We start from the raw sequence: 57,303 nt of genomic DNA on the forward strand, positions 1-57,303 counted from the left end.
TCTCAAACTTGCCTGCCTCCTCGATGTGCGTTACGCCGACCCCGAAGAGGGTGGACCTTCGCCGCGTCATCCGGTGCGCAAGTCCATGGCAGAATTTGCTCAGGAAATTTAAAGATTCTATAAATGAAAAGAACGGCTCGACTCCGAGCCGTTTCTTTATAGTCGCCAGTCCGGTCGCTTAATGCACGCCATTGCCGTCGGCTACGTCGCAGGTCACGGGCTTGCCGTTCACTTCAAGCGCGAGAGCGTCGCAGAACACCGCGCCGCCCTTCACGGAGAGCGCAATCTTCTCGAAGTCCTTCACCTTCAGTTCGCGCGGTTCGCTGGGTGCTACACCCTTGAACAGGGCGCGGTCACCTGGCTTGGCGTCTTCAGGTACGGAGACGAGCCTGCAGGTGTGGGCCTCGTTGTCGAGGTCGCCCGCAAAGAGCATTCCCTGGCTCATGATGCCGCGGAGAGCGCTGGGCTTGAGGTTTGCGAACAGGAGAATCTTCCTGTCCTTCAGTTCCTCGGCCTTGTAGCTGTTCTTGAGGCCGCTGCAGATGGTGCGGAGTTCGCCTTCGCCAGCGTCCACCTTGAGCACGTAGAGGCTCGTGGCATCCGGATGGTCGGCCACTTCCTTGATCTGGGCCACGCGCATGTCCATGGCGGCGGGCACGTCGGCTGCCATCAGGGGCTTGTTCTGCTTGGGCTTCTGCTGCGGTTCCTGCTTCTTGACTTCTTCTTCGATGCGCGGGAAGAGCGGCTTGCCTTCGCCGAACGTTTCGCCACCCTTGAGGATACCCCAAGCGAGGTCGTCGGCGCTCTGGAACTTGCAGCCGATCATGGCGAGGCCTTCTTCTGCCTTGGCGGGAATCACCGGCCACAGCAGGCAAAGCGAGAGGCGCACGGCTTCGGCAGACACGTAGAGCACGGTCGCGAGTTCGTCCTTCTTGGTTTCGTCCTTCGCGAGCTTCCACGGGGCCTTGACTTCCAGGTAGCGGTTGATGCTACGCACGAGCTGCATAATGGTTTCGATGGACTGCGAGAGGCGGGCCTGCGGCAGGCCTTCCTTGATTTCGGCAATTACCTTGTTCGCAAGGTCGATGACTTCCTTCTCGGCATCGCCGATGCTTGTCGCTGCGGGGAGCTTGCCTTCAAAGTTCGTGATAACCAGACGGTGCACGCGGTTCAGCACGTTACCCAGGTCGTTGGCGAGGTCGCTGTTGATGCGGCGCACGAAGGCGTCGTGGGTAAAGTTCGCATCCTGACCCACCACCATTTCGCGGGCGAGAAAATAGCGGAACGCGTCGATGCCGTACTTTTCCATGTAGTCCATGGGGTTCACCACGTTGCCTGCGGACTTGCTCATCTTTTCGCCGCCGTTCACGAGCCACCAGCCGTGGGCGAGGATGTGCTGCGGGAGCGGAATGTCGAGAGCCATGAGCATGGTCGGCCAGTACACGCTATGCGTGGTCAAGATGTCCTTACCGATGAGGTGGTAAGTGGCGGGCCAGATCGGCGTGCCGTCGGCATAAGTCTTGTGGAAGGCGGTGGAGGCGCTCACGTAGTTGAGGAGCGCGTCGAACCACACGTAGGTCACGTAGTCGGTGTCGAAGGGCAGCGGAATGCCCCAGCTGAGGCGGGCCTTCGGGCGGCTGATGCAGAGGTCATTCAGCGGCTGGCGCAGGAACCCGCGGATTTCGTTCCAGCGGTAGTCCGGCACAATCCAGTCTTTGTGGCTTTCGAGGAAGTCAATCAGCTTCTGCTGGTAGGAACCCATCTTGAAGAAGTAGTTCTTTTCCTTGAGCCATTCCACCGGGCGGTGGCTGATGGGGTCGCACTTGTTCTCGTCCAGTTCGTCTTCGCTAAAGAAGCGTTCTTCGCCGACGGAGTACCAGCCTTCGTATTCCTTCGAGTAGATTTCGCCCTTGTCCCAGAGCTTCTGCAGGCATTCCTGCACAAAGGCCTTGTGTTCGGGCATGGTGGTACGGATAAAGAAGTCGTTACCGATACCCATCTTCTTCCACAGGTCTTCGAAGCGGTGGTAGTATTCGTCTACGTGTTCCTGCGGGGTCACGCCGCGCTTGTCGGCAGCACGCTGCACCTTTTGGCCGTGTTCGTCGGTACCGGTCAAGAAGAACGTCTGGTAGCCGAGAATCTTGTGGAAGCGGGTGAGGATGTCCGCGAGGACGGTGGTGTAGGAGTGCCCAATATGCGGGGCGTCATTCACGTAATAAATCGGGGTAGTAACATAAAAATTTTTCATGACCACAAATTTAGCAATTTTTTGTTATATTTGCTATCGAATTCGCCTGGATAGGACTATTTAGAGACCACCCGAGACGCGTCTGGGTGGCTATTTTATTGGCTCAGACGTCGGTTCGATTCCGACACAAAATTCACGCTATCCCGACACAGCATCGCATCGGAAACTGACCTAAAGGAGGTCCCGATGAAAGATGAAACGAATAATCCACCGATTACGATAGCGGATTCCGATACAACGTCGTATTCCATCCGACAACTACACAAGTCTGTCGGAAATATGACTTGGTATGGCTGTATTTATGTTCCCGGCCAGAAGACAAAGCATATCTCGCTGGGGACGGATTCGAAGCTACTGGCAGAAAAGTGGCTTACCAAGATGAAATTCGCTGAAATGATGCCGCCATCGTGGCGAAGGGAGTATAACGATTATCCAATGGCTAAGGCGGCAGAAGAGTACCTTCAGTATGTTCAATCGCTACATCCGGGTACGACGTTCAAAACGTACAAGAGTCGAATACATCCGTGTGTGGAGTTCATGCAGTCTCAGGGTTGTGTTAATCTTCGACAAATCACCAAGGGTATGGTTCTTAAACTTGTTGCGTCGTTTCCGCAGCATCGGCGTATGACGTTGCACGAGCGATTCCGAAGTTTTCGTCTCTGGCTCCGGTGGTGCGCGAAACAGTATGAAATGGGTGAGTATAATCCTTGTGACGGCATTGTTATCCGTGTACCGTTTGATAAAGAGAACGAAGAGTCTTGGTCAGAAGAGGAAATACAGCGTATTATAGATGCCGCTCCTAGTACGCTGTATAGGCTATTTGTCGGCCTCATGGCCTATGCTGGACTCCGTCTTTCTGAGGCGCTTAACTTGCGTGTCGAGGACATCCACCGTGACACGAAGGAAATAGCCATTGTCGGCAAGGCAAACAAGTATGCTGTTGTTCCGATTAGCGATAAGCTATGGTCTCTCTATACAGCGGTAATGGATGAATTGCATCCAGAAGGGCGCCTATTCCCGCCGGATAAGTTCGAGCAGAATACGCCGGAACTAGTCGCAATTTTCAAATACGTGCTTGCACGCGCTGGTTTACCGATGCCGAAAAAGTCGCTACATCACCGTCTACGTCACAGTTATTGTACTAACCTTATCCGTGCTGGTGTTGACCTTAAGACTGTCACCCGATTGATGAGACATTCCGATGTCCGCATATCCCTGAATGTTTACACCCATATTTCCGATGAAGCGATGCGCGATGGCGTGAATCGGATATAGAAAGGAAAAATGGGGACATTGTGTGACGTCCCCAATTTTTATACAGCTTTCGTGTCAAGTTTGAAGTAGTCGATGACGTTTTCAGGTTGCATTGCCATTAATCGGACGCTTTCGGCTCCTACAACTGTGTCCGGTTTTATGCAAATGGCATAGAATGTATCCCAAAAGTAATTTATGTCTTCGAAGTCTTCGTTGTCGATATAACATTTATGAGTGACCTTGGTGCAAACTGAATGACCGAGTTGCTTGTCGGCCAATCCTAGTTGGTATTTACTAATTAGATTACATCCACTACGGCGTAGTCCGTTTGATGCGGTGTCGTTGCCATCAATGTTGAGAATCTTCTTCATGAAAGTCTTGTATATGGCAAGGTCCCTATGTTTATTGTAATCTTCGAAAATATAATCACCCGGAAGATTTCCAGTAGACCTTTTCTTTCTAACTCTATCAAGGAAAGTTTGCATGACTTTGGGGTACTGCGTTTTCCGATCTGAACCGCCTTTTGCGAACGGAACGTCCATATTGCCGTTTTCTGTGTGTAAGTCTCGCCATCGAAGATGAATGAACTCATTGTAACGGAGTCCACAAATCAGTGGAAGATAAAACATGGCTTTAATCCGGTCATTGGGGTATTCGTACCGAAGAATTGCTTGAATTTGGTTAGGTTTGAGGAAAATCTTCTCTCGCTTACGTCTGTAGCCGAATGTACTGGGCCATCCCTTAATTGAGTCGTTGAAATTGTTGCTGATAAAGATGTGGCCTTTACTGCGGTCGTACCACCGCAACATAGCCAATGTGCTGGCCATGATTGATCGGGCTGTGTCGCCGATGGGTTCGTCTACGATTAGTGTGTCGATGTAAGCGCCTATAATTTCACACCGATATAAATCCTTGATGTTTGTTATATGCCGTTTACGGCAGAATGGCAATAGATGATTGTTCAATCTTGATTTAACGGTGGATAAGGAATGTTCTTTAGACGTTGCTAACGATGTTTGGGCGTATTTGCCTTGACTGCAAGCTTTGACTTGCATCAATTTGTGATTTAAATACGAGTTTACGATTGCGGCTGGGGAGTCGTCGTCTACTTCTATGGCAAGGGAGTTGGCTACTTGCTGGGCGAGCTTTCTATTTCTTAGGCCCAAAGATAGTTCGCCGCATTTCTTGCGGTCGGTGCTGAATGCGCGAAGCCGATAAATTCCGTGGTCGGCGACGACATACAGTTTGGTGGCATTCTTTTGGCGCATCAGGTTCCACCAATCCTGAGCTTGGCTTGTTGAGGGGCACGCAATATGCATATAATAAGCTCCTTATTTTATTTGCTTATTAAACGCGTCATTGTGTGTCTCCTTGTAATTGAATTGTGGAAATTGTGTAAGCCTACATCATTGTAGTGCATCAGCTGTAATATAGCAAATACGGTGTTCCTTGGCAACATTTGGTGGATTTGGCAAAAAAGACTGCTATAAACTGCTTGTAGAATTTAAGGAACTATGATATGGATTTTCAAACCTTATTGAACGATAAGCTTGTCAAGACGACACAAATTTCAGCTGAGGACCGAGTCGCTGAGGTCCGCGCTCGCTCCGCTGGTGACGGAATCGCCCTACTAGATGGCATGGATGCCGCTTTGGTCGGCACATTTCGCACTCAGCAAGGCAAGGTTATCGCTGTCTACGAGGAAGGGCGACTACGTGATATCATCAAGTCTCGACTTCGGTCTGAGCATCCAGAAGCCTCTGAGGATGAGCTGACCGCCGATGCCGCTGACCTACTGAGCGACCTAGTGCGTTCGTTCCCATATATGGGTGCAGCTGGGGCGCCTCTTATCATAGAAGGTCTTGTCTGATACTGTAGTCTAATGCCACATGGTCGTTTTCTGGGTCACTATTTTCTTAAACAATAATTGAGAAACGAGCGAAGCGAGGGGGAATTTACTCTCCCAGAAAGTCTAGACCCAAAAATCAGGGATGAATAGACAATTCATAGGAACACTGGCAAGTCGTCTGCAAGGTCCCATGGGGTAGTCTCTATGTTGAACGGCAGCTCGAAGTCTTCGTCACTCTCGTTATCCTCTGTCGACTTCTTGGGTGGTGCGACGTAGTTCGGATCTTCCAAGCGTTCGAACCACTTCCACATGTGTTTTTGAGCTTCTTGAGCTACTTTAAGAATGTTCTTATACTCCTTCGGAGTACCAGAGTAAACGTCACGTAGACTGACGTATGCGATACCGTGATTCCAACAGAAACTCTTGACACCTTCGTTTCGAGTGCAATAGAAGAACTGGTTGCCGCAATTCTTGACCGCGTTCCATACATAGTCGTACTTGTGCGAGAACCGTCCGTCTTCCTCATAAATGACCTTAATACATAGCATTTTCATGTATCCCATAAACGTCTTATATGATGAGAGGTGTTGAGTCAGAATGTCTCTGAGGAATGAGCTACTTGGAAATGTTGCAGTGCCGTCGTCGGTAGACACCGATGCGTAATTATCCAGAATATGCATGGCCGTAGCCATACCGAAACCGCGTCGCTTGTATAGAGTGGTCGCATGGCTGGGCTTGTACTTGGCCTCGATATCGGTATACTTAAGACCTTCGTTGGAGTGCAGCTCCGATGTGAGACCAGATACCATCGACTTGCCAGTCTCATCCCACCAAGACTTGGCATCCACAAAGTTCCGCATACAGAGTGTCTTGAATGTAAATATGACATCACGTTCGGAGTAGCTTAACCCGAATGATTTACAGCGGTGATACTGGGGAACTATCCGCATGATAAATGCATGGGCAGCATCGTATCGTTTGCCTTTAGGAACGTACTTCTTAGCTGTTCGTGGCTCATAGCAGTCAAATCTTGTACCTTCCAGAAAGACTATGGGGCGAACGTAGGAACCGTCTTCGTACTTCTTTGCATATAGTTGCTTATCGTACAGCATGTTGGCTAGCATTGCCGTGGTGTACGGCATCAGCTTGGGCTTTTCCTTGACCTCGGTCTTGTCTCTCTTTTGTTTGGGCAGGTTGTCCGCTTGATCGGCTGGGACAATGTTGTAGCTGTTGTTTTTAGTGATTTGGCGGCACCATAGCTCGGTTCCTTCGATTTCTCGACGTTCCATGCGGTCTTGGGGGACCCCGTAGCACCACTGTAGCATCTGGTATTGGTTCTCGTCCGGCTTTATTTCGATGTCGCGTCCGATGTCTTCGGCAAGCTCTTTTAGTATGGCTTTGGTCTCTGCTTCGGCTTCGGAACTAGTATAAATCGGATGGTCAAGAAATACGATGATATGGTAGCGATAATCTCTACCAGAACCGCCCTTGGTCCATGCGATATGATGACGCCCTTTACAGAAGTGGTCAAGTTGTTCTGGGGTTATGCACTCGTTTTTATCGTTGTCGATGTCAATAATGAGGAAACGAGTGCCGTTAGTGATTCCGATGGGGCCGATCCTCTTGATGCTATGGCCTTTGCGTAAGGCATCTACCAATTCGTTAAATGTGAATGCCTTGACGCCGACATAGAACTCGTTCCGGTATTTTGGAGAGCTATTGTTGGCCATCTTCTTGGTTGATAAGTCGTTTTTGGGATCTGGCTCTTGGCCCTTTTCAGGAGGATCTTTATGTGTTCCAACCCAAGGCAGATATTGCCATTTTTCAGTATATGTGATATTCATGATTATAACGGAAAAGACTACCGACCAGCTTAAAGTAGCGAACGGCTGGTACGGTAGTCTTTATATGAAAAATCATGTGTCATGACAGTCGCTACTCCGTCATTCAGTTATAGTTTATCAGTTAATCAATATAGTATGAAGTAATTTGAATTACAACTTGCGAAAAATAGCCGATTTTTCGGCTGTATTTTTTGATTCATACGCTGATAAACTACTGGCATAACCAGTAAGTTGAGTAGGAATCGGTATGTGGTGCAACGTGTACGATGAAGAAGGTAAGGTGGTCAGTGACCCAGTACGTCGTGAGGTAATCTTGCTCGCCGAAGAGGGTAAGCGGTTGAGGTCATTTCTGCATGATGTGGATGCGGCTATGGGTGTTGAGTCCGATGGGGTTGAAGACTTCGGCTTGGTGATTCGGCGACTGGAATCTATACGTGAGTGCGAACCGGATCGAGCACCAGATGCCGAGCGCTATTTGAACCAAGCGGCAGCGCTTGATGCGGACTTGTTCCGGCATGATAAGTATATCCAGAATAGGGGGCTACCTATTGATATTAATGACTGCTTACGATGATGAATTTGAGTTTCTAGCAAGGTGGCGACGCCCAGCGTGTCATGCGCTGGGCGTTTCTGTCACTTGCTGGTTATGTCGTCGCAATTAGTTCCATCGAATACTATATTATACTAGTACGTAGTGGTGAGGTGCTATATGAATGTGAGGCTGGCTCAAGAGTTAAATGTAAAGGATTTGCAGAAGGAATTTCGTCGATTCCTTGAACTTGAAAACTTTACTGCCAGCACCATAAACACAGTGTGCTACGATTCGTTCTATCTGTGGAGGCAGGGTGGACGTACGCTGTTTTGGTCTGTTGTAACCTCATCTGACTTCACTAAACGAGCTAAGAAGGAGCTTAGAAGGTTGCTTGAACAGCATTCCAAGGGTGATGTTGAACGTAATGTGAACGGTTATGTGAAGAATCTTCGACGGTTTCGCGAGTTCGTGTTTGACATTCCTAGACCTAATGGCGATGAACTTGAACGCTACATTGAACAATGGAAGGGTATGGATGACTACCAGAACCAGGAAGACGCACTTGACAAACTGTTTGGCCTTTGTCCTCATAACACAGATATAAAGGATGTTCTGCTTAAGTCAACCGTATTGAATGATTTCTATAGCACTAGGATAATTGACATTAATCCAGTTGCCGAAAAGATTCTTGGTTTGGATGTAGACAGACGATTGGATGACGGCGACTTGACCCTTGTAGATGATATGGGCACAGTTAAGCGTGCTGATGATAAAGAAGTAAGTGTCTATTCTTTTGCTAGTAAGTATTGCAGCCACCATAAGCCGGATCTCTATCCAATTTATGACAGCTTTGTGGAGAAGATGCTTTGCTTCTTCCAGCAACGTGATGAGTTCCACTCTTTTAAGCGAAATGAGCTGCGCCAATACCCTAGATTCCATGAGGTCATGGTTGCGTTCCGTGAGTATTATGGCCTTACCAAGTACAGCTTTAAGCTGGTAGACAAGTTCTTATGGCTGTTAGGCAAGGATTACTTTCCTAAGAAGTACAAGTCTGATCCCGATGAACGATGAGGTTTAGTGTTGCCTATTACTGCTAAAGAAGTCTATTCTGTACTGGGTGAACTACTGCACCTCTGCCAACGCATTGAGTGGTGTATGAAGTATCTGGTGGAACAAGCTTACCGCGAAGTGGAGTTCCATTCGCCGGATGACCTCAAGAATCCACCCAAGATAGAATCAAAGTGGGAATCCAATACAGACACTCTAGGTAAGGTCATCAAGGTTTATCTAAAAGGATTCTATGGCGAGAAGACTGAGGACGATTCCGACGGTACAGATTGTGTCAAATTACAGCTAAAATACAGCTTTAACGATGATGCTGACGCAACCGTCCGTGAAGAGATTCGTCGACATCGTGAGGCTGAACTGGCTGAACTCTTGTCTATTCGCAATTATCTAGCGCATCAGTTTGGGCTGAAATTCACTTTGCATGATGAGGCCAACTGTACGGCAGCGATGGTGTACTTGGATGATGCCAAAGTTAAGCTGCGTAGACAAGTTGAATTATTGAAGTCGGAAATACAGATGTTTGATTCAATCCGTCAACTGGCTGCATCCCTAATGACGTCGCCGAGTATGCCGATAATCTTAGAACGTATTCGCCGTACCAGTGAATTGAATGGTAAAGTAGGTCGGCTCAAGTCGTATGAGTTCTCCGATATGGCCTCTCGGACGATATATGACTACACTGACCAGCAAGAGGTGTTGGATGCAATCTTGTATGGTTGTGGCCATGTTACGTTAGAGTCGTACAAGGCTCTCCCTTTGGTGGTTCGTCTAGCGCATCTTCAATGCTTGGCGGATATGTCTGGCAACCCTAATTTCAAGGCTGCTGTTAAGAATCAGCAGCACAAAATAGGCGTTTTTATTCCCGACTAGCGGCTTATTGATGCCCTTTGGACGGTGAGGTCCCTCTAGCGCCATTAATTTTCGTTCAATTTTGACACTTTGTGACATCCTAATGGTGTTATATTTTATGATATGACATGGCAAAGATTTGCAAAGGATAGGACTGGCTGTATAGTAGACGTGTACAATGTCTCTGATGCCTATGTACAAGAACATGGAAACGACTCGTTTACATGCCTTGAATGCGGTAATCCGATGTTGACGAAGCGAGGTAAAATCAAGGAATGGCATTTCGCGCACGTTGGCGGCAAGAATGTAGTCTGTTCCTATGAGTCCTACTTACACAAGCTGGGTATAATCAAGTTCATAGAGACGTATAAGGCACGGATGGATGCGAATGAACCATTCCTTTTGGAAATAGCCAAGGGAAAGATTTGCCACTATGGGGAATGCCTTTATGGAAAGAAGAAGCCTTGTGGCGACGTCTTGGGCTATGAAGTCGTGTCGTTATTGCCGGATTTTAAGAAGATTGAGCGTGAGGTTAGGGATGGCGATTTTATCCCAGATATACTGTTGACGGCTGATGATGGCCGAAAAGTGTACATTGAAATCGTCGTTAGCCACTTCTCGGAACCGCGCAAAAGAGATTCCGGTATACCTATTGTTGAAATTGAACTTAAAACGGAGTCGGATTTTTCGCTATTCATAGAAGATGGCTTGACAGAACGGAATGAATCTGTTAGGATGTTCAACTTTGACCAGTGCAAGACCAAGGTCGACTATCGCTGTGAAACACGTCTTCAAGAGGCGAAGAACCAGTTCGTCAATATGTATCGCGCGTGTGCACATGGTGGATATCCGTTGAATTTGGAGTTCTTCTATGAAATCCTCTGTAGCCGTGAGGACTGTCCGTATATAGAAGGTCATCGTTGTATGGATCGAGATAGCGGATACTACGATATAGCAAGACTATGCAAGGAAGTGCCATCTGACAACTCAACGGATACGTTTTTACCCGACTTCTTCATTGAAACCAAGAAGGAAGGTGAAAAGATAAGGTTTAATTTCTGCTTTAAGCTGTCTACGAATGCAGATGGATTTGGTGATGTACGTACTGTGCAGTTTGCCTTGGATAACGAGTATAATTCGAAACCTTGGGAGTCTAGAAATATATGGGATGATGATGAAGAGGTTCGCTACTTTAATTTTGCTAAGCATCAGCATAAGGATTTGTGTAGTGGTGGGCTACGGTACTTTGAACTTATAATACTAGATAAGAGTGGCGAGGTGAAATGCCCCGGTATAGGACGCATAGACCAGATACATCAAGCAATGTCTGCCATCTGGGATAAGGTCGAAGACTATATCTTGATTCCGATTTCGTATGGTCAGAGAGGTCCTTCTTATGACCAAAAGTTTGCCAAGATGCTCTTTGAAAAGAGCTGCAACGCATGTCTTCATTGTTTGGATAAGAGGCAGGTTGGTTTCGCTGAACATATATTGACATGTCAGTTACGTAAACGAGGCTGTGATAATACCGATGCTCTAGATTGCCCATACTTCAAGCGTAATTTGAAAGTCCGGCACAGCAAAATGGCTGATTATGCCTATAGCTATAAGTATCGAGGTCATGAGTATGTTATCTCTGCGTGGCAACGGTATCGGTTAAAGATGTAGTGTACGGCAAATCTATACCCATATATAGTACAACAACGTATCGTGGATGCGTTTTTATTATCTTGATATTGAAAACTAAGGATTATTTTATGGCCAAAAAGAAGAGTATTACAGCGGCGGATGCCGCCAAGTTGCGCGACATCGACACGTATACCCACGACGACAAGAACGTGAAAAGGACAAGGTCAAATGGCAAGTTATGGATGACTGGATCGAAGCCGTCAATGCTGAGAATGAGTTTGGTACTTGGTGCCGTGATGTGTCGTTCGACGTCGGTGATTTAGCTGCAATACTGGATAAGCATTCGAAATAATTATACTCTGTGGGGTAAAATACAATGGGTGCAGAGGTGTCAAATTTCTTTAGTTTTACGTCCTATCTTACTGGCCTAGCATTCTTGATAATGGCTTGGGTTAATGTTGACTATAAATACCGTCTTCGACTGTATCTGTCATGGTTGTCCAGAACAAAGCTGTTTGTTGTCGTTGCCGTGCTGGGTATTCTTGTCTTGATAAGTGACTTTGTTATCGCGCAGAATTATCCGATTCCGTGTACACCGTGTGTTCAGCATTTCTGGCAGCTGATGCTTGCTAGCGGTTTCTTGATTATTATGCTGTGGTGGCTTTGCTCTAGCTTTATCTTTCCGCCGCGATTTAATCGTCGCAACTGTCGTAAATTTGAAAATGAGTTAGTAATAGCATTGGAATATGGACGTGATGACGTTATAGAAGGTGTAATTGATTTCTTGGCTCGATCCATAAAGGATATCGTTGAAAATGCTCCGGTTGCTATAGACAAAGGTCAGAAATTATCAGACATTCAAGAAAGTGCGCTGAATGTGCTTCATCTGATGGATAATGATTATTTCTGTAAAGTGGTCGTCAGGTATCATCCCGGTGTTGTAGTAGAGTTGTTCCATGAGATTATTCGACAACGGAAGCATCATCTTGGCCTAAACACGTTTGCAGGGAACTTCATAACTCAAGCTTTGCAAGAGGAAAATTCTTTCGTCTATCGTGAAACGAAGATGCTGAATGGAGCGCTAAGCTGGGACAAACCGTACTTGTCGAACATATATTCTAATGTCGGATTGATTTACGACATCCCAGATTTATTGGACCCCCATTATGAGTTGACGTATTCTTGGAACCATAAGCAAGTTCATGCTTATTCTGAGGTCTTACTGGTTACTTTAGGTGCTGTATTGAAGGAAGGTTGTCCTAATCCATTCCAATTCCAACGGTATTTTGAAATCCTCCAGTGGTCTGCTAGGCGTATTTATCGTGTGAATGGTATGGGTGATGAATATTATTATGACGAAAATCACCTTGTCTATGAAGCTGTTATTCGGTTCTATGAACAGCTGGTTCAGACTATTGCCGTGACGGATAAGATTGTTGATATACATCCTCGGTATGAAACTAAATTTTCGGCCAAGGATATTATAGATGTTGTTGCTGACTCCATAGTGGAATTAATGTACGCGACGTCGTCGTTGAAAACCCCACAAGAAACAAGTCGTTCGGTGCGTGAAATTGGATTCTGTCTACAAGTGTTAGAAAGTAAAACGGAATCGGCAAATTACGAACTGTTGATTAAGAAGGTGTGCCGATCACTGTATAAAACGTTTAGTGATAATGGTGGCATAAAAGGTGTAAACGTACTGGTATTCTGCCTTGATTGCTATGGACTTGTACGCGTTGGTTATTCGTCAAAGTATATTCGACTGATTAATCGGTTTGTCATTTTCTATGCACGTCATCACTTGCTCGAAATGTATGGTGAAGCTAAAAAGCTGAAAGCGTTAAAATTACCAGATGGTATTATCATTGATGAAGAACGGAAACAAATAAGAAAGGTGTCCGTTGAAGATGTCTATGGCAAGACCCATGAGTATGTACTTGATTTGTTAGGCTAGTTATGGAAAGCGTAGAACTTGATGATTTAGCAGATGCCGAAGACATTGCCGCTGGTCGCATTGTCGACATCGAGCATGCGCGCCTGATGAAACCATTGACCGAAGCGTGTGCAGACCTCGAAAACGAATTAGATGAGTTTTACACGACTTCGGTGCGTGACGCCGTCATCAATAAGATGTCGGTGGAGGAATTGCAGGCTCTGATTTCTTCGATGAAGTCTATGACAGACTCCATTAGAGCTATAAAGAAGTCTGCCACAGATTGACTTAATGGGGCGAAATATCTTTTGTTCGCTTGCCCCATAGCTTATAGAAGGTTGTTCGTTTTAGGTTGAGCTGTGTCATAGCGGCAGTTGCCGTGAGTCGACCAGCTTCGACTTCGGCGATGACGGCTTCCCAGTTGTCCGGCTTCGGTACAGCGACACGGCCAAAGTGGATGCCTTTTTCTAATGCAATTTTAATTCCATGAGCTTGTCTAGTTTTGATATTGATACGTTCGCGTTCAGCAACATAGGCCAGAATTTGGAGAACCAAATCAGCCATAAATCGTCGGTCGAGGTTATCATTGCTGGTCGATGTATCCAAAAGGGGCATGTCCAAAACTTTAATGTTTGCACCTAACGTCTGTGTGATGTGCTTCCACTCGTTTTGAATTTCTGTGTAGTTGCGGCCCAATCTATCGAGAGATAACACTACTAATAAGTCTCCTCGCTGTAGGGCTGGCAGCGTCGTCTCGGTACCGACCAGTGCTCTCCATGCGCGTCGGTCAAAATCCTTGCCGGATGCCTTGTCACAATAGAGATAGCGTCGGTCGGTTATGTAGGGGGTCAATTTTTCGATTTGGCGGTCTAAGGCCTGGTCTAAGGCAGAGACCCTCGCGTATCCAAAGGTTGCCATGATAATCTCCTTGTTTGAATGTTGTACATATAAATTTGAATGGCAGTCCCGTCAATCTATTGCCAGTGTTCGGTAAAGTCAATGCATATAAGCGAATGTTCGCTGAAGTGATATGACTCTATCCGAATGTTTGCTTTGCTTTTTGAGTGTTTGACGAATAGTTTTTACCACCGTTTACTGGGGTTTTAAGGACTCCGTCATCGTGTACTTTGACGAATAAAATAAGAGGTGTAGATTAGAGGTCTAGTTTGTATGGGTTTGTGTTTTACCTGAGAAACGGTTGGTAAAATTTTGGGTGCTACAATAGTATGTATCTATATATGTGCGCTGATATACGTCTACAGCAGGTAAGTTGGGTCTCACGCTTAGTGTGTGTACGACGTCACGATGGGGTAGTGCCGTCGGAATAATTTTTTGCAAGCATATAAACTTTAGGTTGCCAGCCAAGGTTATGTCATAGTCGCTTTGGCTGGTGAACTCACTAAATGTCAGAAACGTGTAGACGGAGCGTAGAACAGCTGGTTTGAAAATTTCCTTGGCTCCGTCTGCACGTTTTTATATTATTGCTTTTCGCCTAACACATATTCGACGGCGCGTTCGGCTCTGCCAGCGGCTACTGAAATAAGGGTGTAATCGTTGTTCAACGCCTTAATCCAGTTTTTGATGTAAGCGGCATTCTGTTCAAGAGTTCTGCTGTTTGCGATGCCGAGCTGATTAAGTAGGAATGAAGCTCCCATCTCAGCTACTAACTCTTCGCGAGAATAGCTTGGGCTGCCGAACGGTGAAGACGAATCGCCGTCCTTAAAACGTCCTAATCTTGTCTTGTGACCAGTGGAATGAATAATTTCATGCAAGAGCGTGCTATAGTAATCTTCGGATGAACGAAAGTTGGATAGTTCGGGAATGTTGATAAAATCATGCCGAACCGAATAGAATGCCTCGCTACGGTCATGCTTGATTTGAATGTTATTTCGGCTTATGTAGTTGTTTACGATAGTTTCTGCGACTTCTATTGGGGTGTTCGTTGTATTGGCAATCTTTGGTTGCCAACGGCGAGAGATGCCGTCGCAATCATCGACATTAAAGACGGTATAACATTTCAAAAAGGGAACTTGTCTTATGATAGTATTGCCGTCTTTGTCGGTTTCGGTCTTGTCGAATGTCGAATAGAAAAACACTCGATGTCCTTTGGACCCTTTACGTAGATGCGCATTCGGTTGCTTTTGAATTTGATTCCACGTAATGAACTCTGATGGTTCACCTTCGAGCAAAAGGGTGTTCAAGAACGAATACCGCTTTCCACTTTGGAAACTTATTGGTGCGCTTGAGCCAAACCATGGCTGGGTCCATGGGAGCTGATTGTGAGTTCGGATATAATCAAGAATGACTTCGGTAGTAGTCTGATGAGCTTTGTTCATGTTGTTATCTCCGTTTCATTGACATGGTTCTGATAGTAAGCGATGGCAGTCCCGCCGAACCGCTGCCAGTCTAGAACGGCGTGCAGAACAAAAAAACCGTGCCAAGTCGGCACGGAATAGGTTATGGTGTTATGTATATATGATAACAAGTTCTGTTTGGTCGATCAGTCCCATTGCCGCCGTTGACTGCAATGAAAGAAAGTGTCGTGTTTCGTTCGTCGATTACTGTATCAAAAAGTTTTATGCATTCGTCGAGTATTTCTGCTGGTTGCTTAAGTATTCCATCTTTATGTGTGATTATTGTGCTGCCGCTTAAGCTGCCGTTTTTATAAACTAAACCCAAGCTCACAACATAGTTTCGATGACGCTGTAGCCAGATGACTTTGTTTGCAAAATCGCGTATGATTTCGTCGTATTTTGGCGAGTGTTTACTTGTGATTGTTATGCCGTCAAGATAGTTTTTCATGTGGTTTCCTTGCTGATGTTAAACCTGATACGCGCTTTTTTGTCGGTCTGTAGATGATAACTCGTTTTTTGCTCATTTGGTATCTCCGCATCTGTTGCTCGATTAGAGCTTAGTCCATTCTGCAATTGAGGGAACATCGCTGTCATACATTGTGTTTAACGCATCAAGTAGCACCTCTTGGCTAGTCATATCCGGTGTGGGATAATCGTTTGCTTGACCACAGCTGTCGCGGAATGACCAAACATTTCCGCTGTTGATGATATTTACGCCGTCGGTTGCGATATAATGCCAGTAGCCGCCAGTTGTATAACCGCTGATGTGCAGAGTCCAGTCTTTGCTTGCGTATCGCACGACGCGCCAGCAATCATAGCTGGCTGATACACCCTCGAATGCGACTACTACAAACTCGGAGTTCTTGTTATTAGGGTCAAGTAACTCGCGAAATTCGTCGATGCAATTGCAATAGAATCCGATGTTGTCGTCGTCGTTTGCTATAGTCTCGTTTGAGGCTGAAACGGCAATCCGATAGTCATCGTATACGGTGCAGTCGTCGGCGTCGTCTTTCCAAATGATTTTGCACTTTAGGACCTCGTCTAAGGTGATTTTACTCAGTTCGGTGTCAAGGTTATTCATTGTCGCTCCTTTTGTTTTTTATCCTTGTCATTGACAAAGATTTAATGAGATAGTGTCTCAGCCCCGCGAGTCTTCTGCCAGTCATTTACATGACCAACACAAAAAAACGTCCCATGGGGACGCTCTAAATTTTTAGGGATTTTACACTGTCATGGAGTAGCTGTCTTCACACCAGCTTTCGATGTAGGGTGGATAGGCTGCTGATATGCCATAGAAGAATGTGATTCCCTCGGAGCATTGGTTGTCTGCTACGATATTGTCGCGATGGCTTTCGAGATAGTCTCTGTCTTCTTGCGTCGCCTTGATGTACTCTTCGTCATCGGTGTCATCTATACCACCATTCCATATGGCGTGACCAAAGATTTGTTCGCCTGCAAGCCGAATGGCTTGAATCGCGTCGGCTTGGTTGGTCAAGTCAAGATGATATGCCTCGGCGGCTTTGCGGACTTCTGCTTCGAGGGTCGCTCCGTCGCCGCGTCCCCAGCGTTGGTACAAATAGGCAAGTGTCTTGTCTTGATGTTTGATCGTGAATATGAGTCTGTCTGCCATAAAGTTCCTCGTTTCATTGACACTGGACTGATAGTAGACCGATGCAGTCCCGCCGAACTTGTGTCAGTCCGCGCGTGTGCGCCGAAGTCGGAATTGATGGGGGCAAAATCGCCGTAAGGGTATGTTGGATGTAGTAATCTTGCCGCTGTTCACGCATGAATTTGTAAAAAGCGGATTGTTTGTATGGGTACGCATTTTTTTGTAATTAGGGATTCTCCATATACAGAATGACCCTTCAACTTGGAGCGAAAAAATCGATCGTGTTTAACCCCATACGCCAAAAGGTATGTGGTTGGTTCGTGTAAATCTGAATAAATCTGCTGGGGGTATAGTCGGATAACACGGAAATATCGGTAAAAGCAAACGCTGGAATCAGACATGTTACGAACATACGAGTTTGAGGCGTTTTGCGGCGCGTGCAATCTTAAGTTTTCGGTGAATGCTGTGGTCTAGGCTCATTATATATCGTGGTAATTTTGCAATTCGAACTTGACAAACACCCTAAGAAATGCTAATTTCGCACTCGCAGATAGCACGGGCTCGATGCCGTTGGCGTGAGCTGATTCGTATGGAGCCCTTGTCTTGTCTGTAGCAAACGTGATGCGAAGCTGTTCGATTTTTGTTCGAATAACGACAAACACCACGACGCAAACGTCGACACTAGATGAGTTGTGTAAGTGATGAATGTGCTGGTTTTGAACGGAAAACGCAGAATTTTGTGTTCGGGTGCGGTATATCGATAATTGCCTGGATAGTTCAGTTGGATAGAACGGGTCCCTCCTAAGGATCAGACTCGCGTTCGAATCGCGATCCGGGTATTTCGCTGGTAGTTTCGGCTACCAGCCTTTTTTGTTATGCTGAAATTTTTATTTTGTCCTCTGTGAAGAAACTTTATATTGCTTTTATCGTTGTTTTTGCCGTTCTGTTGATACTGCCGTTTTCGGTGCAGACGGTGGCGGACTTGCGCGGCGAAAAGCGCTTTGTAAGCCTCGATATTTTCAAAGATATTGTCTATACCCCTTTTGCGCGTGAATCCAAGATGGCGGAATCGGCGGCCAAGTTGAACGAAGCCTGGTTTGCGGCGCGTGAATCGATTGCCGGTGGTGCCGAAGTGGGCGAATCACTTGAAGGCGTGGTCAGTGCTCTTTCTGACCTGGAAGCAGTTGCGCTTACGGTGAATAGCTATGCCGAACTGGATACGGTCGAGTCAGACTACAAGTTGCTGAAACATGCGGATACCTTGGTGGCTGCCCTTGAAGATGAACCGGAAACATTCAAGTCGGTGGATTCAACGCTGAAGGCGGTGGTGGCCGAATTTGGGCAATTCTCGCTTTGGCGTGCGCTATGTGGCATTAAGCATTACGGTGTATGGACAAGCCGCTACCTGCGCGCTTTCGAAAACAAGGTCGAAGACGAAAATGCTCTTGTGCTTGCGTTCCGCCCCAAGTACCAGCTTGCAGTGTGGAATATTTTCAATGATCCGGGCGAAAAGGTGGTGCTCGGTTCCGGTTCGGGCCGTTGGCTTTTCTACAGGCAAGATGTAGAATTCTTGGTGCAGCCGTCGCCGCTGGATGTTCGTAGCGCAAAGCTCGATAACCCTATTCAGGCGATTCTCAAGTTCCGCGAACAGCTCAAGGCGAAGGGCGTTGAACTCCTGGTGGTGATTACTCCGGGCAAGCCGAGTATTTATCCGGAACGTTTGACCGGCGTCGATGGCTTGAAGCTTGCTGGACACGGCAAGGCTATTTTGGATTCCCTGACGAGACTCGGGCTGAATACGGTGGACCTGTATACGCCACTCCTTGCCGCAAAGGCCGACGATGCAAGTTTGGGTGCACTTTATCTGGACGACGACACGCACTGGACTCCGCGTGGTGCGGAACTTGCCGCGGGAGAAATAGCGAAAAAGGTAAACTCGATGGCGGATGCGGGTATAATCGATATCGGGGAACCATCCATGAATTATGTTTTGTCCGATTCTTTGGCGGACCGCATGGGTGACATTGGCGAAATGAGCGGCCTTAACAAGTTTAACGTGTTCAAGGCGCAACAGGTGACAGGCCATGTGATTTACCAGCAAGAAATTTCTGAACGAACCGAGCCTCCTCAAGATTCGCTCTTAGATTCTACGGTGGTGCGCGATACGGTCAAGACGCCTTTCAAAGACGACTTCCGCAAGTCAAGGATTTTAATTCTCGGCGACAGTTTCAGCCGAATTTACCAGACCGATGCTCCTGTGAATGCGGGTTGGATTGCCCATTTTGCAAAGAATATCAGCCGGCCGGTCGCATCTATCGTGAGCGATGGCGGCGCATCAACCTTGGTACGCGAAAAGCTTGCCCGTAAGGCCGGCGTGCTTAAAGGCAAGAAATTGTTAATTTGGGAATTTGTGGAACGCGACCTTCGCTTTGGCGCCGAAGGCTGGAAAACGATTGAATTTTAGGAATTGACTATGGCTAGACATGGAACACCCACTCCGGGGCAGGCGATTTTAGAAGGGATTGAATGGCTCAAGATGGACAAGGCGGAATTCGCCCGTCGCATCGGCGTCTCGATGGAAACGCTCGAGGGACTGATTGCGGGAACCGTTGAAATTACTCGCGAACTGGCCGAATCGCTTGAATCTGTGACCGGTAGCCCCGCTGCCTACTGGCGCATGCTCGCTAGTAAGGCAAAGAGGTGTGAGGCTTGAGGTCGGGCTTCGCCCTTTGGGGTTTATGTGTTACAATATTTTCTTACAAAATCAGTGTTGTGGCTAAATTTATATATTAATTATATGTTTTTTGGCTTTTATCCTCAATGCTCAAAGCGAGTGTAACGAGCGACCTCGTAGCTCGTACCTTTATTATGAATATTATTGAAGCAGTAAATTGTATGTGCGACCTCGCGAAGGGCGAGGCGGAACAGTTTGATGTGATTGCCTCGAATTCCCATTCCGAGGGCTTGTCTGTTTTTCAGGGCCAAGTGCAGAATACTGAAATTTCGGATTCCGTAGGGCTTGGCATTCGCGTGATTAAGGACGGCCGTCCGGGTTATGCCCATACGGAACGCTTGACAAAGGAAGCGATTGCGCAGACCATCAAGGATGCCATTTGTCACACGCAGTGGACCGAAAAGGTCGACTTTGAATTGCCTGCACCGGCAAAGATTCCAGAAGGGAATCCCAATTACAATCTAGGACTGGAATCGCTTACCTTGGCAGACCTCAAGGACTTTTGTATCGAACTTGAAAAGGAAACCTTCGCTCGTTCAGCCGAAATCAAGAACATTCCTTACTTGGGCGCAGACTTGAATCGCGATTTTTCGATTGTCGCAAACCACAAGGGCCTTTTCTATACCGATAAGGGCAACTCCGTCTCGGTGGGTGCAGGCGCAGTCGCTGTGCGTGATGGTATCAGCAAGCTAGGTAACTTTGTCAAAAGCGAGCGCGACTGGAGTCGGTTCACCGTTGCCGAAATTGCCGACAAGGCTGCAAACTATGCAACCGAACTTTTCGGTGCAAAAAAAATCAAAGGCGGCAAGATCCCGGTCGTGTTCTCGGAACGTATTTCGGGTCGATTCATGAGCATGTACGCCTCTCCGTTCATCGCGGAGTCCATGCAGAAAGGAACATCGCGACTGGCTGGTAAAGAAGGCCAAAAAATTGCCTCTGAAAAGCTTTCTCTCTGGAGCGATCCAACAGGTGAAGCCTTTAGCACCAAGATTTTCTTTGACTCCGAAGGCTGCTTGACTCGGCGAGTAGAAGTCGTTAAGGATGGTGTCTTTAACGAAGCTCTCTATAATTTGGAAACCGCTGCCAAGGCAGGCCGCGCCACAACTGGCAACGGTGCCCGCGATTTCGGTTCCAAGATGTCTACAGCTTTCTGGAACATACTTGTGCCGGCTGGGGAATGCTCAACGGCCGATTTATTAAAGTTGTTCCCCAAGTGTCTCTTGGTAGTGCGTCTCGAAGGCGGTTCCGGCTGCAGTTCTGTGAGTGGCGAACTCAGCATCGGAGCCCACGGTTTCTGGTGCGAAAATGGCGTGATTCAGCACCCCGTCGATGGAGTCACCTTGTCTGGAAACTACTTCGACATCATCCAGAATGTGGTCGGAGTCGGCAACGAATACTACAATCCGTTCGCCGGCGTGAAGGTGCCTGCGCTCGCCATCAGTGAGCTTGCGGTAAGTTGCTAGCCCTCTTCTGCCTGTAAATCAGCACAATTAGCCAGATTAAGCCTGTCAGGAACATGACGCTGCAAAGCGTCTGTCCGCGGCTCATGCCGAACAGATCCACGCGTCCAAGGTGAGCGTCGGGCCTGCGGAAAAATTCGATGAAGAATCTAAAGAAGCCGTAGCCCATCAGGTACAGGCAAGGCATCTTGTCGCGCAGCAGCGGGATGCGCCTTAAGTTGTACAAAACTGCAAACAGGATTACGCCTTCGAACAACATTTCGTAAAGCTGGCTCGGATGGTGCAGAATCGGGTTCTCAATAGGACTGTCGTGGGCGAGCGGGAAGTACATGCCAATGGCGCTCGTGGTGACTTCGCCAAAGAGTTCCCCGTTAATGAAGTTTCCCCAGCGGCCCCAGGTGTAGGCGAGCGGAGCGAGCATAAAGCAGAGGTTCAGGCCTTCCCAAACCTTCATCTTGTTGCGTTTCAGGCCTATGTAGGTGAAAATTGTTCCGAGAATCATGCCACCGTGGTAGCTCATGCCAGAGATTCCGGCAAAGTGGTAGCCAAGTGCGTCGTGAGTCATGGGCAGTATGATTTCGGTGGGGTTTGCAAGATAGTAGCCCGGCTTGTAGAAGAATACGTAGCCGAGACGCGCACCGATGATGATGCCCGCGATAATCCAGGTGAACAGGCTGTCGAACTGGTCCTTGGTGTAGCCTAGTTTCTCTTTCTTGTTCACGTGCATGAGTGTCAGGTAGCCGGTGACAAAGGCGAAAATATACATGATGCCGTACCAGCGGACCGGGAAGTTCCCCAGCGTAAATGCGGTACCGTCGAAGTAGGTCGGGATCAAGTTCCACCAAGAGAGTTCCATTTTATTTTCCTTTTTTGGGGAGATTCTGGTGTGCCCAGTAGTTAAACAACATTCCGGCGACTTGGGTTGCCGGCTGCGAGCGCATGCCCTGCAAGTCGTGAACTTGCATAATGACCAACACCACGGCCAAATTCGGGTCGGCCTTGGACTGTGCAAAACCCATGAACCATTCGTAGCGGCCATACGGGTCGTGTCCGTCGAGAGATCCCGTCTTTCCGCCGATAGCGAGTGCTTCGTAATTCTTGCGGGCCATGTGTTTGGTCGAAATGTTCTTGCGTGCTGTTCCGTTTGTCACGCTGCGGATCATCGCTTCGCGGAGTCCGTAGTAGGTGTTGTCGGAGAACTTTCCCACGTCAAGTGCGATTCGTGACTTGGGGGCGTAGCCTTCTAGGTTTGTAGCCCAGGGAATTTCAAGCGGTTTCTTGGTAAGGATGGCTCTGACCTGGGCTGCGGCTAGGAGTGGCGAAAGTGTCGTCGCTTCGGTGAAACCGCAACTTGCCTCGGCGAGTCCGTAGCCTGTGTCAGGTGGAGCGTAGGTGGATCGTCCGGGGAGTCCTCCAGGGAAGTTCATGTTGTAGCCGAGCTTCTTGGCGGCCGATTTCAGGCGGTCGGCCCCCACATTCATTCCGATGATGGCGAGGGGAGGGTTCGACGACTTGGCGTAGGCGTCCTGCATCTGGATGAAGGGTCCCTTGAAATTCTCCCTGATACGCAACTGGTTTTTGTAAAGCGTGTGGCTCGCCCCAATCATTGGAATTTCACTCGTGAGCGAGTAGCGGTTGGACTCCATGGCGGCGGCAATCGTAATGGTCTTTGCAAGCGATGCCGCGGGGAAGGTGTTCTTGATGAAATAGTCGGGCTTTTCTTGCACATGGTTGTCGCGGCGTTCACCCCAGGCGATGATTTCGTTGCTTTTGGGGTCTACCATGAGAATCACGGCGTGCTCGGGGCGGAAACGGCGCAGCAGGTTGTCAATTTTTTCGGCAAGGAACATGTCGGTTTGCGCCTTGATATGTGTACTGTCGATGACTTCGGCTTCGGGCGGCACCTCGGCGGGGGCGACTGCGGCAGCAACACTTGCCTGCATGTTTGCTATATCTTCGGAATCTGCTTTCGGAAACATTCCCGTTTGGGGCGTTTCGGTCTCGGGGGCAAACGGTTCTGCTTGCATTGTAGAGGCTTTTGCGGCTGTAGAATCTACCGCTTCAGTGGATGAGTCCTCTTTTGGGGGCGCTTTTGCGGACTCGTTTTCTCCAAAGATGCAGGTGCCCATCAGGGCGCAAATTCCCATAAAGACTGCAAAAACAATAATCCTGTTGCGAATGCGGACTGCGTAGGGGAGTCTTTTTCTCGGTTGGTAGTTGTTAAAATCCATCGTAACTGAATAGCTTACTTAAAAATCGTCTTGCGGTAGTACTGTAGCTCGGCAATGCTTTCGCGGATATCGTCTAGGGCCTGGTGCTTTTCCATCTTCTGGAATTCCGGTAAGTCCGGGTACCAGCGGAAGGTCAGTTCCTTGATGGAACTCACGTCGATGTTCCTGTAGTTCAGCCAGCCGGTCAAAAGCGGCATGTACTTGTACAGAAAGCGCCTGTCCTGCGTAATGGAGTTCCCACAAAGGACGTTTCCGCGCTCAATGGTGAATGGTTTGATGAAGTCGAGGGTCATCTTGTCTGCATCGGCCATCGAAAGCGTCGACTTTCGGCAACGGTCCACGAGCCCGCTTTGGGTGTGGTGACGCTTGTTCCAGTCGTCCATGCCTTCGAAGATGTTTTCGGTCTGGTGAATTGCCAAAACGGGGCCTTCGGCAAGGATATTCAGGTTCGGGTCGGTCACAATAGTCGCGATTTCCAAGATGACATCCCTTTCCGGTTCGAGTCCCGACATTTCGAGGTCCATCCAGACAAGGTTCGGTGCGCTTTTAATTCTAGCCATAGCAAGGAAAATTTAGAAAGTTTGATTATTTTCGTGTAAAAAAGTTTCAAAAATATCTTTATGATTAAAAAAAAACAAAAAAACAAGAAAACATTTTTAGCCATCGTAAAAAAAAATATATATTGGTTCTGTACGGATGGGTAAATGAGATTATTTGACGAAAAAGCAGTACTACGATTCTTGCTGGTAATGGCAAGTGTTTTTTTTGCGTTGTTTATTCCGGAAATTTTTTCTAACAAAGAGTACACTTTCTGGGCGATTCCCTATGTTTTGGCGGATTTTTTCCTGGTAGTCGTTGCGGTTTTGTACAGGTTTCCCAATATCGGGAACAGAAAACGCATGCGTGACGATGTCGAAATTGCGCCTCCTGCGACGGTGGCGCTGCCAATTCGCGATTTCAAAAAGGATTTGATGGAACGCGATGAACTGTTCCAGATGATGGTCGACATATCGTCAAATGGTTTTTGGACATTTGATGTGGTGACTGGAAAGGTCTACTGGTCGCAGCGCGCCATTAAGCTTCTTCGGGCAAGTTCGAGCGGGGTTCCTGATACTTTCGAACTGCTCAAGTCCCGCATCGTCGAAAGCGACTGGCTCAATTTCAAGGATGTGCTGGCGGCCTCCCTGGCTTCTGGCGACAAGTTCAGTACCGAGGTCACGCTGCAGGGTGGACCATCGAAAGACATTCGACTCGTCCTTTCGGGACATGTGCAGCTGAATGCCGAAGGTCGGCCCATTCGTATCATCGGTGCTTTGAACGATGCATCTGATAAGCAGGATCAGGAAAAGCAGAGCTACTATTATGCCTATCAGGATGCCTTGACGGGTGTTTATAACCGCAAGTTCTTCCTGGAAAAGCTCAAGGTCGATGTGGACATGGCCCTGCAGCGTCCAGACTACCTATTTGCCGTAGCTCTCCTGGACATCAACCGTTTTGGAGCAATCAATACCTCCTATTCGATCAATGTCGGTGATCGGGTTTTGCGTGTGGTTGCCGATAGAATCAAGTCTCAGTGCCGCCCGAACGATACAATTGCGCGTATTGGTCCCGATGTGTTTGCCATTGTGTTGCACGATATCCAGTCGGCAGACGACGACAGCGATGTCAAGGCCATTGTCCGTCGAATTCACAATGCGGTTAAGTTGCCAATCCAGCTGGAAGGCCGAGAACTCTACATAGGCGTTTCGATGGCGGTCGCCCTGAACCGTGAGGTAGACTGTGTCGAAGACATCATGGCGAATGTGACGTCCAGCCTTCGCGAAATGAAGAAGGGGGCGCATCAGGGAGGAATCCAGTTCTTCAGTGGTGGTATTCGCGAAAAGGCGATGAAGCTCTACAAGCTGGAGTTCGATATCCGCAAGGCGATTCAGGCTCAGGAATTTGTACTTTTCTACCAGCCTATCATCGATATATCCAAGGGAAACCGCGTGGTGGCGCTCGAAGCGCTCGTCCGTTGGAACCAGTCTGAAAACGGCTTTATTTCTCCTGCGGAATTTATCCCCATCGCCGAAGAAACCGGACTCATCATCCCGATGGGAGCGCAGATTCTCAAGATGGCATGCCTGCAGGCGAAGAAGTGGGTCGACCAGGGATTCACCGACTTGCAGGTTGCGGTGAATTTCTCGGCAAAGCAGTTTGCTTTGGATAACATGGTCGATGACCTTAAACAGGTCCTTCTCGAAACTCGCCTGAACCCCAAAAACCTGAAGCTCGAAATTACCGAATATACGGCAGTCTGCGAAGCGGACAAGACCATTGCGGTGATGAGGGCTTTATCGGGCATGGGAATCCAGATCTCGATTGATGACTTCGGCACCGGATATAGTAGCCTTTCGCACCTGAAACGTTTCCCGATTCACACGCTGAAGATGGACAAGTCCTTCGTGGACCATGTGGTCGACGACGAAGAAGATGCTTCCTTTGCGCGCATGGTCATTGGCCTTGCGAAGTCCTTGAATCTTGATCTGATTGCAGAAGGCGTGGAAACCGAAGCGCAGCTCGAATTCCTAAGGTCGGAAGGATGCCGCCTCATTCAGGGATTCTACTTTAGCAAGCCGCTCTCGGTGAACGAAACTCAGGAATACCTGACGCAGCATTACTACGCCAAGAAGAAAGCGGCTGAAGTACTTGCCTAGATGCCGTAGCAGCGGCGCGTATTTTCCCGACAGTCCCTGTAGAGTTGTTCTACGGGGATTTGCTTTACCTGGGCGAGCGCCTGTGCGATATAGGGAATGTAGCCCGAGTGGCAGGGCTTTCCGCGGTAAGGAATCGGTGCCATGTAGGGGGAGTCCGTTTCCAGGAGCATCTGGTCCATGGGCACGAGCGCTGCCGCGTCGCGCACGTTTTGGGCGTTCTTGAAGGTGACGATTCCTGTAAAGCCCACGAAAATGCTTGCTCCGTGGTATTTCAAGTCCAGCAATTGCGCACAGAACTTGGGTGAACCCGTAAAGCAATGTACATGAATTTTACTTCCGCGAAGGTCGGCATTACGCAATACGGCAAGCGCGTCGTCGTCGGCTTCGCGCAGGTGCAAAACCAGTGGCTTGCCCGATTTGAGCCCGAGTTCCAGGTGGCGCTCGAAAAGCTTGACCTGTTCGGCCTTGGTGTCAGAACCGTAGTGGTAGTCGAGCCCGAATTCGCCGCAGGCGACACACTTGGGGTGCTTCAGGTATTCCAATAGGCGGGCTTCGTCTTCGGCAGTTTCCGTTTCTACATATTCCGGGTGAATGCCGTAGGCGGCGTAGACATTGCTGTATTTTTCAGAAAGTTCTTGGGCGCGGGCAAAGTCAGCCGGGTCGCATGCCACGTGAATAAAGGCCTCGGGAGTTTGCACGTTTTCGTCGGGGTCGTGGGCGAGACGGGCAAGCAGTGCGTCAAAACTTTCGCCTGCATGTTGCTCGTAAGAATCCAAATGACAATGCGTATCGATAAACATAAAGGTGTGGGGTCGTGCCTACGGCACTTTGGGGTATGGGGTTTGAGGTGATAACTCAAAGCGAAGCGACCTCATTGCTCAAAGCGACCGTAGGGAGCGCGCTCATACCTAGTACTTGACTTCCACGATTTCGTATGTAATCAGGCCTTTGGGAGCTTGGACTTGCACCTGGTCGCCCTGTTTTTTGCCCATCAGGGCTTCACCGACGGGGGATTTCATGCTGATGCGGCCTTGCAACGGGTCAATTTCTTTTTCGCCTACGATGCTGTAGGTGCGTTCGCGCTTGGTCTTGACGTCCTTCATCTTGACTGTGGCGCCAAAGCGGATGGTCCCGTCGTCACTTGCCTGTGATTCCACTACCTGCGCGCCGTCCAGAATGCGGTCCAGTTCGCGGAGCCTGCGGTCGATTTCGCGCACGCGCATGCGTCCGTACGTGTAAGCCGCATTTTCGCTGCGGTCACCTTCGGCTGCAGCCGCCTGCACCTGGTTGATCATGGCGGGGCGTTCCACGTATTTGAGGTGTTCCCATTCCGCCTTGAACTTTTCAAAGCCTTCTTTAGAAATCAAGTGTTTCATCGCTGTAAATGTAGAATTTATCACTTCTTTTAGATAATTGTATTGCAGGAGCGATGTAACTTTTTCTAAATTTGCCCCCGCAATGATTCATTTTAAGCATAAGCGTATCGACAAGTCCGAGTCCAAGTACAAGAGACTGAGTCGTATTTATTATAACCGCATGTTCCCGAAAAGGCAGGATGCCCTGAAGGTGGCATGGTCGGTTGCTGCAGGCGTTTTTATCGGTATCTGGCCTACGATTGGTGTCGCGATTATTTTGACGGTTGCCTTTTGCGCCTTGTTCAGGCTTCCGAAGGTGCCTGGGATTGTTTCTTCTTTCATAGCTAACCCTCTTACCCAGTTCGGATTCTTTTACCCCACGGGTTACGCTATCGGATGCAAAATTTTAAACCCCGAAAAGATCAATTTCGACTTCCTTTCGGAATTCGAGGGTCTTTCTTTCAAGAACTGCATTTCCGTGATTTCGCACTTGTGGCACGATGCCGCAGGGCATTTGGCGGCATTTATGGTCGGAATTACGATTGTGGCTGCCATTGGCGGTGCAATCTTCTTTTTCCTGGCCTATTTTATTGTAAATTATCGCAAGAAAAAGTGGCTGGATGCAAAGACAAGCTACATCCAGAGCTTGATTGCTGAAGACGAAGCTTTAATTAAAGCAGCACACAAAGGAAAACACCCTATGATGCACATTTACCCGTTCAAGGCGCTGCGCCCGGTGAATCCGGCCGAAGCCGAAACGATTTCTGCCCTCCCATATGACGTGATGAACCGCGCCGAAGCAAAGGCCATGGCCGAAGGGCTCCCGCATTCCTACCTGCGCGTGACTCGTGCGGAACTGGAACTCCCTGATTCCGTGGATGCCTATGACCCGAAGGTCTATGCGCATGCTCGCGAAAACCTGGACAAGATGATAGAGGACGGTGTGATCGCTTACGACAAGAAGCCTTGCCTCTATGTTTACCGCCAGACGATGAACGGTCGCGAACAGTACGGCCTCGTCTGCTGCGTTCCCGCTGCCGACTATTTTAACGGCATTATCAAGAAGCACGAACTGACCCGCGCCGACAAGGAAGAAGACAGACTCCGCCATGTGCTCGCCACCAACGCCAACACCGGTCCGGTGTTCCTGACTTACCGCGACCAGGGCCAGTTCGACGTGTTCGGTGCCGTGACCAAGCGTAAGCCCGTGTATGACTTCGTAAGCAAGGGCGACGGATTCGGCCATACGGTTTGGATTATCGACGATGACGCCGAAATCGAAGCTATCCGCAAGTCTTTCGAAGCCGTTCCGGTGAGCTACATTGCCGACGGTCACCACCGCAGTGCTGCCGGTGCTCGCGCCGCTAGCTACCGCGCCGAACAGAACCCGAACAATACCGGTGACGAAGAATACAACCGTTACCTTGCCATCCTGTTCCCCAGCACCCAGCTCAAGATTCTGGACTACAACCGCGTGCTCAAGGACCTGAACGGCCGTACTCCGGAACAGCTCATGGACGAAATGAAGAAGGTGTTCGACATTGCTGAACTCGACAAGATGCAGAGCCCTGCCAAGCAGAATCAGGTGAATTTCTACATGGGTGGCAAGTGGTACGCTTGCACCTTCAAGGCCCAGTTCCTCAAGAACCTGGGCCCAGTCGATAGCTTGGACGTGGCTCTCCTCCAGAAGCTTATCTTGAAGCCGCTCTTCGATATCGACGACCCGCGTACGTCAAAGCGCATCGACTTCGTCGGTGGCACCCGCGGTCTCGGCGAACTCGTGAAGCGCGTTGACAGCGGTGAATGCGCCTGCGCCTTCGCGATGTATCCGACGACTCTGGATCAGCTGATGAACATCGCCGACGCTGGCGAAATCATGCCGCCCAAGAGCACCTGGTTTGAACCCAAGCTCCGCGACGGTCTCTTGGTTCACTCCTTGGACTAAGAGGCGACTGAATGGGCTAGTTTTCAGCTGTCAAAAATTAAAGGCGCTTCACTTCGGTGAGGCGCTTTCTGTTTGTGTTCAGGAGATGTCTTATTTCGAATCGGCGTTTATGTCGCTCTTGATGTCTTCGGCATTCCCTTCATCGTTTTTATTCTCGCCGTTAGCTTCGGGGACTTCTTCGGGGAATAGTAGTGACATTGCGTAATCGAAGGCTTTCTTACCATAGTACTTCATCGGAACGGCGATTCGGTTCATGAAACGGTCTGGGCTTTCGAGGTAGCGTCCAATGAAGTCTTTCTTGGTAAAGTATCCCAGTTCACGGGAATCGGGACAGCTCGAACCTTTTGAACAGGCCAAGAAATAGCAATCTTCTTCGATGACGATTTTGTTCATTGGTTCGTCGAGAACATCCTCTTCTTTTTCTTCTGTTTCGGCTACTTTGGTCTGCGTTGAATTATCGGGGGAAGTTTCCATGGAGTCTGTTGCAGCAGAATCCGCAGATGCTAAGGACGAATCTGTCTGCGTTGGTGGGGGAGAATGTTCGACCCTTTTGGGCTTGAGAGTGAACAGCTGCCGCTTGATCTTAATCTGGTCGTTTCCGGGTTCACTTTGGCGTATCTGCAGTTCAATTAGGTAGCGGTCCTGCCATGGGAGAAAATCAATTTCCTTGAGGCTCACTTGGCGGTTTGCGATTTTGGTGGCGCCGACCCTATCGATGTTGATTTCACGGTCTCCTTGCCAGAGGCTCGACTTGACGGCGACCTTTTGCCCGTGCGTATGCAGGTAGGCGAGAGCATAGTCCTGTTCGACTTCGTTCAGTTGGTCGAAATAGAGGGTATCGCCGGCCTTGGGAACATAGATGGTCTTGCTCTGAATAAAAGCGTCTTCACCATTCCACTTGAAGCTTCGGTGCGGTGTGCGGACACGTCCCTTGTCCGTAATCTCGATGGTGTCGCCCGGCATGGCAAGCACATTGCGGAGCATGGTTTCGCCACTCTTGAGCGATACCCACACGATGTCTTTGTCCTTGATTTTGGCAATGCATTGAGGGAGTTTGCACATCCAGTGGATAGATCGTTCCTTGAATTTTGGGACCATCGAGGTGTCCATCACTTTTACCGGAGCAAGGGCGTAGATTCGTGCTACTAGAGAAATCGCAAGCACGGTCAGGAGCAGAAGGAACAGCAAAAAGATGTGGCTTTGTGAATTCCGCCGTTGGAGTCTCTTTACTTTTCGTGAAAGTCCCGACATGAAATGTTTAGTCCCCGTTGCTGGTGGAGTTGTCGGAGAGCGAAAGCACGGCGAGGAACGCCTTCTGCGGCACTTCGACAGAGCCGATGCTCTTCATGCGCTTCTTACCTTCCTTCTGCTTTTCAAGGAGCTTACGCTTACGGGTAATGTCGCCGCCGTAGCACTTGGCAAGCACGTCTTTACGCACGGCCTTCACCGTAGAACGGCTAATGATCTTGCCGCCGATGGCGCCCTGGATGGCCACGTCGAACTGCTGGCGTGGAATAAGGTCCTTAAGCTTCACGCAGATGGCGTTTGCATAAGTGTGCGCCTTGTCCTTGTGGATAATCACCGAGAAGGCGTCCACCGGGTCGCCGTTCAACAGGATGTCGAGCTTCACGAGGTTGTTCCTGCGGTATTCGCTCGGAGCGTAGTCGAGGCCTGCGTAGCCGCGGCTCACGGACTTCAGACGGTCGTAGAAGTCGAACATGATTTCGGCGAGGGGGAGGTTGTACTTAAGAATCACCTTCTCTTCGTCGAGGTATTCCATGGTCTCGAATTCGCCGCGCTTTTCTTCGCAGAGCGTCATGAGCGCACCCACGAATTCCTTGGGCGTAAAGATTTGCGCCTTCACGTAAGGTTCTTCGATGTGGTCGTAGCGGCTGGCGTCGGGGAGCTTCGAGGGGCTTTCGATTTTCACCATCGTGCCGTCACTCATGTACACGTGGTATTCCACGTTCGGCACGGTCGTGATGATGTCTACGTTGAATTCGCGGTCCAGGCGTTCCTGCACGATTTCCATGTGCAAGAGTCCGAGGAAGCCGGTGCGGAAACCGAAACCGAGCGCCTCGGAGGTTTCGGGTTCCCAACTCAATGCCGAGTCGTTCAGGCGGAGTTTTTCCAGGGCTTCGCGCAAGTCCTTGTAGTCTTCTGGGTTGATGGGGTAGATACCGGAATAGATCATCGGCAAGATATCCTTGTAGCCCGGAAGCGGCTCGGTGGCGGGGTTTGCGGAATCGGTCAGTGTGTCGCCGATTTTCACGTCGCTAATCGTCTTGACGTTTGCGAGCACGTAGCCGACCATGCCTTCGGTGAGTTCGTTGCGCGGGTCGCGACGCATACTGAAGGTACCGACTTCGGTCACCATGTATTCAGCGCCGGTTTTCATCATCTTGATCTTCATGCCGGCACGGATGGAACCTTCCACGACGCGGATGTAGTTGATCACGCCGCGGTAGGAATCGTACACGGAGTCAAAAATCAGTGCCTTGAGCGGGTTGCCCGTGTCGCCCTTGGGGGCTGGAATTTCGTCGACAATCTTGTCGAGCACCTGCTCCACGTTCAGGCCGGTCTTGGCCGAAATGCGAGGAATCTTTTCGGGGTCGTAACCGAGAAGGTCGCCTACGAGCTGAGCCACATGGTCGGGCTGAGCGCCCGGAAGGTCTACCTTATTGAGCACCGGAATGATTTCGAGGTCGTTTTCGAGAGCGAGGTAGAGGTTAGAAAGTGTCTGGGCTTCGATACCCTGGCTGGCGTCCACCACGAGAATGGCTCCTTCGCAAGCGGCGAGCGAGCGGCTGACTTCGTAGGTGAAGTCCACGTGTCCCGGCGTATCGATCATGTTCAGGATGTATTCCTTGCCGTCTTTTTCGTACACCATGCGGATGGCGTGTGCCTTGATGGTAATGCCGCGTTCGCGTTCAAGGTCCATGTCGTCCAGGAGCTGGTTCGTCATCTCGTTTTTCGAAACAGTCTTGGTCAGTTCGATCATGCGGTCGGCGAGCGTAGATTTGCCGTGGTCAATGTGGGCGATAATGCTGAAATTTCGGATATTGTCGTTTTGCGGCATACAAGGGGTGTTTTGTCGTGAAGTGGATTCTTTTTTCGGGGGTAAATATAGAAAAAGTAAAAGATTCCTTTGACAAAAATAGCTATATTAACGATAGTATGAATATGAATTCAAGAGTTGTATTTGCCATTGTGCTTATACTGGGTATATTCCATTTTGGCTGTGCCGAAGGTAAGCACTTCGAAAAAGATTATTCAGGGATCAAGTCCATCGAAGCCGTAATTGAAACACACGAAGGTAAAATCGTGCTGGATCTCGACTTTAGGGCGGCTCCCAATACGGTTGCAAATTTTGTAGACCTTGCGGACAAGGGCTTCTATAAAGGGCTCACATTCCATCGCGTGATTCCTGGGTTTATGATCCAGGGAGGAGATCCCGAAGGTAACGGAAAGGGTGGCCCAGGCTATACCATCGACGACGAGTTCAGTTCGCTCAAACATGAGGCAGGTGTGATTTCGATGGCCAATCGTGGCCCCAACACGAGCGGCTCCCAGTTCTTTATTACCCAGACCCCGCAGCACCACCTGGACGGTAAGCATACCGTGTTTGGTAAGGTTCTTGAAGGTTTCGATGTGGTTTGCCGCATCGAGCAAGATGACAAGATTGTAAACATCACTATTGTGGAAAAGAAGTAACTATGAGTTCCAAAAAAGTCGCATCCAAGGATACCAAGTCTAAGAAGGCTCCTGCCAAGAGCGTAGCAAAGCCCTCATCGAAGCCTGCTGCAAAGGCTCCTGCCAAGAAGTCTGCTGCAAAACCGGCCGCAAAGTCCTCCGTTCCTGCCAAAAAGGCTGCTCCCGTGAAGAAGACTGCCGCTCCGGCGAAGAAGGCTTCTGCTCCAGCGAAGAAGGCTGCCCCGGCGAAGAAGGTCTCTGCTCCAGCGAAGAAGGCCTCCCCGGTAAAAAAGGCTGCTCCTGCCAAAAAGGCTCCAGCGAAGAAGGCCGCTCCGGCGAAGACGACTTCAAAGGCTGTTCCTGAAAAAAAGGCTGCGACAAAGGCCAAGGATACTGTCAAGTCTGCCGCAAAGCCGACTGCGAAACCGGCTGCAAAGGCGAAGTCCTCTGTCAAGAGCGAACCGAAGTCTGAACCGAAGAATGTGAAAGCTTCTGCGATTAAGACTCCAAAGGATGCTCCCGCTGCACAGGCCAAGGTTACTGAAAAGGTCGAAGTGCAGACCGCTCCTGTGGAGCCGGTTACCGAAGAAAAGACGGCAGACCGCAAGAAGAATGTTCCCGACTATGCCTACGCAGTCTTGCTTCAGGGAGTCAAGAGACTTTCCAAGACCATCATGTTCGTGAAGGTGGATGAATCCGAAGACCGTGCGAACAAGAAGAAAATGTCGAGCGACGTCAAGAACCTCGACATGAAGCCGACTTCGGCTCTCCGCCACAAGGCATCCCTCGCCGAAGAAACGCAGGAAGAGTTGACCGAGCGCATTCTCAAGGAACTCGAAGAGCAGAACAAGATGTTCGAACGCGAAGTCGCAACACAGATGTGTACGCGATGCAACCGTAACCTGGTCTCGCCGGAATTCTGGGTCGATAAACACTTGGGTTTTTGCGAAGAATGTGCCGCAATCCTCAAGCTTGGCCAATCCAAGGAGGCCCGCAAGGTGGAATACCAGCTGGGAGCCATGGATGGGGACTCGCTTGATGAAGAAGATGACGATATCATCGGGCCCGATGCCGACGACCTGAAGGCAGCCGAAGAAGATCTCGCCGAAATGGACGATTAAGATGAACCGCTTGCTTTTGCAAGCGGTTTTTCATTATATCCCCCTTGTAAATTTATTTTACAAGACAGAAACTCCATATAAATATAGATTTACCCCGTATGAAATCGTTTGTATTGAAGTTTGTTGTGGTGGCGGCTCTTTTGGCCCCTGCTGTATTCGCCGATGACTTTGAAGATGCTATTGCCGTGGTCGATTCACTCGATGCGGCAAATGCACCTGGCATGTACGATGTCAACCATTTCGAATATTTGGACTGCTGGCTAGAAGAAGCCTCGGTCATTGTCCCCAAGGAACGCAGTCGCATTGGCGCCATCCGCGATGAAGCCAAGGTTTGTGGCTGCTATACGGTTCGTGAAAAAGGTGGCTTTGGCTGGCGCGCCAATGACGAGGGCAAAAAGATTGTCAAGGTATGGGACGTTCCCAAGCCGCGTCTTTTGACTTGCCCGCAAGGACAGACCTGTTCGCAGGACTTTTTCGTGGCCCAGTGCGTGGACCACATCAAGCAGTCTGTCCCGATGCTTTCAGACTTTGCGAAGGGCGGTGTCAACGAAGGTGCTGTAGCGCTTGTCTTTGAAGATGGCGGTAAGACCCCGTTTGGCGAATACGCCGAGAAGAACAAGGCTCGTGCCGATTCCATCAACTGCTTTATCAATGTTCACAACCGCCCCGACGCATCCGCTGAAAACGACTGGCGCAACCCGGCGTTGTTCCACCTTTCGGGAATGCCCAAGAAGCTTGTTCCGAGTGGAACGGGGCGCTTTACGGACTACAGCGATATCCGCTGCCTTGAAAAGGGTGTCTTGAGTGGTTTTGCAAATAACGGATACCTGGAAAATCTTCGCCATGTCGATGCGAACGGCCTCGTTTATGGTGAAGAAATCGGCTACATGAACGACCCGACCTATCCGAAGAAGCAGGGCCCCGAGTGGGGTGCGGTTCTTTGGAAGTCCAATTACAAAATGGGAATGCGCGAAGGGGTTTCTACCTTCTACCGTTCCAGTGTCCTGGACCAGCGAATCTACGGTCGTGGAGACAGCACGTACTACTTCAAGTTCCTGGAAGTGCCCTATACGCAGGGCTACGTGAACGGGACTGTTCGCATGTATTCCGACAAGAATTTCTTGATGGCAGAAATTCCCTACAAGCGTAACGCCCTGCATGGTCGCATGATGGTCTACAACCCGTTCAAGAAGAAGCCTGTTGCATTGACCTTCAACGCCAACAGCCTCGAAGGCTTTGTCGATTTCGGCGATTTTGGCGGTGTCTTCCACAAGGGCCTTCCGAACGGTCTCATCACCTTCTGGACGACCAGGGACACCTGCTACCAGTGGATGCCGGGCGAATCGGTGTGCTACACCGAACGCTTGACCAAGAAGCAGTGGGGAACCTACAAGATGGGCAAGTTCGTGGGTCAGATGGAATGCGCCAATGGTCAGAAGGGCGATGTGAACCTCGCTTGCCCTGACCTTGATTCTGCCGCAGTCAAGAAGATTGCAATGGATGCTGAAATCGCCCAGAAGGAAAAGGAAATTGCTCGTGCTGAAGAAGCGATGAAGGATGCCGAGGACGACTTGGCGAAAAAGAAGGCCGAAGCTGATTCCCTAGCGCCGAAACTTACTCCTGAAGAGGAAGAAGCTCTTGCTATTCAGAAGGGCAAGAAAGCCCTTGCCGCCAAGAAGGCATCAAAGAGGGGGGCGAAAGTAGAAGAACAACCTTCGGAAGCCTCCATTGAAGTTCAGAAGGCGGAGCAGGCCAAGCTTGAAGCGCAGAAGGCTCTTCAGGAAGCCCAGAAGGCCCTGGAAGAAGCAAAGAAGGCTGAGCAGGAAGCGGAAAAGGCTGAGCGCGCCGCCAAGAAGGCCGAACAGGCCGAAAAGAAACGCGAGGCAAAAGAAAAGGCCCGTCAGGAAAAACTTGAGAAGAAGAAAGCCGCTGCCGCAAAGAAGAAGGAAAAGGCCGCCAAGAAAAAGAAGTCCAAGAAAAAGTAGTTTCTGAACCTTGCCGATTCTGTATAAAGCAAAGAAATGTTCAAAACGCGGGTCTCTCGGACCCGCGCTTTTGCATTTATAGATTCGATGGAAAAATCAATATTTAGTCGTGGATCGAGTTCTTCAGGCTTTCGATCAGTCTTGCAAAACTCGGGTCCGTTTCCATTTCCTTCTTGACGCTCTTGATGGCGTGGACGACTGTGGAATGGTCCTTGCCGCCAAAGCGGGAGCCGATACTCTGTAAGCTGATGGGGGAGCATTCACGCATCAGGTACATGGCGACCTGGCGCGCCTTTGAAATTTCCTTGGTGCCACGACCCGATTCGGTGAGCTTGGATTCAGGAACTTCGTAGTGTCTCGACACGGTGTGCAGTACGGCGTCGAGGCTTACGCGACGACGCAGTGTCGGGGCGATTTCGGCGACCACCTTCTGGGCGATGCTCATGTCTATATCATGGCGCATCAGGCTCGACTGCAACGTGAGCTTGATGATGGCACTTTCGAGGCAGCGCACATTGCTTGCGATGTTTTCGGCAAGGTAGTGTAGCACTTCGTCGCTGATTTCGAGCTGGCGTTCTTCCGCCTTCTTATGCAGGATTGCTTCGCGGGTTTCGACATCGGGCGGCTGAATGTCCACGGTGAGGCCCCAGGCGAAGCGGCTCACGAGGCGGTCGGAAAGATTTTTCACTTCGGCGGCGGGAGCATCGGAGGTAAGCACGATCTGCTTGCCTGCCTGGTGCAGCGCGTTGAAGATCAAGAAGAATTCGTTCTGCGTCTCGTATTTGCCGGTCCAGTTCTGGATGTCGTCAATCAGCAGAATGTCGACTTCGTTCTTGTAGAAATCGGACATCTCGGTGATGCGTTGTTCGCGCAGGCACTTGAGGTACTGCTGCGTAAAGTCTTCCGATGTCAGGTAGCAGACGCGCTTGGTCGGATCTTCTTCTAGGATGTAGTTTCCGATGGCCTGCAGAAGGTGTGTCTTGCCAAGGCCCGAAGAACCGTAGATGAACAGCGGGTTGTATTGCGTGCCGTCCGGATTGCGTGCTACGGCAAGGGCTGCGTTGAATGCGAGGAGCGCCTTGTCGCCGGGCACGAAGTTTTCGAAGCGGAACGAACCGGACAGGGGGATGCTCGGCTTCAGGAAATCCTTGAAGTTGTTGTTGGTCGGAGCCGCCTGAACAACGGCTTCCTGTTGCTGAAATTCGAAATCCATCGCCGATTCGTCGTGGGTGACTTCTTTCCAGGCGAGGCGGATGAGTTCTTTGTAGGCGGAATAGACTGCAGTATCCAGTCCGGGAGGAACGGAAATGACGGCGTGCCCTGTGGTAAGACTAGAGAGCTTGGTCTGTGCAAAGTAAGTCTTATAGACCGTGTCCGAAAGCATTCCACGGAGATAATTCAAACATCTTTCCCATTCGGCTTGCATTACTCATCCTCTTCCACTAAAAGTGTTTGCAAAATCTATCAACAATTGGAACACTAAATTTAGCAAAATGCAGAAAGTGTTGATAAGTTTTTGGCGGCAATAAGGGGAAAATGCCCCGTTTTTATGCCTGATAGGTTTCATAAGTTGTTGAATATTAACGAGATAGAAGTTTGTCAGGTTGAACGGCGCCCTGCAGTTCGACTTTATAATCTTATCCACAATGGATATTTGTTTAGTACAAATTAACCGCCTGTTTGGGGAGCAGATTGCCTTTTTTTGCAAAAAAAAAGCGCATTTTTTTCTACATTTGGACTGATATGCAGATTCTTGAATCTTTGGATTACTGGTTTTGGATTCCCGTTTTGTTTTGGGTTGGGCTCTATTTTTGGTTTTACCGTGTCACCTACCCGCGCTACATGAAAAAATTGGTGCGAAAGGGCATCAAGTGGGCATTTGTCCCCGCCTGGCGTAGCTACTGGGCTCCGCTTGATTTTTTGTTCACGTTTTTTATGGCTTTGGTATCTGCACTTCCTGCTATCTGGATTTTGTTCAAGTGGCTGGACTATCCGTGGTATTATGGCTTTGCCGTCTCTCCCTTATTTTTTGCATTGGGTGCGATCTTTTGCCGTTCTGCAAAAAAGAAAACGGCGGCGCTTTACCAGTCCGCCTATTTCTTGGAGTACCGTAGGGTGCGCTACGAAACTGAGAGCAAGGGAAACTTCCGAAACGAGGTGGATGTCCATAACCACACCATTTGGAGCTTTACCAAGAAGTTGAAGAACGCGGAGGCGCACGGTCGCCTTTGGAAATATGTGAACGCGATGGCGAAGACGAAAAAGATCCCGCGCGATATCTATGCGGAGACGATGTACTAGATGTCAAATATCCTCGATTCCATAGGTGTTGGCGAAAATGTCCTGGATGGGCGTGCGGCGTGGAAATACGCCGAGGAAATCCTGTTGCAGGTTTCAAGGACTTTCGCCTTGAACATCAACGTCTTGAAAGGGAAACTCCACAGGAGTATTCTGCTCGCTTACCTGTACCTGCGCATCGCCGATACGGTGGAAGACGATCCCGACATGAAGGCTTCCGAAAAGGAAGCCGTCTTGGGGCTTTTTGCCGACATCTTTAGAACGGCCGACTTGTCCGACGAGGCGGTAGCGAAGTTCGAGCAGGCCCTTCCTGAAAGTTGGCGCAAGTCCGAACACCCTTACATGAACCTTTGCTTGCATACGCATGTGGTAGTGCCCCTGCTAAAAGAGCTCCCGGAAGTGTATGCCGCACCGGTTCGTGACGTGACGATCGAGATGTGCCACGGTATGGCCAAGTTTTCGCTTCGTCAGGAAGCCGCGCTAAGCTCGGGTTGGTTCACGCTCGAAAGTGTTGCCGATCTCGACGAATACTGCTACTATGTGGCGGGCATTGTCGGAAAGCTTTTGACGAACCTGTTTGCCGCAGACACTTGCTTGATTGGGGATGCCCGCAAGGCCGAAATGCAGAAGCTGGATGTGAGCTTTGGCCTTGCCTTGCAAGTGGCAAACATCGTCAAGGACTGTATGGAAGATTCAACCCGCAGAGTATGCTTTGTTCCCGAAGAAATCTGCCGCCGGCATGGCTTTGCGCATTCCTATGAAATGTTTTCGACAGATGTTGCTGCTGAAGTCCGCGAAGACTTCGACAAACGTCGTGCAGCCGTGATGGAAGAACTGGTGCAAAAGGCCTGGAGCCATCTGGACGATGCCATCGCCTATACCAAGTTGGTTCCGAATGTGAAAATGCGTACTCGCCTCTTCTGCTTGTGGCCGCTTTTCATGGCCGCCGAGAACATGAAACTGATTGGCGACGGTTCGGGTCTTTTTGCCTCTGACAAGAAGATGAAGATAACGCGCGATACTGTCAAACGGATTATCAAGCAGACGACTCTGCATTTCTATTCGGACGGCTGGATTGAAAAGTCCTATGCTAAATTGAAGAACGAGGCGAAAGCAAAAAAAATTAAGAGCGAAAATCAGGAGTGTCATCCTAAGCGGAGGGCGAAGCCCGGAGTCAAAGGATCTAGAAAAGGAATATGAAGAAATTTGATTTTGTAAATAAGTGGCCGTTCCATGTGGGTGTTATTTTGTTTAGCATTGTGGCGGACCAGCTGACAAAGCTCTGGGCTCTTGCACGCTTTACGAACGGGACGGGTGCGCCCAACCACGACTACATCAGCGTTATAGGAGAATTGGTTCGCTTCCAGCTGGTATTCAACAAGGGTGCTGCATTTAGCAGCCGCCCGCAGGACCTGATGCCGTTCCTGCCTCCTTGGCTATTCTTCTTGTTTATATCAATTGTCGCGACAGTCATTTTGCTGTGGTTCTACAAGTCCATCGACAAGCGCGACTGGATGAGCCGCCTTGGCGTGGTCATGATCCTTGGCGGTGCCGTCGGCAACTTTATCGACCGCATGCGCCTTTCGATGGTGGTGGACTTTATCGATTGCGATTTCCCGGACTTTATCATGACTCGCTTCCCGACGTTCAATGTGGCGGATTCCTTCGTGACGGTCGGTGTGGCGGTGGTCATCCTTTCTCCGGTGATTCTGAAAAAGATCCATAAGCAGATTAAAGAAGAAAAAGATTTGAAAAAGGATAATGCCGCTGACAAAGCGCTTGATTCCGCAGCCAATACAGAGGGAGTGGAAAAATAATGAACTACCTCGTTAAAGAAGAACATAACGGCGAACGTATAGACAAGTTCCTTGTGGGTGTCATGGAAAACGTGTCCCGCACGGATGTGCAGAAATTGATTGCCGCAGGCGAAGTCAAGGTGGGGGGAGTCGTCTCTCCCAAGAATTTCCGTGTAGAAACGGGAATGGTCGTGGTGGTGGATAGACTCCCCGAAAAGGAAGCGAGTTCGCTTGAACCCGAAAACATTCCACTCGACATCGTTTACGAAGACGATGACATTGTTGTGCTGAATAAGCCGCGCAATTTGGTGGTGCATCCGGGTAATGGCGTGCGGAACGGTACGCTTGCCGCAGGACTCCTTTACCATTTCAAGGAAAACTTGTCTGCGGTGAATGGCCCTTTGCGCCCCGGCATTGTACATCGTCTGGACAAGGACACGCCCGGGCTTATGGTTGTGGCGAAGAACGATGCCGCCCACAGGCACTTGGCTCACCAGCTGGAAACCCGCACGCTTCACCGCACCTACAATGCGCTGGTATGGGGACATCCCCGCGACTTGGAAGGCACGATCGATGCCCCCATTGGTAGAAATCCAAAGAACCGTCTCAAAATGGCGGTCGTGAATGGAGGCAAGGAAAGCCGCACGCACTTTGTGGCAAAGAAGTTCTTTGCGTTTGCCACGCTCCTTGAACTGCAGCTGGAATCCGGCCGCACGCACCAGATTCGCGTACACAGCCGCTACATGGGTCACCCCGTGGTAGGCGATCCGCTTTACGACGGGCGCGACGGCTGCCTGAACCGTGTTTCCCCGTTGATGAAAGACATTGCGGCGAAGGTTCTAGAAATTGCTCCGGCACAGCTTTTGCAGGCGGTGAAGATTGAACTCATCCACCCGACGACGGGGAAGAAGATGAAATTCAAGGTGCCACTCGAAAAGCCTTTTGAACAAGTTCTCAAGCTACTCAAGAAGGAATGTCCGGCGGATGCTCCAGTGTTCGATGAAGCCGATGAAGGTTTCCGCGACTTTGACCCTGAAATGCGCTTTACCGAAGGTGGCGAATCGGATGAAATGGATAATGACTCGCTGGATGTTTTCGACGAGGGTGTTTTCCCAGAACTGAAGGTGCGCAAGACTCGTGCGGAACGTTTTGCTGAACGAGCTGCACGCGCTGCAAACCGCAAGGCTAAGGCTGCTGAACGCAAGCGCATCAAGCAAGAGAAGGCGGCGCGCAAGCGTGGCATTGCGCTCGAAGATTTCGTGCAACCCGGTTACGAACCGACCATCGATCCGAACTTGTTGTAAATGCGATAACTCCCTTTAATCAAAAAAAGCTCCCCTGGGGGAGTTTTTTTAGTTTATATGGATTTTGACTATCGTAGCGGATATTCCTTGAAGTCCTTGACACCGAATTCCTGACGCAGGTAGTCCCAGCGCACCAGACGATTTTTCCAGTAGTACTTGCGGTAGAGACGACGTGCCACGCGACTTGTTAATTCGTATGGAATCGTGTGGTGGTCATCGGCGACGCTTTCCATCGAAATGCGAAAGTCAAGTTCACCATTCACGACATCGACGGTTTCGCCGACTTGCACATCGGGAATGTGGCTCACGTCGACCATGGTGGCGTCCATACAGACACGGCCGAGAATCGGGCAGAGCTGTCCGCGGATAAAGACGAATCCCTTGTTGTATTCGCCGCGAAGGTATCCGTCACCGTAACCGATAGCAATCGTTGCAATGCGCGTGGGCTGCTGGGCCATCCAGTAGCCGCCGTAGCTTACGGTTTCTCCGGGCTTCACATCGTGGATGTGGCGGATTGTCGACTTGATTTTCATGACGGGTTTGATCGGCCACGGGGAAGGTGCTGCACCCATGCAGTTGTAGCCGTAGAGGGCAAGTCCAGGACGCACCATGTCGAAGTGGCTTTCGGGGCGGGTGAGCGTACCGGCAGAACTGCTGCAGTGGCAGATTTCTGGGCGCAGTCCCTCTGCTTCCAGAACATCGACCAGGCGCGTAAAGCGCTGAATCTGGATGTCTGTCTTCGGGTTTCCCGGCATATCGGCGGTTGCAAGGTGCGTAAACATGCCTTCGAATTTAAGGCTCTTGAGGCTGAGTGCTGCTCGGATGTTGTTGAAGTCTTCGGCGTCGAAACCGTAGCGGTTCATGCCGGTATCGATGGCAAGGTGCGCCTTGCAGGTCGTTCCCGTTTCACGCAGGAACTGGTCGAAGCTCATGGCAGTGCGGATGTCTGTGATTGCGGCTGTCAGCTGGAATTCGACAAAGTAGGCAAAGTCTGCGGGAGTGCAGGGGCCAAGAACGAGAATCGGTAGGTCCATGCCGTATTGGCGAAGCAGCATGCCTTCGCTAATGTGAGCGACTCCTAGATAATCTGCTCCGCCGAATTTAGCGGCGAAGGAGCAGGCGAGGCTTCCGTGGCCGTAGGAGTCCGCCTTGACGGGTAGAAGAATCTTCGTGTTGGCGGGAATCTGGCTTCTGATAAATTGAATGTTGTTGCAGAGTGCATCTAAGTTGATTTCGATCCAGTTCGGGCGCGCAATTTTATTTATGTCAGGTGGGGTTGCTAAAAGTTTCATGATGCCGAAAATATAGGTAACTCCTTGTGTTTTGGTGCATCTTAGGTAAAAAAATGCCTACAAAAGGGGCTCAAACCGTCTCTTTATTCCACCTTGGAATAAATTAAGTTGGGCTATTTTTTTGTAAAAGTCAAATCTGATTTTTTTCTGTCAAATGGGTTTTGTCCTAGAGGTGGTGGGATTTCCGTTCTTTTGTCTGAATTTACAAAAGAATCCTCAAAAAATTGTTTACCTGAATTCGTGCAACGGTCGAACATTTTTCTTTGTAGTTTTCTAATCAAGAAAGAAATATTTTGTTCTAATTCCGAATAAAGGAACGGATATAGAATAAATTACAGATAAAGTAATTCCTTTATTTAGTCGTTCTGATCCCTAACATCTTTCACTTTGTGTGACGGGCTTGCTTTTAAAGTCCTGTTCCGAAGTTTGCCTAACGGCAAGGATAGTGCTCCGCTTGCGGAGCGGTGTTCCTGCTGATACTTTCAACAATCCAAAATCCCTTCAAGGGGAGGATAAAATCATGACAACGAAAACACCAAATCAAGATGCGCTCGTCGCATCCCTGATGCCGGATTCCGACAAGAAGATGGTGCGCATTGCGGGCGTATCGCTTTTTGTCGCAATTCTCTTGTGCTTCTGGGCTACGACATACGAAGTGCTCATTAATGATTCCATTTTCGTGGATACGCCAACCACCGAAATACAAGCAACCATGAACATCATCGATAAAAAGGAGGAAAAGAAGCCCGACAAGAAACCTGAACATAAACCGAAAGAAATCCAGCGCAAAAGGCCTGGTGGGGGTGGTAAACCCTCTGGCCGGGGAAATCCCCGCGCCCCCATTCGGCGAAGTGTTCTCCACATGCTAGAATCACAAACGGCGAATGCCTCTGCCGATGTCTACAAATTAGTGAACCAACAGTTCGCTAAAGACATCGACAAGGTTATCAAGAACTCCAATGGCTTGCAGGTCACGGGTAAAACAAAGATTGGCGAAGTCCGTGGAAAAGTTTCTGACGGCTTTAACCAGGGCATGTTTGCCGGTGGCAGCGGCGGTATCGGAAACGATATCGGCAACTTGATTGGAGGGGCTGCGGGAGCAATTTCGACAAAGGCTATGGGAAATATAAAGACTCCCAAGGAAAACGAAATCGAATGGGGCTCTGGTCCAGCATCGCGCTCCGCGGCCGATATCATGAAGGTCGTGCGCCAAAGAACGCCTGGGCTTCGGCATGTCTACAATAAACACCTAAAAAAAGTCCCTGGATTCCAGGGAAAGGTCACCCTGAAATTCACCATAGCGCCGGGTGGAGAAATCATCAGCATCGCACTCGTGTCGTCTACAACGGGGTACAGCGAATTCGACAACGAAATCAAGAGCTCTGTCGGTCGTTGGAAGTTTAGCAAGGTCAAATCGGGCAATACAACCGTGACAATCCCGTTCACCTTCTCCGAGTAGCCGTCATATTAGCATAAAAAGAGACCGCAGGGCATCTGCCTTGCGGTCTTTAAAGCTTTTTGCTTTGATCAGCGGTCTCATCCGTGAGCAACAAAGCCCTCGGGTGTTAACCGAGGGCGGTTGACGCTTTCTGCGTCCGCGGCTTCACTCGGTCATGAAATTATGCAAGCATAATTTCGCGACGCTCGTTTTGCACGCTTTTGCGAGAGAAACGGCTGTAGAGTAAGACTCTACTTATTTCTAGCCGTTTCGGTCTTATTACAGCTTGTTGTTGGAACCAAGAACGTCGACGATCTTGTGTTCGTACATCTTCTGCATGTTTTCGCGAGCCGGCTTGAGGTACTGGCGCGGGTCGAAGTGTTCCGGATGTTCGTCGAAATACTTACGGATAGCGGCAGTCATGGCGAGACGGCTGTCAGAGTCGATGTTGATCTTGCAGACAGCGGACTTGGAAGCTTCGCGGAGCTGTTCTTCCGGAATACCGACGGCATCCGGGAGCTTGCCACCGTGGGCGTTGATGGTGTCCACTTCGTCCTGCGGAACAGAAGAAGAACCGTGGAGAACAATCGGGAAGCCCGGGAGCTTTTCTTCGATGGCGTGGAGCACGTCGAATGCCAGGGGAGGCGGAACGAGCTTGCCAGTCTTCGGGTCGCGAGTGCACTGTTCCGGCTTGAACTTGTAAGCACCGTGGCTGGTACCGATGGAGATAGCGAGGGAGTCGCAGCCCGTACGGGTAGCGAAGTCGATCACTTCTTCCGGCTTGGTGTAGTGGGATTCTTCAGCCTGGACTTCGTCTTCCACACCGGCGAGCACGCCGAGTTCAGCTTCGACGGTCACGTCGTGCTGGTGAGCGTATTCAACAACCTTCTTGGTGAGGGCGATGTTGTCTTCGTACGGAAGAGCGGAACCGTCGATCATCACGGAAGAGAAACCGTTGTCGATGCAGTCCTTGCAGAGTTCGAAAGAGTCACCGTGGTCGAGGTGGAGCACGATCTGCGGATTGGCGCAGCCGAGTTCCTTGGCGTATTCAACAGCACCCTGGGCCATGTAGCGGAGGATGGTGCCGTTTGCGTAGTTACGAGCACCCTTAGAGACCTGCATGATCACCGGAGACTTCTGCTTCACAGCAGCCTGCACGATGGCCTGCATCTGTTCCATGGTGTTGAAGTTGAAAGCCGGGATAGCATAGCCACCCTTAACAGCCTTTGCAAACATTTCCCTGGTGTTCACCAGGCCGAGTTCCTTGTAAGAAACTGCCATTTGTTTTACCTCTTGATTCTTTGGCGACTTGCATCGCCGGTTAAAAGTTACGGGGCTAAATTTAGCAAATTTAAACTGCTTTGTCACGCAAACTGCAAAAAAAGAGACCCCGCACCAAGTGCGGGGCCTCTTTAGGGAAAAAGTCTTCCGTTTGGCTTATTTAGCCTCCTGCTGCAGGGCCTTGTCCTGGATCACCAGGTCCACGCGGCGGTTCTTCTGACGGCCTTCCTTGGAGGAGTTGTCGGCGACCGGCATGGTCATGCCGAGACCCTTGGCGGTCAGGCGGTCTTCGGCGATACCCTGTTCCACGAGGAATGCCTTCACGTTGTCGGCACGCTGCTGCGAGAGCTTCATGTTGTGTTCGGCAGAACCGGTATTGTCGGTGTTGCCTTCAATGGACACGTTGAACTGCTGGTACACGGAAAGAATGCCGGCGACCTTGGCAAGGCTCGTCTTCAGGTCAGCTTTCAAGTCAGCCTTGTTTACGGCGAACAGGATGTCAGACATGGAAAGGATGATGCCGCGGGCATCCTTGGACACCTGGATCATCTGGGACTGCAGCTCGTTCAGCTTGTTCATGGCTTCCTGCTGGCGGGCTTCGGCCTTCGCGCGTTCTTCGGCCAGAGCCTTTTGCTCTTCGGCAAGTTTCTTCTGGAGTTCCGCTTCGCGTTCTCCGGCAGCTTTCAGGGCGGCTTCCTGGGCTGCCGCTTCGGCCAGGAATTTTTCCTGGTTCTGCTGCATTTCGGCCTGGAGTCTAGCTTCCTGGTCCTTCATCTTGGCCTTTTCGGCTTCCAGGTCGTTCACCTTGCCGCTGCGGGCCTGGTTGATCTGTTCCTGGATCGCTTCGATAGACCTGGCCGTGGCGGCACGCTTTTCCCAGTTTTCGGCGGTGTGGTTGCGGAGCTTCTGGGTTTCGCTCTGTGCGGTGACAATCTTTGCGTAGGTGTCGCACTTGGCAGAAAGGCTCTTCACCTTTTCAGATTCGGGGTCGTCCTTGTAGGCAACTTCCAAGTTGGAAAGAGTGGCCTTGGCTCCGGCGAGGGAATACTTTGCCGAAATAGCGTTCTCGGGAATGTCTTTTGCGGCGTTGTCGAGGGCAGTCTTGCAGGCTTCAACGGGGGAGGGTTGCTTTGCGGCCGGTTCTGTTGCAGCCTCCGGTGCTGTTTCTTCAGCAGCGAAACATACGGATGCGGCCAGTGCACCAATCAAAAAGAGATTTTTAGACTTCATTACTTGGCACCTCCGTTCTTTGCTTCCTGGTCCAGGATGCTCTGGTAGATGAGCTTGCGTTCCACGTCGCTCCTCAGTTCCTTTTCAACTTTTTCGTCTTCGGCTTTGGCCGCGCTGAGTTCTGCATTGGCTATGGCGAGCTTATATTCGAGTGCGCTTTCCTCGGCGAGAGCGGCAGCCTTTTCATTTTCGCCTTCAGCTTCCAGCTTTGAGGCGGATTCCAGCTTGGCGTTTGTTGATTCGATTTGGACGGGTTCGACTTTTGCTTCTTCGGCAATCGTTTTGTGATCATTGGCGTAATCAATTGAACTTTTTGCATTGACGCTTCCGGCGCAGCCCGACAATAGGGCAAGAGCTACTACGGAAAGCCCTGCGAATAAATATTTTGTTTTCATCTAATGTCTCCCATCGGATTTTATAAGTGACAGGTTAAATCTATAAAAAATTTACTTGATAAACTGATAGTGTATATATAAATTTATAAAGGTGCTTGGATTGGAGATTCTATGAAACATTTGGGGCTGTTGCGCACATTCGCGTTGTCTTTTTCGCTTGTCGCATGTCTTGCGGCGAATTCTTTCTCAGCCGTAGAATATACCCTCCACAAGTCAAGCAATCCAACCTCCGACGAGCAAGATGCCTACAAGCGAATCACGACGGTGATGGATTCGGCGGTCAAGCTCTACAACACATACTCGAACCTTTCGAAGTTCATCAATGTCTACTACGCACCAGGTGTGCCCACGGCCGAGGCGAGCAGCAACGGAGATTTGCGCTTTGGCGAAAACCGCAGCTACATGGTGGTGCCCACCGCCATGCACGAGATGGGCCACACGATGGGAATCGGGACCACTTCGGAGTATGCGGCCACGTGCGTGGACAAGGTATTCAGGAACGACAAGGTGCAGGCGAAGCTCCGCGAAATGGACGGCCCGGATGCGGAACTCCATTGCGACTCCCAGCATATCTGGCCCTACGGCTTGAACCAGGCGAGCGAGGCCAAGTCCGAGCAGGACCTGATCAACCACGTGATTCTTGTTGAGACCATTTACCAGCAGCTGTTCAAGGTGGCGTTCTTAAGGGATGGACGCATCCGCTCGGTGGAAAAGGGGACTTGTATGGGGATTACCGCCGACAATGCGCTCGAGCTGATGGATTGTAGCGACTCGGCGACCTTCGTGAAGATTTTCTCGGTGGGCGACAGTCCCGTTACATACTATTTTCAGCTCGGGAACCGAGTCGTCGACATTCCTAACGAATCGACTGCGGCTGGCATTAGAGCAGCGACCTACGGTTATAATGGCGGTGCACACCAGAGGTATATTCTCGAAAAGGCGGAAACGGTGGGGGATGACAGCCTTGTCTACCTGAAGAACTATAAAAGTGGCCTTTATCTAGAAGCGGTCGGCTCTACGGTGGTGCAAAACCCGAAGCAGAACTCTTCGCAAAACTTAAGCTGGATTATCGAGAATTTTGCGGTTCAGGATTCGACAAAGGATAGCTCCGTTGTCGCTGATTCAAGCGGAAAGGATTCTTCCAAGACGCAGATCCTTGAAAAGCGTCTGGTGCGTTCCCAGTTGCTTTTCTTGCCTACGAGAACCTTCGACCTTAAGGGCCGCGCTGTTCGCAAGCAGGCGCTAAGCCGCAGGCGTGGAATGGTGTTGTTCAACAAATAATTACGCTCAACAAACGAAAAAGCCCTTCGAATGAAGGTGGAATTTGGTTTGCTGAGCTTCGCCCAGCAAACGAAAAAGACTCTCTAAAAGAGAGTCTTTTTTCGCGGGATAGACGAGGCTTGAACTCGCAACCTCCGGCGTGACAGGCCGGTGCTCTAACCAAAATTGAGCTACCACCCCAAATCGTTTCCGATTTTCGGTAGTGGGCGATAACGGATTCGAACCGCTGACATTCTGCTTGTAAGGCAGACGCTCTGAACCAACTGAGCTAATCGCCCGAAAGGGATTACTTGTCTTGGCTCTTGCCCTTCCAGAGGATTCCGACTGGAATCACGACCAGGTAGGCGGCAACCAGGATAAGCGGTGCAACTGTGAGAGATACCGGATTGTCTGCAGGGCCAGTGGCGAGGCAAATAAAACCGATGACAAGGAGCAGCACACCGAGAGCAATCAGAATGATATTCTTTTTATCCATCAGTAGGTCCTTTTCTCAAGTTACGAGCCCAAATATACAAAGTTTATGGCCCTTGTCAAGTCAAAACCCTGTAATTTGGACAAAAAAGTTGTTTTTAACGACAGACAATTACTCGTTGTCGAGTTCGTTATAGGCTTTCTCGGCGTTTTCGCGAGTCTGGTCATTGTTGTTCTGCGGCGGATTGCTTGCGCAACCGACAACGAAAAGCAGGCTAGCGATTGCTGCGATGGCGGCGATGGTCTTTTTCATGGTGCGTCCTTTGTTAAAGGTTACTTTTGACCCGGATACTTGACACGGGTGTGATAAGTTCCGTCCAAACTGTGCAGGAATGCCTTTTCCAGCTTTGAAAGATCCTTGATGGACAGGTTACATTCGTTGAACTGGCCTTCGGTAAAGCGGCTCTCGATGGTCTTGTGGATCATGGCAGAAAGCGCTTCGGGGCTGGTGTCGGTCATGGAGCGGCTGGTGGCCTCGATGATGTCTGCCAGCATGAGAATAGCCGTTTCCCTGCTCTGTGGTTTCGGTCCCTTGTAGCTGTAGTCTTCGACCTTGACCTCTTCGCCCGTTTCCTTGGCTTTTTCAAGAGCCTTGTGGTAGAAGAACTGGATTACGGAAGAACCGTGGTGCTCGCGAATACCTGCGGCAACCAGGTCGGGAATGTTGTATTCGTGGGCGAGGTTTGCGCCTTGTTCCACGTGACTTGTGATGATTTTTACAGACTGGTCCGGTTCGAGGTTGTTGTGCGGATTCACGCCCTGTTTCTGGTTCTCGGTAAAGTATTCGGGACGCATGGTCTTTCCGATGTCGTGGTAGAGAGCCATGACGCGCACCAGGAGAGAATTTGCTCCGATGCTTTCGGCAACATGTTCGGCCAAGTTCGAAACCTGAATGCTGTGGTGGAATGTACCTGGAGCGTATTCCGAGATGCGCTTGAGTGCGGGACGGTTGAAATCCGACATTTCCATGAGCGTAAGTACCGTGGTGATGCCGAAGATGCGTTCCATCAGGTGGATGAGGGCCACAGATGCAAGTGCATAGCAAAGGATGATGTTTGCGCCGGCGGCGATAAGGTTGTGGTAGAATGCATCGAAAGACAGCCGGTTGCGCAGCAGGAACATCACGCTGATGGCTGCGGCCATGGCGAGGATTCCGACGATGATTCCCCATACGAATTGCACTCGGTAGCGCATACGAGCAATCGGGGCGGTTGCGACAAAGATGACTGCGAAGGCGCAGACCATGGATGCAAGGTCGTAGCCGTTCAAGATGCCAAAAATCATTGCGGACAGAACGCCGAAGGCGATTCCTATGCGGCGGTCGTAAAGGACGGTTGCAGTAACCGGTGCAAACGCGAAGGGGTACAGCCACATAAAGTCCAGGTTTTCGGGAATAATCGATATGTCGGCGCTGGTAATGCTGCCGGATAGGTGGTGGACACCCCAGAAGGCGACAAGCTGCAACAGGGCAAGTGCAATCAAGCTCCACAGTTGGCGTGCGCTCTTGAAGAGTCCCCTGGAGGGCGTGTTGAACATGAAGATGAAGAAGAAAGTGATGATGATGGCAAATACCAGTGCGTTACCGTAGATGGCGGTAAAGGTCTTGGAGTTTTCTTCTTTCTGCTGGGCTCGCTGGAGTGCGTCAATTTTTTCGAGTATTTCCTTGGTAATCGGGGCGCCCTGGGCTACGATTTCCATGCCGCGTGGTACCATGCCCTTGATGAGTGTCACCTTGTTGCGGGCATCTTCGCGGCTAGCAATCGTTTCTTTTTCCAGGTAGAATACATTGGGCATCATGAACACGAAAAGTGTCTCGTAGAAGGCGCTCAGGAGTCCCTGTTCGTTCGGGAAACTCATCTGTAGCTGGGCAAAAGCCTCGTCGATACGGCGTCGGAGCGGCTGGATGTTGGAGGCTTCGACGGTCGTCTTTTCGTTGTCCTTGATGAGCGTAATGTTTGGCTTGTTGTAGATGATGTATTTGAAATCCTGCAGGTTGTAGTTGTCGCGGTAGAGCTGTGCTGCAGTTTCGGTGCTTGCGATGAATGTGTTGGAAACTCCCATCTGCAAGATGCGGTTAAATACGGTGAGGAGCGAATCTCTCGCCTTGGAGTTAAGGCTCAATGGCTTGATCGCCGATGTAGAAATGCGCTGCTTGAGGACCTCATAAATGCGAGACGCCTGTACCACTTTGGATTGCAGGGTGGAATCGCTTTCGCCGTTTGCCGTCAGCTGGTTGATTTGGATTTGCAGCGAACCATACTGGGCGAGCTTGTGCAAGAACTGCTTCAGGTCTTCTGATACTCGATTGGTCTCGTCACTGTTGAACCCGAAGATTGCGTTCACCTTCTCGGCGGCACGGGTCTTTTCTGTTTCGATTTCCTGTTCTGACTTGGGAACTTCAAAGTTGATGGGGGCAACAATCGTACGCGTGCTCACCTGCCCCAAGTGAGGTCGTTCGGACTGGAGCGCGATGTTACGGTCGGGAAACAGGAAAATTGCTGCGGCAGCAACAAGCACCCAGCCGATTATAAAGTGAATTCGCATCTTTCTCTTTTTCATATATCCTTCTCGTATGCGTTCAGGATGTCTTTCACTAGTGGATGGCGCAGGACGTCGGTCGCCGTGAACTCCACTTGGGCAATCCCGTGGATTCCTTTCAGGAGTTTCATGGCATGCATCAGCCCTGACTTCTGGCCTTTAGCAAGGTCAACCTGGGTCGCATCCCCTGTAATAATAGCTTTGCTGTGGGGTCCTAGGCGGGTGAGGAACATTTTCATCTGTTCGGGAGTCGTGTTTTGCGCTTCGTCCAAGATGATAAAGGCGCGTTTGAGGGTTCGTCCACGCATGTAGGCGAGCGGAGCGACTTCGATTGAGCCAGTTTCCTCGTACTTGCGGAGTTTTTCGACGGGTAGGAGCTCGGCGAGGCTGTCATGGATGGGGCGCAGGTACGGCGCAATCTTTTCCTTAAGGTCGCCGGGCAGGTAGCCGAGCGATTCACCTGCTTCGACTGCCGGGCGCACCAGGCAGATTCGTTCCGCCTCATGGCGTTCCAGGCTCGAAACGGCGAGCGTTACCGCCAGGAAGGTCTTGCCGGTTCCGGCAGGGCCCTTGGCGAAGATGATGTCGTTGTGTTCAACCGCGGATACCAGTTCGGCCTGCGCCTTGGTCTTTGCAAATACGGAAACGCCCATGCGGTTTCTGAAAATAGGCGTTGTAGGTATCGTTTCTCCGCCTTCGAGATGGACCGATGCGGAATCTGTCGGGTCGAGCATTCTCGAAAGTTCTGTGGCAGAAATCACCTTGCCATTTCGTGCAGCCATCTTTAGCTGGTCGAGCACCGTATAAAGGCCCGAGATGTCGGATTCCTCCCGTTCGATGATTTTTAACCCCGGGAGCCTTGTCTGTATATCTACGCAAAAACGGCTCTCCAACAAGCGGAAAACCGTTTCATTTACGCCCGAAATAGTTCTTTTCAGGTCGTCCGATAAACGATAATGCAGTTCGACCATCTAGAACGCAGTTGTAATTATTCTTCGGCAGCAGGAGCTGTAGAAATACCGAGCTTGTTCTTGGCCTCGAAGATTTCCTTGCGGAGCTTGTGGTTTTCTTCGGTAATAGCGACAGCTTCCTGTTCGGTCTTTTTCAGCTTGTTTTCGTCGATTTTTTCCTTCGGAGCGGCTTTCTGCGCTGCCGGGGAATCACTATTGTCACTATAATCTTCGTCGCTGGAACCACCGGAAGAGCCGGCGCAAGCGGTGAAGAGTGCTACAGTCGATGCTGCAAGGATCAATTTCCAATTTTTAAAAAGAGACATTTAATCAGGCTCCATTCTAGTCTGTGATGCCTCAAATGTATATAATTTAAAGCAAAAGCGGTGCGAAAAAGGTAAATTTATACCGAAATTTTACCTAATTAGAGGCAAAAAAATGGTTGAAAAGTCAATTTCTAAGCCTTATTCGCAAGTTTTTATATCGTCAGACCGCTACAATTCCAAGAATTTGTACAGAAAACGCCGCAAGGCCATGCTCAAGGAACTAGATTCGTTCTGTGTTTTTGCAGGAATCCCCATGGATCCTGGAACAGAAGAAGCCTACGTGCAAATTTGGAACAAGATGGTGCAGGAACCGGCGTTCATGTACCTGACGGGAATCAACCAGGCGGGCTGCTACCTGTTGCTCGATCCTAGGACCGACGAAGAAATCTTGTTTGTTCCGCCCAAGGACCCGTTCAAGGAATTCTGGAACGGCAAGCGTTTGGGCTTTTTGGAAGGCGATAACGAGGTGGCCCGCGTAACGGGAATTAAGGATGTTCGCCCGGTGGATGAACTCATGGATACAGTGGTTGCCCGAGCGAAAAAGCTTCCGAAGGGGGGCTACGCTTATGCCTACTACTTTGAAAAGTTCAAGGAAGACCACAACGACCGGTTCAGGCACCAGTTGCTCAAGGCGCTAAAGCCAACAGGCATCAAGCTCAAGAGTGCTGCTGCTTTGCATTGGTCGCTCAGACTCCCGCTGGAACCTGAGCGCATTAAGGATGCCGAAGCGGCGCAGGCGGTCACGAATAACGCCTTCCGCATGGTGCTTGCCGAAATGAAGACTTTCAAGACTGAGCGCGAATTGGGCCTGAAGCTCGATTACGAAATGCAGCGTGAAAGCGATGGCGACCTCGCGTTCCCGACGATTGTTGCAGGCGGTGCAAACGCCTGCTGCTTGCATTATGTCAAGAAGGACGAGCCGCTTAAAGCGGGGGAGCTGGTGCTCCTGGACTTTGGCATTCGCATCGGGAGTCTGCACAGCGATCTTTCCCGCACCATTCCTGTAAACGGCAAGTTCAATCCGTTGCAGAAATTGCTGTACCAGATAGTGCTTGATTCTCAGGTTGAGTACCAGAAGCATGTGCGCCCGGGCGTATCTCTCAAGGAAATCGGAAACGTGCCTTGGAACTATATTGTGCAGGAACTGGAAACCCGCTTGGTCAAGGGTGCGAAGGGTTCGTACAAACTATTGTATGACAAGCGCCCGCACGGCGTAAGCCACTTTATCGGCGAACAGATTCACGAAGGCGAACCGGGAACCCGCTCCTTGGATACAGTCCTCAAGCCGGGAATGCTGATTTCCTGCGAACCGGGGCTTTACGGCGAATTCAAGGCGACCATTGCCGGCAAGACCTACCGCGAAAAAATCGGTATCCGCATCGAAGACGACCTGCTGATTACCAAGGACGGATTCAGGAATATTTCAGAAGATATCCCGAAGTCCGTTGACGATTTGGAACGGTTGATGAAGTAGGCTTGTTGCTAAAACTGTTGTATTTTCCTAAATTTTCGCCGAAAAATTTAAAAGGTTACAACCATGAAACTTTCCAAGTACTTTTACGTGACGCTCCGCGAAACGCCGAGCGACGCCACCATGCCGAGCCATATCTTTTTGATGCGCGGCGGCTACATCAAGCCCGTTTCTACCGGTATCTACTCCATGATGCCGATGGGCTTCCGCGTGATCCAGAAGATCGTGAACATCATCCGCGAAGAAATGAACAAGATTGGCGGTATCGAAGTGGACCTGCCGGTGGTGCAGACTGCTGAACTCTGGAGCGAATCTGGCCGTTACCAGGCCATTGGCGAAGAACTCCTGCGCTTCAAGGACCGCAACAACCACAACATGGTGCTCGCCATGACGCACGAAGAGGCCATGACTGACCTCGTGCGCTATGTGCTCAACAGCTACAAGCAGCTGCCGGTAATGCTCTACCAGTTCAAGACCAAGTACCGTGACGAAGCCCGTGCCCGCGGCGGCCTTATCCGCGTTCGCGAATTCCTGATGAAGGATGCCTACAGTTTCCACACCAGCCAGGAAGACCTGGACCGTCACTACCAGGAAGAATACGACGCCTACCTGCGCATCTACCGTCGCGTGGGCATTGAACCGGTGGTGGTGCAGAGTGATACGGGCATTATGGGCGGTAAGGTCGCTCACGAATTCATGCTGGACACCCCGAACGGCGAAGACTACTTGATTCTTTGTAAGAAGTGCGGCTACCAGGCCAACCGCGAAATCGCCAAATTCCAGCGCGTGCCGTTCAAGGGCGACGAAAATGCAGCCCTCGAAAAGGTCGAAACTCCGCACTGCCCGACCATCGAAGAACTCACGGCATTCATGAACGTCCCGGCTGAATCTACCGCCAAGTGCGTGTTCTTCGACTTCGAAGGCAAGCTCATCACGGTCGTTGTACCGGGCAACCTCGATGTTTCCGAAATCAAGCTTCACAACTTGCTGAAGGCGAAGGAACTTTACCCCGCCGAAGATAGCCTCATCAAGGCTTGCGGCATGGTTCCAGGCTTTGCTTCCCCGATTAATTCTCACGACACCCGCATCATCGTGGACGAAGCGATTGCCGATTCCTTCGACCTCGTGACGGGTGCCAACGAAGAAGGTTTCCACTTCAAGCATTGCAACCCGAAGCGCGACTTCCCGAAGTTCGAAGTGGCGGACATCGCCGAAGCATCCGAAGTCTGCAAGTGCCCCTGCTGCGGCGAACTCCTCACCGAGACTCGCGGTATCGAAATGGGCAACATCTTCAAGCTGGGAACCAAGTTCTCCGAATCCATGGGCGCCAAGTTCCTCACCGCCGAAAAGACCACCGCTCCGGCCATCATGGGCTGCTACGGCATCGGCGTGGGTCGCCTGATGGCATCCGTCGTGGAAAACAGCCACGATGACTTCGGACCGATTTGGCCCAAGTCCATCGCGCCGTTCCAGGTGGAAATCGTCCCCATCGGCAAGGAAGCCGAACTCGTTGAACTCGCCGAAAAGTTTGAGAGTGAACTTGAAGCCGCCGGCATCGACGTGCTGGTGGACGACCGCGACGAACGCCCGGGCGTCAAATTCAAGGACGCTGACCTCTGGGGTTCTCCGGTGCGCATCGCCATCGGCAAGAAGGGCCTTGCGAACGGCGAAGTCGAATGGAAGTTCCGCAACGAAAAGGATTTCTCCATGGTCAAGGTCGAAGACGTTGTGAAGAAGGCCAAGGCATACTTTAAAGAATAAACGAAGCGTTGTTCGTGCGTTTAATCACCCTTGCTCCGGCAGGGGTGTTTTTTTTCTTGACAAAGTTGTTTTTTTTCTTATATTCCGTGAGAGGCAATATAAACAGAGGTGTTTTATGAAAAAGATTCTTTTGACTTCATTCGTCGCCGCAGTCTGCGCCATGATGCTTGCTTGTGGAAGCGATTCCGGTACCAATTCCGGCTCGAACGGGGGAGTGGTCAATACACCGTCGATGGGTAATACATCGGCAATCCTTCAGCCGCATGAGTGTGAAAAAATCATGCAGGCCTTGCCTGTTCAGCCGGAATTGCCTTACAATACGACTTACAACTCTGAAAATGAAGAATGCTTGTTGGTAATCCCAGAAGCGGTTGATAATGCGGTTGCTGCAAATTTCCTTAATAACTTGGATAGCAGTGCCAAGGCTATTTTCCATTACGGGTCACGAGATGAATTTGTACTAAATATGGGTGTGGAATTTGACTATAATTTTGACGCAGCCCCAAATCAGTTGACATTTGAACTGATCAATGATTGCAAGCGAGCTGCTTATGTAGCGAATATTCCTGAAAAGGATTCCGTATGGCTTGCCGAATATGCTTGCAGCATGTACACTGGAGAAGACGACTATTATACTTACATGACTCAGCAACATTGGCAAGATCAGATGGCGAATTTAGTTGCAGATGGGTGGCTAGCAACAACAGGTTGCGGAAGACGATTGGAACTCTCGGGCTCGGATTATTGTTTCCAAAAACAAATAAATGATTATTTATTTGAATTGGGTTATGGTATTAAAGACAAGGATATGCTGTTGAGGGTTGATGTTGCGTTTGCTTATCAGAAATTGCTATAAACCGCAATTTTATTAAGATTGTTTAATCCTATAGCATATCCTGCTATAGGATTTTTTATTAGAAAAAAAGCGTCGGCCAGGGAAGGGGAGGGTGCAGGGAGGGGACCGGGCGGCCTTCGCAAAAGTGTGCAAGTGAGTGTCGCACAGGCAAGTTTACTTGCCTGTATGACTGAACGTAGCCACGGACGCATAGCGTCCACTCCGAGCTGGGTCCCCTCCCGCA

At 50.0% G+C, this 57,303-nt stretch carries 51 protein-coding genes, 3 tRNA genes and 1 pseudogene; 27 read left to right on the top strand and 28 right to left on the bottom strand.

Features of this window, described 5'->3' with window-relative positions:
• Window positions 1-178 precede the first annotated feature (178 nt).
• Window positions 179-2,248 carry a methionine--tRNA ligase gene (gene metG / locus ACKI61_RS13160; protein WP_407458131.1) on the bottom strand — a complete coding sequence of 690 codons (2,070 nt, stop codon included), beginning with the start codon at window positions 2,246-2,248 and terminating at the stop codon, window positions 179-181.
• A gap of 186 nt (window positions 2,249-2,434) precedes the next feature.
• Here metG and ACKI61_RS13165 point away from each other — a divergent pair, with 186 nt between their 5' ends.
• Window positions 2,435-3,523 carry a tyrosine-type recombinase/integrase gene (locus ACKI61_RS13165; protein ID WP_407458132.1) on the top strand — a complete coding sequence of 363 codons (1,089 nt, stop codon included), beginning with the start codon at window positions 2,435-2,437 and terminating at the stop codon, window positions 3,521-3,523.
• Between the two features lie 38 nt (window positions 3,524-3,561).
• Here the strand turns inward: ACKI61_RS13165 and ACKI61_RS13170 are convergent, their stop codons facing one another.
• Window positions 3,562-4,821, bottom strand: a complete 1,260-nt coding sequence (locus ACKI61_RS13170; protein ID WP_407458133.1) for a tyrosine-type recombinase/integrase — start codon at window positions 4,819-4,821, stop codon at window positions 3,562-3,564.
• A gap of 200 nt (window positions 4,822-5,021) precedes the next feature.
• Here ACKI61_RS13170 and ACKI61_RS13175 point away from each other — a divergent pair, with 200 nt between their 5' ends.
• Entirely contained in the window at window positions 5,022-5,372 is a 351-nt protein-coding gene (locus tag ACKI61_RS13175) for a hypothetical protein (protein WP_407458134.1), read from the top strand.
• A gap of 134 nt (window positions 5,373-5,506) precedes the next feature.
• On the opposite strand, the gene ACKI61_RS13180 is transcribed toward ACKI61_RS13175, so the two are convergent.
• Window positions 5,507-7,195, bottom strand: coding sequence for a hypothetical protein (locus ACKI61_RS13180; RefSeq protein ID WP_407458135.1), 1,689 nt, complete (start codon window positions 7,193-7,195; stop codon window positions 5,507-5,509).
• A gap of 343 nt (window positions 7,196-7,538) precedes the next feature.
• A complete protein-coding gene (locus ACKI61_RS13185) occupies window positions 7,539-7,712 on the bottom strand; it encodes a hypothetical protein (protein ID WP_407458136.1) in 174 nt (57 codons plus the stop codon).
• 192 nt (window positions 7,713-7,904) lie between these two features.
• Here ACKI61_RS13185 and ACKI61_RS13190 point away from each other — a divergent pair, with 192 nt between their 5' ends.
• From ACKI61_RS13190 to ACKI61_RS13215, 6 genes are all read left to right on the top strand, one after another.
• Window positions 7,905-8,798, top strand: a complete 894-nt coding sequence (locus ACKI61_RS13190; protein ID WP_407458202.1) for a hypothetical protein — start codon at window positions 7,905-7,907, stop codon at window positions 8,796-8,798.
• Between the two features lie 84 nt (window positions 8,799-8,882).
• On the top strand, window positions 8,883-9,665 hold the full coding sequence (locus ACKI61_RS13195) for a hypothetical protein (RefSeq protein ID WP_407458137.1): 783 nt from the start codon (window positions 8,883-8,885) through the stop codon (window positions 9,663-9,665).
• A 102-nt stretch (window positions 9,666-9,767) separates the two neighbouring features.
• Window positions 9,768-11,312 carry a hypothetical protein gene (locus ACKI61_RS13200; protein ID WP_407458138.1) on the top strand — a complete coding sequence of 515 codons (1,545 nt, stop codon included), beginning with the start codon at window positions 9,768-9,770 and terminating at the stop codon, window positions 11,310-11,312.
• Between the two features lie 89 nt (window positions 11,313-11,401).
• Entirely contained in the window at window positions 11,402-11,596 is a 195-nt protein-coding gene (locus tag ACKI61_RS13205) for a hypothetical protein (RefSeq protein ID WP_407458139.1), read from the top strand.
• Between the two features lie 119 nt (window positions 11,597-11,715).
• On the top strand, window positions 11,716-13,230 hold the full coding sequence (locus ACKI61_RS13210; RefSeq protein ID WP_407458140.1) for a hypothetical protein: 1,515 nt from the start codon (window positions 11,716-11,718) through the stop codon (window positions 13,228-13,230).
• A gap of 2 nt (window positions 13,231-13,232) precedes the next feature.
• Window positions 13,233-13,496 carry a hypothetical protein gene (locus ACKI61_RS13215; RefSeq protein WP_407458141.1) on the top strand — a complete coding sequence of 88 codons (264 nt, stop codon included), beginning with the start codon at window positions 13,233-13,235 and terminating at the stop codon, window positions 13,494-13,496.
• Window position 13,497: 1 nt separating this feature from the next.
• On the opposite strand, the gene ACKI61_RS13220 is transcribed toward ACKI61_RS13215, so the two are convergent.
• From ACKI61_RS13220 to ACKI61_RS13240, 5 genes are all read right to left on the bottom strand, one after another.
• The gene (locus ACKI61_RS13220; RefSeq protein ID WP_407458142.1) at window positions 13,498-14,127 is read right to left on the bottom strand and encodes a recombinase family protein; all 630 of its coding nucleotides are present in this window, start codon (window positions 14,125-14,127) and stop codon (window positions 13,498-13,500) included.
• Between the two features lie 560 nt (window positions 14,128-14,687).
• On the bottom strand, window positions 14,688-15,545 hold the full coding sequence (locus tag ACKI61_RS13225) for an ArdC family protein (RefSeq protein WP_407458143.1): 858 nt from the start codon (window positions 15,543-15,545) through the stop codon (window positions 14,688-14,690).
• A 121-nt stretch (window positions 15,546-15,666) separates the two neighbouring features.
• Window positions 15,667-16,011, bottom strand: coding sequence for a hypothetical protein (locus ACKI61_RS13230; RefSeq protein ID WP_407458144.1), 345 nt, complete (start codon window positions 16,009-16,011; stop codon window positions 15,667-15,669).
• A gap of 102 nt (window positions 16,012-16,113) precedes the next feature.
• Entirely contained in the window at window positions 16,114-16,644 is a 531-nt protein-coding gene (locus ACKI61_RS13235) for a hypothetical protein (RefSeq protein ID WP_407458145.1), read from the bottom strand.
• Between the two features lie 141 nt (window positions 16,645-16,785).
• On the bottom strand, window positions 16,786-17,193 hold the full coding sequence (locus tag ACKI61_RS13240; protein WP_407458146.1) for a hypothetical protein: 408 nt from the start codon (window positions 17,191-17,193) through the stop codon (window positions 16,786-16,788).
• A gap of 745 nt (window positions 17,194-17,938) precedes the next feature.
• Between ACKI61_RS13240 and ACKI61_RS13245 the strand changes: the two genes are divergently transcribed.
• The 4 genes from ACKI61_RS13245 to ACKI61_RS13260 all read left to right on the top strand — a co-directional run bounded on the left by ACKI61_RS13245 (window position 17,939) and on the right by ACKI61_RS13260 (window position 21,369).
• Window positions 17,939-18,011, top strand: a tRNA-Arg gene (locus ACKI61_RS13245).
• Window positions 18,012-18,073: 62 nt separating this feature from the next.
• On the top strand, window positions 18,074-19,636 hold the full coding sequence (locus ACKI61_RS13250) for an alginate O-acetyltransferase AlgX-related protein (RefSeq protein WP_407458147.1): 1,563 nt from the start codon (window positions 18,074-18,076) through the stop codon (window positions 19,634-19,636).
• 9 nt (window positions 19,637-19,645) lie between these two features.
• Window positions 19,646-19,885: a transcriptional regulator gene (locus ACKI61_RS13255; RefSeq protein ID WP_407458148.1), complete on the top strand. Its 240-nt coding sequence runs from the start codon at window positions 19,646-19,648 to the stop codon at window positions 19,883-19,885.
• A gap of 155 nt (window positions 19,886-20,040) precedes the next feature.
• Window positions 20,041-21,369, top strand: coding sequence for a TldD/PmbA family protein (locus tag ACKI61_RS13260; RefSeq protein WP_407458149.1), 1,329 nt, complete (start codon window positions 20,041-20,043; stop codon window positions 21,367-21,369).
• Here ACKI61_RS13260 and lgt read toward each other — a convergent pair.
• From lgt to orn, 3 genes are read right to left on the bottom strand one after another with little or no spacing between them, the layout of a single operon-like run.
• On the bottom strand, window positions 21,344-22,222 hold the full coding sequence (gene lgt / locus ACKI61_RS13265) for a prolipoprotein diacylglyceryl transferase (RefSeq protein ID WP_407458150.1): 879 nt from the start codon (window positions 22,220-22,222) through the stop codon (window positions 21,344-21,346). The genes ACKI61_RS13260 and lgt overlap by 26 nt on opposite strands.
• A 1-nt stretch (window position 22,223) precedes the next feature.
• Window positions 22,224-23,597: a penicillin-binding transpeptidase domain-containing protein gene (locus tag ACKI61_RS13270; RefSeq protein ID WP_407458151.1), complete on the bottom strand. Its 1,374-nt coding sequence runs from the start codon at window positions 23,595-23,597 to the stop codon at window positions 22,224-22,226.
• Window positions 23,598-23,611: 14 nt separating this feature from the next.
• Window positions 23,612-24,148, bottom strand: coding sequence for an oligoribonuclease (orn, locus tag ACKI61_RS13275; RefSeq protein WP_407458200.1), 537 nt, complete (start codon window positions 24,146-24,148; stop codon window positions 23,612-23,614).
• Between the two features lie 348 nt (window positions 24,149-24,496).
• On the opposite strand from orn, the gene ACKI61_RS13280 reads away from it, so the two are divergent.
• Complete coding sequence (locus ACKI61_RS13280; protein ID WP_407458152.1) at window positions 24,497-26,293, top strand: EAL domain-containing protein; 1,797 nt, start codon at window positions 24,497-24,499, stop codon at window positions 26,291-26,293.
• Here the strand turns inward: ACKI61_RS13280 and ACKI61_RS13285 are convergent.
• Together ACKI61_RS13285 and greA are read right to left on the bottom strand one after the other, a co-directional pair.
• Window positions 26,290-27,093, bottom strand: a complete 804-nt coding sequence (locus ACKI61_RS13285; RefSeq protein ID WP_407458153.1) for a TatD family hydrolase — start codon at window positions 27,091-27,093, stop codon at window positions 26,290-26,292. The two genes, ACKI61_RS13280 and ACKI61_RS13285, sit on opposite strands and share 4 nt — an antisense overlap.
• A gap of 108 nt (window positions 27,094-27,201) precedes the next feature.
• Complete coding sequence (gene greA / locus ACKI61_RS13290) at window positions 27,202-27,669, bottom strand: transcription elongation factor GreA (RefSeq protein ID WP_407458154.1); 468 nt, start codon at window positions 27,667-27,669, stop codon at window positions 27,202-27,204.
• Between the two features lie 82 nt (window positions 27,670-27,751).
• Here greA and ACKI61_RS13295 point away from each other — a divergent pair.
• Both ACKI61_RS13295 and ACKI61_RS13300 read left to right on the top strand, forming a co-directional pair.
• Window positions 27,752-28,249, top strand: a pseudogene (locus ACKI61_RS13295) (DUF2062 domain-containing protein); the annotation flags it as partial.
• 99 nt (window positions 28,250-28,348) lie between these two features.
• Window positions 28,349-29,593: a DUF1015 domain-containing protein gene (locus ACKI61_RS13300; RefSeq protein WP_407458201.1), complete on the top strand. Its 1,245-nt coding sequence runs from the start codon at window positions 28,349-28,351 to the stop codon at window positions 29,591-29,593.
• 90 nt (window positions 29,594-29,683) lie between these two features.
• Here ACKI61_RS13300 and ACKI61_RS13305 read toward each other — a convergent pair whose 3' ends face one another.
• Together ACKI61_RS13305 and lepA are read right to left on the bottom strand one after the other, a co-directional pair.
• On the bottom strand, window positions 29,684-30,781 hold the full coding sequence (locus tag ACKI61_RS13305) for a S26 family signal peptidase (protein ID WP_407458155.1): 1,098 nt from the start codon (window positions 30,779-30,781) through the stop codon (window positions 29,684-29,686).
• Window positions 30,782-30,851: 70 nt separating this feature from the next.
• Window positions 30,852-32,672, bottom strand: a complete 1,821-nt coding sequence (lepA, locus tag ACKI61_RS13310) for a translation elongation factor 4 (RefSeq protein ID WP_407458156.1) — start codon at window positions 32,670-32,672, stop codon at window positions 30,852-30,854.
• A 104-nt stretch (window positions 32,673-32,776) separates the two neighbouring features.
• On the opposite strand from lepA, the gene ACKI61_RS13315 reads away from it, so the two are divergent.
• The 3 genes from ACKI61_RS13315 (at window position 32,777) to ACKI61_RS13325 (ending at window position 36,392) form a co-directional block, all read left to right on the top strand.
• Window positions 32,777-33,307 carry a peptidylprolyl isomerase gene (locus ACKI61_RS13315; protein ID WP_407458157.1) on the top strand — a complete coding sequence of 177 codons (531 nt, stop codon included), beginning with the start codon at window positions 32,777-32,779 and terminating at the stop codon, window positions 33,305-33,307.
• Between the two features lie 2 nt (window positions 33,308-33,309).
• On the top strand, window positions 33,310-34,407 hold the full coding sequence (locus tag ACKI61_RS13320; protein WP_407458158.1) for a hypothetical protein: 1,098 nt from the start codon (window positions 33,310-33,312) through the stop codon (window positions 34,405-34,407).
• 98 nt (window positions 34,408-34,505) lie between these two features.
• On the top strand, window positions 34,506-36,392 hold the full coding sequence (locus ACKI61_RS13325) for a hypothetical protein (RefSeq protein WP_407458159.1): 1,887 nt from the start codon (window positions 34,506-34,508) through the stop codon (window positions 36,390-36,392).
• Window positions 36,393-36,495: 103 nt separating this feature from the next.
• Here ACKI61_RS13325 and dnaA read toward each other — a convergent pair whose 3' ends face one another.
• A complete protein-coding gene (gene dnaA / locus ACKI61_RS13330) occupies window positions 36,496-37,794 on the bottom strand; it encodes a chromosomal replication initiator protein DnaA (RefSeq protein ID WP_407458160.1) in 1,299 nt (432 codons plus the stop codon).
• Window positions 37,795-38,135: 341 nt separating this feature from the next.
• Between dnaA and ACKI61_RS13335 the strand changes: the two genes are divergently transcribed.
• The 4 genes from ACKI61_RS13335 to ACKI61_RS13350 are packed head-to-tail and all read left to right on the top strand — an operon-like array spanning window position 38,136 to window position 41,790.
• On the top strand, window positions 38,136-38,693 hold the full coding sequence (locus tag ACKI61_RS13335) for a hypothetical protein (RefSeq protein WP_298771079.1): 558 nt from the start codon (window positions 38,136-38,138) through the stop codon (window positions 38,691-38,693).
• Window positions 38,694-39,890, top strand: a complete 1,197-nt coding sequence (locus ACKI61_RS13340) for a squalene/phytoene synthase family protein (RefSeq protein ID WP_407458161.1) — start codon at window positions 38,694-38,696, stop codon at window positions 39,888-39,890.
• Window positions 39,887-40,507: a signal peptidase II gene (gene lspA, locus ACKI61_RS13345; protein ID WP_407458162.1), complete on the top strand. Its 621-nt coding sequence runs from the start codon at window positions 39,887-39,889 to the stop codon at window positions 40,505-40,507. Before ACKI61_RS13340 ends, lspA begins: the two co-directional genes overlap by 4 nt.
• Window positions 40,507-41,790, top strand: a complete 1,284-nt coding sequence (locus tag ACKI61_RS13350) for an RluA family pseudouridine synthase (protein ID WP_407458163.1) — start codon at window positions 40,507-40,509, stop codon at window positions 41,788-41,790. The genes lspA and ACKI61_RS13350 overlap by 1 nt, the downstream gene beginning before the upstream one ends.
• Before the next feature lie 68 nt (window positions 41,791-41,858).
• On the opposite strand, the gene alr is transcribed toward ACKI61_RS13350, so the two are convergent.
• Window positions 41,859-43,082: an alanine racemase gene (gene alr, locus ACKI61_RS13355; protein ID WP_407458164.1), complete on the bottom strand. Its 1,224-nt coding sequence runs from the start codon at window positions 43,080-43,082 to the stop codon at window positions 41,859-41,861.
• 520 nt (window positions 43,083-43,602) lie between these two features.
• Between alr and ACKI61_RS13360 the strand changes: the two genes are divergently transcribed.
• Entirely contained in the window at window positions 43,603-44,541 is a 939-nt protein-coding gene (locus ACKI61_RS13360; RefSeq protein ID WP_407458165.1) for a TonB family protein, read from the top strand.
• Between the two features lie 258 nt (window positions 44,542-44,799).
• Here the strand turns inward: ACKI61_RS13360 and ACKI61_RS13365 are convergent, their stop codons facing one another.
• From ACKI61_RS13365 to ACKI61_RS13375, 3 genes are all read right to left on the bottom strand, one after another.
• Window positions 44,800-45,801 carry a class II fructose-bisphosphate aldolase gene (locus ACKI61_RS13365; RefSeq protein ID WP_297945136.1) on the bottom strand — a complete coding sequence of 334 codons (1,002 nt, stop codon included), beginning with the start codon at window positions 45,799-45,801 and terminating at the stop codon, window positions 44,800-44,802.
• A gap of 156 nt (window positions 45,802-45,957) precedes the next feature.
• Window positions 45,958-47,031 carry an OmpA family protein gene (locus tag ACKI61_RS13370; protein WP_407458166.1) on the bottom strand — a complete coding sequence of 358 codons (1,074 nt, stop codon included), beginning with the start codon at window positions 47,029-47,031 and terminating at the stop codon, window positions 45,958-45,960.
• Complete coding sequence (locus ACKI61_RS13375) at window positions 47,031-47,426, bottom strand: hypothetical protein (protein ID WP_407458167.1); 396 nt, start codon at window positions 47,424-47,426, stop codon at window positions 47,031-47,033. Before ACKI61_RS13375 ends, ACKI61_RS13370 begins: the two co-directional genes overlap by 1 nt.
• A 111-nt stretch (window positions 47,427-47,537) precedes the next feature.
• On the opposite strand from ACKI61_RS13375, the gene ACKI61_RS13380 reads away from it, so the two are divergent.
• The gene (locus ACKI61_RS13380; protein WP_407458168.1) at window positions 47,538-48,707 is read left to right on the top strand and encodes an RICIN domain-containing protein; all 1,170 of its coding nucleotides are present in this window, start codon (window positions 47,538-47,540) and stop codon (window positions 48,705-48,707) included.
• Between the two features lie 104 nt (window positions 48,708-48,811).
• Here the strand turns inward: ACKI61_RS13380 and ACKI61_RS13385 are convergent.
• From ACKI61_RS13385 to ACKI61_RS13415, 7 genes are all read right to left on the bottom strand, one after another.
• Window positions 48,812-48,887 (bottom strand) — tRNA-Asp (locus tag ACKI61_RS13385).
• A 23-nt stretch (window positions 48,888-48,910) separates the two neighbouring features.
• A tRNA-Val gene (locus tag ACKI61_RS13390) sits at window positions 48,911-48,985 on the bottom strand.
• Between the two features lie 8 nt (window positions 48,986-48,993).
• The gene (locus ACKI61_RS13395) at window positions 48,994-49,182 is read right to left on the bottom strand and encodes a hypothetical protein (RefSeq protein WP_407458169.1); all 189 of its coding nucleotides are present in this window, start codon (window positions 49,180-49,182) and stop codon (window positions 48,994-48,996) included.
• 108 nt (window positions 49,183-49,290) lie between these two features.
• On the bottom strand, window positions 49,291-49,431 hold the full coding sequence (locus ACKI61_RS13400) for a hypothetical protein (protein WP_407458170.1): 141 nt from the start codon (window positions 49,429-49,431) through the stop codon (window positions 49,291-49,293).
• 20 nt (window positions 49,432-49,451) lie between these two features.
• Window positions 49,452-51,737 carry an HD family phosphohydrolase gene (locus tag ACKI61_RS13405; RefSeq protein WP_407458171.1) on the bottom strand — a complete coding sequence of 762 codons (2,286 nt, stop codon included), beginning with the start codon at window positions 51,735-51,737 and terminating at the stop codon, window positions 49,452-49,454.
• Entirely contained in the window at window positions 51,734-52,687 is a 954-nt protein-coding gene (locus tag ACKI61_RS13410; protein WP_407458172.1) for a PhoH family protein, read from the bottom strand. Before ACKI61_RS13410 ends, ACKI61_RS13405 begins: the two co-directional genes overlap by 4 nt.
• A gap of 17 nt (window positions 52,688-52,704) precedes the next feature.
• Entirely contained in the window at window positions 52,705-52,992 is a 288-nt protein-coding gene (locus ACKI61_RS13415) for a hypothetical protein (RefSeq protein ID WP_407458173.1), read from the bottom strand.
• A gap of 112 nt (window positions 52,993-53,104) precedes the next feature.
• Between ACKI61_RS13415 and ACKI61_RS13420 the strand changes: the two genes are divergently transcribed.
• The 3 genes from ACKI61_RS13420 (at window position 53,105) to ACKI61_RS13430 (ending at window position 57,080) form a co-directional block, all read left to right on the top strand.
• Entirely contained in the window at window positions 53,105-54,466 is a 1,362-nt protein-coding gene (locus tag ACKI61_RS13420; RefSeq protein WP_407458174.1) for an aminopeptidase P family protein, read from the top strand.
• Window positions 54,467-54,529: 63 nt separating this feature from the next.
• Window positions 54,530-56,224: a proline--tRNA ligase gene (locus tag ACKI61_RS13425; protein WP_407458175.1), complete on the top strand. Its 1,695-nt coding sequence runs from the start codon at window positions 54,530-54,532 to the stop codon at window positions 56,222-56,224.
• A gap of 115 nt (window positions 56,225-56,339) precedes the next feature.
• Entirely contained in the window at window positions 56,340-57,080 is a 741-nt protein-coding gene (locus ACKI61_RS13430) for a hypothetical protein (RefSeq protein ID WP_407458176.1), read from the top strand.
• Window positions 57,081-57,303 lie beyond the last annotated feature (223 nt).

The organism is Fibrobacter sp. (genome assembly GCF_045601785.1).
Classification (GTDB): Bacteria; Fibrobacterota; Fibrobacteria; order Fibrobacterales; family Fibrobacteraceae; genus Fibrobacter.

Bases quoted from the DNA above. Each gene is read 5' to 3' on its own strand.
- ACKI61_RS13415 (WP_407458173.1), bottom strand. From the start codon at position 52,992: ATGTCTCTTTTTAAAAATTGGAAATTGATCCTTGCAGCATCGACTGTA.
- ACKI61_RS13420 (WP_407458174.1), top strand. From the start codon at position 53,105: ATGGTTGAAAAGTCAATTTCTAAGCCTTATTCGCAAGTTTTTATATCG.
- ACKI61_RS13165 (WP_407458132.1), top strand. From the start codon at position 2,435: ATGAAAGATGAAACGAATAATCCACCGATTACGATAGCGGATTCCGAT.
- lspA (WP_407458162.1), top strand. From the start codon at position 39,887: ATGAAGAAATTTGATTTTGTAAATAAGTGGCCGTTCCATGTGGGTGTT.
- ACKI61_RS13180 (WP_407458135.1), bottom strand. From the start codon at position 7,195: ATGAATATCACATATACTGAAAAATGGCAATATCTGCCTTGGGTTGGA.
- alr (WP_407458164.1), bottom strand. From the start codon at position 43,082: ATGAAACTTTTAGCAACCCCACCTGACATAAATAAAATTGCGCGCCCG.
- ACKI61_RS13235 (WP_407458145.1), bottom strand. From the start codon at position 16,644: ATGAATAACCTTGACACCGAACTGAGTAAAATCACCTTAGACGAGGTC.
- ACKI61_RS13300 (WP_407458201.1), top strand. From the start codon at position 28,349: ATGATGCACATTTACCCGTTCAAGGCGCTGCGCCCGGTGAATCCGGCC.
- ACKI61_RS13360 (WP_407458165.1), top strand. From the start codon at position 43,603: ATGACAACGAAAACACCAAATCAAGATGCGCTCGTCGCATCCCTGATG.
- ACKI61_RS13240 (WP_407458146.1), bottom strand. From the start codon at position 17,193: ATGGCAGACAGACTCATATTCACGATCAAACATCAAGACAAGACACTT.
- ACKI61_RS13325 (WP_407458159.1), top strand. From the start codon at position 34,506: ATGAAATCGTTTGTATTGAAGTTTGTTGTGGTGGCGGCTCTTTTGGCC.
- ACKI61_RS13315 (WP_407458157.1), top strand. From the start codon at position 32,777: ATGAATTCAAGAGTTGTATTTGCCATTGTGCTTATACTGGGTATATTC.
- lgt (WP_407458150.1), bottom strand. From the start codon at position 22,222: ATGGAACTCTCTTGGTGGAACTTGATCCCGACCTACTTCGACGGTACC.
- ACKI61_RS13430 (WP_407458176.1), top strand. From the start codon at position 56,340: ATGAAAAAGATTCTTTTGACTTCATTCGTCGCCGCAGTCTGCGCCATG.
- ACKI61_RS13215 (WP_407458141.1), top strand. From the start codon at position 13,233: ATGGAAAGCGTAGAACTTGATGATTTAGCAGATGCCGAAGACATTGCC.
- ACKI61_RS13170 (WP_407458133.1), bottom strand. From the start codon at position 4,821: ATGCATATTGCGTGCCCCTCAACAAGCCAAGCTCAGGATTGGTGGAAC.
- ACKI61_RS13405 (WP_407458171.1), bottom strand. From the start codon at position 51,737: ATGAAAAAGAGAAAGATGCGAATTCACTTTATAATCGGCTGGGTGCTT.
- ACKI61_RS13230 (WP_407458144.1), bottom strand. From the start codon at position 16,011: ATGAAAAACTATCTTGACGGCATAACAATCACAAGTAAACACTCGCCA.
- ACKI61_RS13320 (WP_407458158.1), top strand. From the start codon at position 33,310: ATGAGTTCCAAAAAAGTCGCATCCAAGGATACCAAGTCTAAGAAGGCT.
- ACKI61_RS13220 (WP_407458142.1), bottom strand. From the start codon at position 14,127: ATGGCAACCTTTGGATACGCGAGGGTCTCTGCCTTAGACCAGGCCTTA.
- ACKI61_RS13370 (WP_407458166.1), bottom strand. From the start codon at position 47,031: ATGAAGTCTAAAAATCTCTTTTTGATTGGTGCACTGGCCGCATCCGTA.
- ACKI61_RS13195 (WP_407458137.1), top strand. From the start codon at position 8,883: ATGAAGTATCTGGTGGAACAAGCTTACCGCGAAGTGGAGTTCCATTCG.
- lepA (WP_407458156.1), bottom strand. From the start codon at position 32,672: ATGCCGCAAAACGACAATATCCGAAATTTCAGCATTATCGCCCACATT.
- ACKI61_RS13205 (WP_407458139.1), top strand. From the start codon at position 11,402: ATGGCCAAAAAGAAGAGTATTACAGCGGCGGATGCCGCCAAGTTGCGC.
- greA (WP_407458154.1), bottom strand. From the start codon at position 27,669: ATGAAACACTTGATTTCTAAAGAAGGCTTTGAAAAGTTCAAGGCGGAA.
- ACKI61_RS13375 (WP_407458167.1), bottom strand. From the start codon at position 47,426: ATGAAAACAAAATATTTATTCGCAGGGCTTTCCGTAGTAGCTCTTGCC.
- ACKI61_RS13280 (WP_407458152.1), top strand. From the start codon at position 24,497: ATGCGTGACGATGTCGAAATTGCGCCTCCTGCGACGGTGGCGCTGCCA.
- ACKI61_RS13335 (WP_298771079.1), top strand. From the start codon at position 38,136: ATGCAGATTCTTGAATCTTTGGATTACTGGTTTTGGATTCCCGTTTTG.
- ACKI61_RS13285 (WP_407458153.1), bottom strand. From the start codon at position 27,093: ATGTTTATCGATACGCATTGTCATTTGGATTCTTACGAGCAACATGCA.
- ACKI61_RS13200 (WP_407458138.1), top strand. From the start codon at position 9,768: ATGACATGGCAAAGATTTGCAAAGGATAGGACTGGCTGTATAGTAGAC.
- ACKI61_RS13185 (WP_407458136.1), bottom strand. From the start codon at position 7,712: ATGCCGGAACAAGTCCGCATCAAGCGCTGCCGCTTGGTTCAAATAGCG.
- ACKI61_RS13410 (WP_407458172.1), bottom strand. From the start codon at position 52,687: ATGGTCGAACTGCATTATCGTTTATCGGACGACCTGAAAAGAACTATT.
- ACKI61_RS13340 (WP_407458161.1), top strand. From the start codon at position 38,694: ATGTCAAATATCCTCGATTCCATAGGTGTTGGCGAAAATGTCCTGGAT.
- ACKI61_RS13425 (WP_407458175.1), top strand. From the start codon at position 54,530: ATGAAACTTTCCAAGTACTTTTACGTGACGCTCCGCGAAACGCCGAGC.
- ACKI61_RS13270 (WP_407458151.1), bottom strand. From the start codon at position 23,597: ATGGATTTTAACAACTACCAACCGAGAAAAAGACTCCCCTACGCAGTC.
- ACKI61_RS13380 (WP_407458168.1), top strand. From the start codon at position 47,538: ATGAAACATTTGGGGCTGTTGCGCACATTCGCGTTGTCTTTTTCGCTT.
- ACKI61_RS13210 (WP_407458140.1), top strand. From the start codon at position 11,716: ATGGCTTGGGTTAATGTTGACTATAAATACCGTCTTCGACTGTATCTG.
- ACKI61_RS13350 (WP_407458163.1), top strand. From the start codon at position 40,507: ATGAACTACCTCGTTAAAGAAGAACATAACGGCGAACGTATAGACAAG.
- ACKI61_RS13255 (WP_407458148.1), top strand. From the start codon at position 19,646: ATGGCTAGACATGGAACACCCACTCCGGGGCAGGCGATTTTAGAAGGG.
- ACKI61_RS13175 (WP_407458134.1), top strand. From the start codon at position 5,022: ATGGATTTTCAAACCTTATTGAACGATAAGCTTGTCAAGACGACACAA.
- ACKI61_RS13400 (WP_407458170.1), bottom strand. From the start codon at position 49,431: ATGAAAAAGACCATCGCCGCCATCGCAGCAATCGCTAGCCTGCTTTTC.
- ACKI61_RS13260 (WP_407458149.1), top strand. From the start codon at position 20,041: ATGAATATTATTGAAGCAGTAAATTGTATGTGCGACCTCGCGAAGGGC.
- ACKI61_RS13395 (WP_407458169.1), bottom strand. From the start codon at position 49,182: ATGGATAAAAAGAATATCATTCTGATTGCTCTCGGTGTGCTGCTCCTT.
- ACKI61_RS13365 (WP_297945136.1), bottom strand. From the start codon at position 45,801: ATGGCAGTTTCTTACAAGGAACTCGGCCTGGTGAACACCAGGGAAATG.
- ACKI61_RS13225 (WP_407458143.1), bottom strand. From the start codon at position 15,545: ATGAACAAAGCTCATCAGACTACTACCGAAGTCATTCTTGATTATATC.
- ACKI61_RS13190 (WP_407458202.1), top strand. From the start codon at position 7,905: ATGAATGTGAGGCTGGCTCAAGAGTTAAATGTAAAGGATTTGCAGAAG.
- metG (WP_407458131.1), bottom strand. From the start codon at position 2,248: ATGAAAAATTTTTATGTTACTACCCCGATTTATTACGTGAATGACGCC.